Annotated in this window: 57 protein-coding genes (1 of these 57 running past the window's edge); 12 read left to right on the top strand and 45 right to left on the bottom strand. The window is 67.4% G+C overall.

Translation table 11 applies throughout. The features are described 5' to 3' along the window. From RDU83_09545 to RDU83_09515, 7 genes are all read right to left on the bottom strand, one after another. Positions 1-1203 carry the 5' portion of an alkaline phosphatase family protein gene (locus RDU83_09545; protein MDQ7841255.1) on the bottom strand. It extends 732 nt beyond the left edge of the window, so 1203 of the gene's 1935 nt are visible here — the first part of the coding sequence; it begins with the start codon at positions 1201-1203; the stop codon falls past the left edge of the window. Between the two features lie 70 nt (positions 1204-1273). Then, positions 1274-1429: a hypothetical protein gene (locus RDU83_09540; protein MDQ7841254.1), complete on the bottom strand. Its 156-nt coding sequence runs from the start codon at positions 1427-1429 to the stop codon at positions 1274-1276. Then, a complete protein-coding gene (locus RDU83_09535) occupies positions 1426-3402 on the bottom strand; it encodes an alkaline phosphatase family protein (protein MDQ7841253.1) in 1977 nt (658 codons plus the stop codon). Before RDU83_09535 ends, RDU83_09540 begins: the two co-directional genes overlap by 4 nt. Positions 3403-3409: 7 nt before the next feature. Continuing rightward, complete coding sequence (locus RDU83_09530) at positions 3410-4588, bottom strand: hypothetical protein (protein ID MDQ7841252.1); 1179 nt, start codon at positions 4586-4588, stop codon at positions 3410-3412. 46 nt (positions 4589-4634) lie between these two features. After that, the gene (locus tag RDU83_09525; GenBank protein MDQ7841251.1) at positions 4635-5663 is read right to left on the bottom strand and encodes a hypothetical protein; all 1029 of its coding nucleotides are present in this window, start codon (positions 5661-5663) and stop codon (positions 4635-4637) included. Beyond that, a complete protein-coding gene (locus tag RDU83_09520; protein ID MDQ7841250.1) occupies positions 5650-6645 on the bottom strand; it encodes a hypothetical protein in 996 nt (331 codons plus the stop codon). Before RDU83_09520 ends, RDU83_09525 begins: the two co-directional genes overlap by 14 nt. A 38-nt stretch (positions 6646-6683) precedes the next feature. Continuing rightward, complete coding sequence (locus RDU83_09515) at positions 6684-6950, bottom strand: hypothetical protein (protein ID MDQ7841249.1); 267 nt, start codon at positions 6948-6950, stop codon at positions 6684-6686. 399 nt (positions 6951-7349) lie between these two features. Between RDU83_09515 and RDU83_09510 the strand changes: the two genes are divergently transcribed. The 3 genes from RDU83_09510 to RDU83_09500 are packed head-to-tail and all read left to right on the top strand — an operon-like array spanning position 7350 to position 9708. Beyond that, on the top strand, positions 7350-7757 hold the full coding sequence (locus RDU83_09510; GenBank protein MDQ7841248.1) for a hypothetical protein: 408 nt from the start codon (positions 7350-7352) through the stop codon (positions 7755-7757). After that, positions 7754-8311, top strand: coding sequence for a prepilin-type N-terminal cleavage/methylation domain-containing protein (locus RDU83_09505; GenBank protein ID MDQ7841247.1), 558 nt, complete (start codon positions 7754-7756; stop codon positions 8309-8311). The genes RDU83_09510 and RDU83_09505 overlap by 4 nt, the downstream gene beginning before the upstream one ends. After that, complete coding sequence (locus RDU83_09500; GenBank protein ID MDQ7841246.1) at positions 8308-9708, top strand: hypothetical protein; 1401 nt, start codon at positions 8308-8310, stop codon at positions 9706-9708. The genes RDU83_09505 and RDU83_09500 overlap by 4 nt, the downstream gene beginning before the upstream one ends. A 13-nt stretch (positions 9709-9721) precedes the next feature. On the opposite strand, the gene RDU83_09495 is transcribed toward RDU83_09500, so the two are convergent. The 15 genes from RDU83_09495 to RDU83_09425 all read right to left on the bottom strand — a co-directional run bounded on the left by RDU83_09495 (position 9722) and on the right by RDU83_09425 (position 25767). Then, a complete protein-coding gene (locus tag RDU83_09495) occupies positions 9722-10786 on the bottom strand; it encodes a glucose-1-phosphate thymidylyltransferase (GenBank protein MDQ7841245.1) in 1065 nt (354 codons plus the stop codon). Next, complete coding sequence (locus RDU83_09490; protein MDQ7841244.1) at positions 10783-11589, bottom strand: ABC transporter ATP-binding protein; 807 nt, start codon at positions 11587-11589, stop codon at positions 10783-10785. The genes RDU83_09495 and RDU83_09490 overlap by 4 nt, the downstream gene beginning before the upstream one ends. 1 nt (position 11590) lies before the next feature. Continuing rightward, positions 11591-12370: an ABC transporter permease gene (locus RDU83_09485; GenBank protein ID MDQ7841243.1), complete on the bottom strand. Its 780-nt coding sequence runs from the start codon at positions 12368-12370 to the stop codon at positions 11591-11593. Then, on the bottom strand, positions 12370-12930 hold the full coding sequence (gene cysC / locus RDU83_09480) for an adenylyl-sulfate kinase (GenBank protein MDQ7841242.1): 561 nt from the start codon (positions 12928-12930) through the stop codon (positions 12370-12372). The genes RDU83_09485 and cysC overlap by 1 nt, the downstream gene beginning before the upstream one ends. Next, a complete protein-coding gene (locus tag RDU83_09475) occupies positions 12927-14309 on the bottom strand; it encodes an alkaline phosphatase family protein (GenBank protein ID MDQ7841241.1) in 1383 nt (460 codons plus the stop codon). The genes cysC and RDU83_09475 overlap by 4 nt, the downstream gene beginning before the upstream one ends. 9 nt (positions 14310-14318) lie before the next feature. Next, entirely contained in the window at positions 14319-15491 is a 1173-nt protein-coding gene (gene sat, locus RDU83_09470; GenBank protein ID MDQ7841240.1) for a sulfate adenylyltransferase, read from the bottom strand. A 12-nt stretch (positions 15492-15503) separates the two neighbouring features. Continuing rightward, the gene (locus tag RDU83_09465) at positions 15504-15716 is read right to left on the bottom strand and encodes a hypothetical protein (protein MDQ7841239.1); all 213 of its coding nucleotides are present in this window, start codon (positions 15714-15716) and stop codon (positions 15504-15506) included. 21 nt (positions 15717-15737) lie between these two features. Continuing rightward, positions 15738-16250 carry an adenine phosphoribosyltransferase gene (locus RDU83_09460; protein ID MDQ7841238.1) on the bottom strand — a complete coding sequence of 171 codons (513 nt, stop codon included), beginning with the start codon at positions 16248-16250 and terminating at the stop codon, positions 15738-15740. A gap of 70 nt (positions 16251-16320) precedes the next feature. Then, on the bottom strand, positions 16321-17298 hold the full coding sequence (locus tag RDU83_09455) for a sugar phosphate nucleotidyltransferase (GenBank protein MDQ7841237.1): 978 nt from the start codon (positions 17296-17298) through the stop codon (positions 16321-16323). A 40-nt stretch (positions 17299-17338) separates the two neighbouring features. Continuing rightward, positions 17339-18739 (bottom strand): exopolysaccharide biosynthesis polyprenyl glycosylphosphotransferase, encoded by a 1401-nt coding sequence (locus RDU83_09450; GenBank protein MDQ7841236.1) that lies wholly within the window; start codon positions 18737-18739, stop codon positions 17339-17341. Beyond that, positions 18736-20790 carry a glycosyltransferase gene (locus tag RDU83_09445; protein MDQ7841235.1) on the bottom strand — a complete coding sequence of 685 codons (2055 nt, stop codon included), beginning with the start codon at positions 20788-20790 and terminating at the stop codon, positions 18736-18738. Before RDU83_09445 ends, RDU83_09450 begins: the two co-directional genes overlap by 4 nt. Further along, on the bottom strand, positions 20787-21575 hold the full coding sequence (locus RDU83_09440; GenBank protein MDQ7841234.1) for a glycosyltransferase: 789 nt from the start codon (positions 21573-21575) through the stop codon (positions 20787-20789). The genes RDU83_09445 and RDU83_09440 overlap by 4 nt, the downstream gene beginning before the upstream one ends. A gap of 9 nt (positions 21576-21584) precedes the next feature. Next, complete coding sequence (locus RDU83_09435) at positions 21585-22829, bottom strand: hypothetical protein (GenBank protein MDQ7841233.1); 1245 nt, start codon at positions 22827-22829, stop codon at positions 21585-21587. A 19-nt stretch (positions 22830-22848) separates the two neighbouring features. Then, positions 22849-24225, bottom strand: coding sequence for a phosphomannomutase/phosphoglucomutase (locus tag RDU83_09430; GenBank protein MDQ7841232.1), 1377 nt, complete (start codon positions 24223-24225; stop codon positions 22849-22851). A 3-nt stretch (positions 24226-24228) separates the two neighbouring features. Beyond that, complete coding sequence (locus RDU83_09425) at positions 24229-25767, bottom strand: hypothetical protein (protein MDQ7841231.1); 1539 nt, start codon at positions 25765-25767, stop codon at positions 24229-24231. 187 nt (positions 25768-25954) lie between these two features. Here RDU83_09425 and RDU83_09420 point away from each other — a divergent pair, with 187 nt between their 5' ends. The 8 genes from RDU83_09420 to RDU83_09385 are packed head-to-tail and all read left to right on the top strand — an operon-like array spanning position 25955 to position 35238. Then, the gene (locus RDU83_09420; protein ID MDQ7841230.1) at positions 25955-27193 is read left to right on the top strand and encodes a hypothetical protein; all 1239 of its coding nucleotides are present in this window, start codon (positions 25955-25957) and stop codon (positions 27191-27193) included. Continuing rightward, the gene (locus RDU83_09415) at positions 27190-28956 is read left to right on the top strand and encodes an ABC transporter ATP-binding protein (protein ID MDQ7841229.1); all 1767 of its coding nucleotides are present in this window, start codon (positions 27190-27192) and stop codon (positions 28954-28956) included. The genes RDU83_09420 and RDU83_09415 overlap by 4 nt, the downstream gene beginning before the upstream one ends. A 25-nt stretch (positions 28957-28981) precedes the next feature. Beyond that, positions 28982-29905 carry a glycosyltransferase family A protein gene (locus tag RDU83_09410; GenBank protein ID MDQ7841228.1) on the top strand — a complete coding sequence of 308 codons (924 nt, stop codon included), beginning with the start codon at positions 28982-28984 and terminating at the stop codon, positions 29903-29905. A 10-nt stretch (positions 29906-29915) separates the two neighbouring features. Beyond that, on the top strand, positions 29916-30845 hold the full coding sequence (locus tag RDU83_09405) for a glycosyltransferase (protein MDQ7841227.1): 930 nt from the start codon (positions 29916-29918) through the stop codon (positions 30843-30845). A 1-nt stretch (position 30846) separates the two neighbouring features. Beyond that, the gene (locus tag RDU83_09400; protein ID MDQ7841226.1) at positions 30847-32013 is read left to right on the top strand and encodes an O-antigen ligase family protein; all 1167 of its coding nucleotides are present in this window, start codon (positions 30847-30849) and stop codon (positions 32011-32013) included. Continuing rightward, the gene (locus tag RDU83_09395; protein ID MDQ7841225.1) at positions 32010-33173 is read left to right on the top strand and encodes an O-antigen ligase family protein; all 1164 of its coding nucleotides are present in this window, start codon (positions 32010-32012) and stop codon (positions 33171-33173) included. The genes RDU83_09400 and RDU83_09395 overlap by 4 nt, the downstream gene beginning before the upstream one ends. Beyond that, positions 33170-34099: a glycosyltransferase family 2 protein gene (locus RDU83_09390; GenBank protein MDQ7841224.1), complete on the top strand. Its 930-nt coding sequence runs from the start codon at positions 33170-33172 to the stop codon at positions 34097-34099. The genes RDU83_09395 and RDU83_09390 overlap by 4 nt, the downstream gene beginning before the upstream one ends. Continuing rightward, positions 34096-35238 (top strand): lipid-A-disaccharide synthase-related protein, encoded by a 1143-nt coding sequence (locus RDU83_09385; protein MDQ7841223.1) that lies wholly within the window; start codon positions 34096-34098, stop codon positions 35236-35238. The genes RDU83_09390 and RDU83_09385 overlap by 4 nt, the downstream gene beginning before the upstream one ends. Here RDU83_09385 and RDU83_09380 read toward each other — a convergent pair. After that, a complete protein-coding gene (locus tag RDU83_09380) occupies positions 35235-35852 on the bottom strand; it encodes an NUDIX domain-containing protein (protein MDQ7841222.1) in 618 nt (205 codons plus the stop codon). The two genes, RDU83_09385 and RDU83_09380, sit on opposite strands and share 4 nt — an antisense overlap. Continuing rightward, positions 35816-36709, bottom strand: coding sequence for a hypothetical protein (locus RDU83_09375; GenBank protein MDQ7841221.1), 894 nt, complete (start codon positions 36707-36709; stop codon positions 35816-35818). The genes RDU83_09380 and RDU83_09375 overlap by 37 nt, the downstream gene beginning before the upstream one ends. Positions 36710-36755: 46 nt before the next feature. Here RDU83_09375 and RDU83_09370 point away from each other — a divergent pair, with 46 nt between their 5' ends. After that, positions 36756-37439 carry a molybdenum cofactor biosynthesis protein MoaE gene (locus RDU83_09370; protein MDQ7841220.1) on the top strand — a complete coding sequence of 228 codons (684 nt, stop codon included), beginning with the start codon at positions 36756-36758 and terminating at the stop codon, positions 37437-37439. Here the strand turns inward: RDU83_09370 and RDU83_09365 are convergent. The 21 genes from RDU83_09365 to RDU83_09265 form a co-directional block, all read right to left on the bottom strand. Beyond that, positions 37436-38464, bottom strand: coding sequence for a zinc-binding dehydrogenase (locus RDU83_09365; protein ID MDQ7841219.1), 1029 nt, complete (start codon positions 38462-38464; stop codon positions 37436-37438). The genes RDU83_09370 and RDU83_09365 overlap by 4 nt on opposite strands. 5 nt (positions 38465-38469) lie before the next feature. Beyond that, a complete protein-coding gene (locus tag RDU83_09360; GenBank protein ID MDQ7841218.1) occupies positions 38470-39375 on the bottom strand; it encodes a fructose-bisphosphate aldolase in 906 nt (301 codons plus the stop codon). 46 nt (positions 39376-39421) lie between these two features. Beyond that, the gene (locus tag RDU83_09355; GenBank protein MDQ7841217.1) at positions 39422-40267 is read right to left on the bottom strand and encodes an LptA/OstA family protein; all 846 of its coding nucleotides are present in this window, start codon (positions 40265-40267) and stop codon (positions 39422-39424) included. 8 nt (positions 40268-40275) lie between these two features. After that, positions 40276-40947, bottom strand: a complete 672-nt coding sequence (locus RDU83_09350) for a tetratricopeptide repeat protein (protein ID MDQ7841216.1) — start codon at positions 40945-40947, stop codon at positions 40276-40278. A 48-nt stretch (positions 40948-40995) separates the two neighbouring features. Next, positions 40996-41565, bottom strand: a complete 570-nt coding sequence (locus RDU83_09345) for a flavin reductase family protein (protein MDQ7841215.1) — start codon at positions 41563-41565, stop codon at positions 40996-40998. Between the two features lie 27 nt (positions 41566-41592). After that, positions 41593-42726, bottom strand: a complete 1134-nt coding sequence (locus tag RDU83_09340; GenBank protein MDQ7841214.1) for an Mrp/NBP35 family ATP-binding protein — start codon at positions 42724-42726, stop codon at positions 41593-41595. A gap of 34 nt (positions 42727-42760) precedes the next feature. After that, positions 42761-43444, bottom strand: coding sequence for an SRPBCC family protein (locus RDU83_09335; protein ID MDQ7841213.1), 684 nt, complete (start codon positions 43442-43444; stop codon positions 42761-42763). 15 nt (positions 43445-43459) lie between these two features. Beyond that, positions 43460-44614: an acyl-CoA dehydrogenase family protein gene (locus tag RDU83_09330; protein MDQ7841212.1), complete on the bottom strand. Its 1155-nt coding sequence runs from the start codon at positions 44612-44614 to the stop codon at positions 43460-43462. Between the two features lie 17 nt (positions 44615-44631). Further along, complete coding sequence (locus RDU83_09325; GenBank protein MDQ7841211.1) at positions 44632-47436, bottom strand: RtcB family protein; 2805 nt, start codon at positions 47434-47436, stop codon at positions 44632-44634. A gap of 78 nt (positions 47437-47514) precedes the next feature. Next, positions 47515-47739 (bottom strand): NifU family protein, encoded by a 225-nt coding sequence (locus RDU83_09320; GenBank protein MDQ7841210.1) that lies wholly within the window; start codon positions 47737-47739, stop codon positions 47515-47517. 75 nt (positions 47740-47814) lie between these two features. Continuing rightward, a complete protein-coding gene (locus RDU83_09315) occupies positions 47815-48291 on the bottom strand; it encodes a cupin domain-containing protein (GenBank protein ID MDQ7841209.1) in 477 nt (158 codons plus the stop codon). Then, a complete protein-coding gene (locus RDU83_09310) occupies positions 48288-49322 on the bottom strand; it encodes an alcohol dehydrogenase catalytic domain-containing protein (protein MDQ7841208.1) in 1035 nt (344 codons plus the stop codon). The genes RDU83_09315 and RDU83_09310 overlap by 4 nt, the downstream gene beginning before the upstream one ends. A gap of 2 nt (positions 49323-49324) precedes the next feature. Continuing rightward, on the bottom strand, positions 49325-50323 hold the full coding sequence (locus RDU83_09305; GenBank protein MDQ7841207.1) for a zinc-binding dehydrogenase: 999 nt from the start codon (positions 50321-50323) through the stop codon (positions 49325-49327). A 53-nt stretch (positions 50324-50376) separates the two neighbouring features. Next, the gene (moeB, locus tag RDU83_09300; protein MDQ7841206.1) at positions 50377-51531 is read right to left on the bottom strand and encodes a molybdopterin-synthase adenylyltransferase MoeB; all 1155 of its coding nucleotides are present in this window, start codon (positions 51529-51531) and stop codon (positions 50377-50379) included. After that, complete coding sequence (gene lipA, locus RDU83_09295; GenBank protein MDQ7841205.1) at positions 51525-52391, bottom strand: lipoyl synthase; 867 nt, start codon at positions 52389-52391, stop codon at positions 51525-51527. The genes moeB and lipA overlap by 7 nt, the downstream gene beginning before the upstream one ends. Next, positions 52384-53784 (bottom strand): dihydrolipoyl dehydrogenase, encoded by a 1401-nt coding sequence (gene lpdA, locus RDU83_09290; protein MDQ7841204.1) that lies wholly within the window; start codon positions 53782-53784, stop codon positions 52384-52386. The genes lipA and lpdA overlap by 8 nt, the downstream gene beginning before the upstream one ends. Then, positions 53781-54830, bottom strand: coding sequence for a molybdopterin-dependent oxidoreductase (locus RDU83_09285; GenBank protein MDQ7841203.1), 1050 nt, complete (start codon positions 54828-54830; stop codon positions 53781-53783). Before RDU83_09285 ends, lpdA begins: the two co-directional genes overlap by 4 nt. After that, positions 54779-55339, bottom strand: coding sequence for an NADH-quinone oxidoreductase subunit C (locus RDU83_09280; GenBank protein ID MDQ7841202.1), 561 nt, complete (start codon positions 55337-55339; stop codon positions 54779-54781). The genes RDU83_09285 and RDU83_09280 overlap by 52 nt, the downstream gene beginning before the upstream one ends. Beyond that, positions 55336-55815, bottom strand: a complete 480-nt coding sequence (locus RDU83_09275; protein ID MDQ7841201.1) for an NADH-quinone oxidoreductase subunit I — start codon at positions 55813-55815, stop codon at positions 55336-55338. Before RDU83_09275 ends, RDU83_09280 begins: the two co-directional genes overlap by 4 nt. Before the next feature lie 7 nt (positions 55816-55822). Beyond that, positions 55823-56926 (bottom strand): NADH-quinone oxidoreductase subunit D, encoded by a 1104-nt coding sequence (locus RDU83_09270; GenBank protein ID MDQ7841200.1) that lies wholly within the window; start codon positions 56924-56926, stop codon positions 55823-55825. 15 nt (positions 56927-56941) lie between these two features. After that, the gene (locus RDU83_09265; protein ID MDQ7841199.1) at positions 56942-57442 is read right to left on the bottom strand and encodes an NADH-quinone oxidoreductase subunit B family protein; all 501 of its coding nucleotides are present in this window, start codon (positions 57440-57442) and stop codon (positions 56942-56944) included. Positions 57443-57671: the final 229 nt, after the last annotated feature.

The following is a 57671-nucleotide window of genomic DNA, read 5'->3' as shown; positions in this document are numbered from 1 at the left end:
CAGGAGGTCCATTGAGTCGCCGCGCGGCTGGTGCAGGGTTGTGACCTCCGTGGCGTCCTCAGCCAGCCTGGCACCGCCGATGATGGGGTTCTCGCGGCAGGCCAGATCGTCGAGTTCGAGCAAAACACCTGGAGTCGCATCTCTCACGCGCGCCGTGACCCTGTACCGGCGCATGGGATCGAGTCCCGGAATCCTGAAGAGCGCGCCTGCATGGGTTTCGGGGTCATCAACCTCGATGATGATCCCTGCGGCACCGTGCTGCCGCACGCGCCCGGCGCCGACCGTGGCAAACCCCGGAGCGTGGTCGGGCGGCGCGAAGGCGAAACGACAGCTCCCTGCAGCCAGGTGCCCTTGCCCGTATAGCCACCTGCCCAGCATAGCGGTCCGGCACAGCGGGCCGGAGCCGTGATCTGAGGCGACAAGGAATGCCGTATCGGAATCCAACCGGCCGAGCAGGTCGCCGACCGCGCCGTCCAGACGTCGGTAGTAGTCGCGCACCAACGGCCCCAGGCGGGCGGCCTCGGCGGGGTCGTGCCGGGGATGTGCGGGATCGAGCACCCACCAGAAATTGTGGCTGATCCGGTCGGGCGGCATCAGGACCATCATGAAGAACTCCCAAGGGAACTCGCGCAGCAGGAACCGGGTCAGAGCGAACCGATGGTTGGTCAGTCGCCGGGCCTGCTCCAGCATGCCCTCGGGGTTCTTGCGGTAGTAGATGTCCAGGGGATACGTCCCGAACTCGCGCAGGATCACCTCGCGCAGCGGCCGGGGATGGACGAAGTCCGCGCTGACGTCGGGGGTGCCCAGACCAGCGATCATCACCCCGTTGATCGGATCCGGCGGATACGTGAACGGTACATCTACGACAATCGAGCGCAGCCCTGCCGCGTCCAGCAGGTTCCAGAGCGCCGGCCGGCGCCGGTCGCGGGAGGTGACGACCGTGGGCGCGTACCGGTCGGGCTGGGACTTGACGAACCCGAAGATCCCGTGCTTGCCGGGGTGCACGCCCGTGACCATCGAGGTCCAGGCCACGGGCGTGACCGGCGGCAAAGTGGAGCGCAGCACGCCGGCTGCGCCGCCGGCCATGAGTCCGGCCAGGGTTGGAAGATACCCTTCCTCTACCCAGGGCCGCAACAGTGTCCAGGTGGCGCCGTCGAGGCCCAACAAGAAGACACGACGGCGGCCGGCGGGTTCGGTGATCACATCGCTCCCCGAGGATCTCCGGAGTACCGGAGGATTGGGGATAGTACTTCTCGGCGCACCCCGCCGCCACCTAGCATCCCATCGGGCGGTGCGATGGCGAGAACGCAGAGAACTCTCGATGCCACATCCTGGAGCGGAGCACGGGCAGTTCGTCCCGACAGCGGTCGAAGACCAGGTCCGGCTCCGCCGCGTCGAGGCCGATCACCAGCACTTGCCGGCGGCTCACTCGATGTAGCCCAACTTCCTCAAACGCTCCTCTACCTTTCGGCGGTCGTCGTCGGTGTAGGGTTCGCCGCCTTCGGGCGTCTGCTGCGGGACCGCCACGGGACTGGGCGCGCCGCCGCTCGCCGGAGCTTCAACAGAATCTCCGGCACCGCCCGCCACCATGATCTCCGCAAGCACGCGACCGTCGGTATCGGGAGGAACCGGGACATCTAGCAGGTGCAGGACCGTGGGACAGACGTCCACGATGCGCGCGTCGGCGGGCCGGGCCGGACCGATCCCCGCCCCCCATGCGACGAAGATACCATCCGGCCGGTGGTTGCCCGAGTTGCCCTTCGCCACCCGCACGCTCACCGGTCCGTCGAACGAGTACCCGGCCAGTTCAGGCGTAGGACCGGCTCCGCCGACCCCTTCTGCGAAAACGGCCACCAGATCAGGGCCTTCGTGGGCATGGGGCCCGCGGTACAGTTCGTCACGGGTATAGACCCGGCTGACCAGCGGTCGGCCGTCGTCGTCACGTAACGCCAGCACGCCGTCGGCTATGCGCGCGCACACCCGATCATAATCCCCACCCGGCTCCACGTTGCCGTTAGGCTCGCGGCTTCGGACGTTGAGACGGATGCGGCGGCCTTCGGTGGCGTCGCCGGTATCCAGGACGTAGGCCAGCGTCCGCGACCAGTCCTCGCGCTGGGCCAGCGTGAGCGCACTCAGGGTGACGCGCCCGGTTGGGTTCCCGCCGTAGGTCGTCATGCCGACGAAGAGGTCGAGGTCCGGGGTCCGGGGCTGGAACACCGTGGAAACCTCCCCTGAGGTCCCATGCACCGGCCCGCCGCCGATGATCGGGTTCCCGGGCCGCGCCAGGTCGTCGAACTCCAACAGGATCCCCGGGGTTGCATCGGCCACGGCGGCCCTCAGCTCGTACCGGCAGTGCGGATCGAGGCCGGTGAGCCGGAATACAGCGCCGGCGAACTCGTCCGGCCGATCCACCTCGAACGTCAGACCGGCCGGGCCGGCGCCGCTGGGTCGTTCAATCACGCGGCCCGGCCCCCTGGCGACATACGGCTGCGGCCGCGCTGGCGGCGTGTACTCCCAGCACCGCCCGCCCAGCGCTACCAGGCCGGCCTGCCCCAGCCAGCGCAGCAGCGACAGACTGCGCTCCATCGGCCCGAAGCCGTGATCGGACGCCATCAGGAATGCCGTGCGGGTGTCCATCATACCGGCGAGCTCACCGATGGCCTCGTCCACCCGGCGGTAGTAGTCCAGCACCAGCGGGCCGTACCGCCGCGCCTCCTCCGGGTCGTAACGCGAATGGCCTGGGTCCAGAAAACGCCAAGCCACGTGCTGCAGCCGGTCGGTGGTCATCAGGCCTAGCATGAAGAAGTCCCAGGCGAACTCACGCAGCAGGAAGCGCGCTACCGCCATCCGGTGCTCGGTCAGGCGCCGGGCGTCCTCGACCAGGGCCTCCACATCGCCGTGATAGTAGATGTCCAGCGGGAAGGACCCAAACTCCCGCAGGATTACATCGCGCAGCCACCGCGGGTGAACGAACTCCGTTGTAACATCGGGCGTTCCCAACCCGGCCACCATGATGCCGTTGACCGGCTCCGGCGGGTAGGTGAAGGGCACATCCACGATGATGGACCGCAGGCCGGCGGCGTCCAGCAGGTTCCAGATGGCCGGCCGCCGCCGGTCGCGGGACGTGATGATCTCCAGTTCGTAGCTGTCGGGCCGGCGCTTGACGAACCCGAAGACGCCGTGCTTCCCGGGATAGACACCGGTCACCATTGAGTTCCACGCGACCGGCGTGGAGGCAGGAGTGGTGGACTCCAGAGGTCCCCAGGCGCCCTCGCGCGTCAACCGGGCCAGTGCCGGAAGGTATCCCTGCTCGGCCCAGGGGCGCAGGAGCGTCCAGGTGGCGCCGTCGAGGCCGAAGAGGAAGACGCGCCGTCTGGCGCCGCCGTCTGTGATCAGGCGCACCTGCCTCCTACGGCCATGGCACGGAAACCACGCGGGCCGAGTTCCAGATCGACAGGGCCTCGGTACCATGATAGGGGCTGTGCATGGCCCGCGGCTCGTTCGACCAGCGCCAGCTGTTCAACCCGTTGATGTAGCCGCCATTGACATGCCAGCCCATGGAGTAGCCTTCATTGAACCCCATGACCCAGCCGCCGCCGCTGCAGCCGCCGGTCATGTCGCAGCCCATGGCCACCGGCGCCGGTCCCGCACCGGACGGGTTGTACTCGGTCACCCGGCGCGATGCGGGTGCCTGACAGCTCCACATTCGGTTCCCATTGAAGGCTGTGTTGGGCCAGACGCTCTGGGTTGCCGCCGGGTAGCCGAACGAGTGGTACATCTGGTAATCGGTCAGGCTCGTGGCAAGGCCCAGGGTGCCGATGACGCTTCCCAACCGGGCACCGTCTGACACCCGGCGTCTGACCACGACGACCCCGAAATCCTGCTTCAAGTTACCGTTCGTGGCCCACTCGGTGAACGTATAGAGCGTGTAGGCCGTCCACGATCCAAATGGCGCGGCCCCATCACGGTACGCCGGCACGAAGACCACGTTCGTGGCAAATGCACCTCCGCTCCCGGCGTGCACGCAGTGCCCAGCAGTCCATACCAAACTCTGATTGCCGCCATCACCGCTGGTCACCGAGGTGGCCGAGCACACGTAGTTGGTGGTACCAAGAGTGAAGAAGAGCTTGCCGTGCGTTCGGAATGGGTAGTTCTGGTAGACGGCGAACGGTGTGACCGTGATCGGAAAGACCTGGTAGCGGTTGAAGGGATACGGGTAGCTGAAGGCATCAACCAGCGTCTCCGGGGTGCCGCCCTGCACCTTCGCCGGGGCCCGTATCGCCGGGCCCGGCGCGAAACCCGGCTCGTTACCAGGCGCGAAGACGGGCTGGCCGGTTGGAGGGGTCACGGGACCGCGCGCTCCCTTGAGAGACACCGACAGTGTCGGGAGATCCCTGGGTATGGCCGCTGCCATCCGCGCCGGTGTCCAGTAGGCCAGGACGGCCCTTGAGGTGGCCATCTGTGGGCTGGAGACCATCCAGCCGGATGGCCCCTGCGCGCTCATCCTTGGCAGAACAGGCGGTGCGGCGATCAGCAGAAGCGCAATGAGCGCCGTGACGACAAGCCTTCCGGTACACCGAGCTGTCATCATCATCCCTCCCTATGAATGGATCACTTGCCCGTACCCATGGGGCTCACAGCCGGAATTGAGCGAAGACCCGATGAACATGCCCCAGGAATCCTTTATAGATGCGCAGGCGGCGTTCCTCTATCAGGCGGTACGCCGGGGACCTAATCGCGCTCAGACCAAGAGCTCCACCCACCATCCTGCGCAGGCGCGAGAACCGCCGCCCGTAGAGCAAGTCCCTGACGCCGGCGACGGTCTCCCCGTACGGCCGGAAGACCTTCACATAATGGAAGAGCGCCACCTCGGGCCACCGAAGCACACCGGCGTGCAGCAGCGGCGGCCGGGCTTGATAGGGGAGCGGGAGCGTGACCACGTGTGCTCCCTCCCTCCTGAGAGCCTCGGTCGCCGTCGCCAGGCCGTGCTGGTCGGAATGCCGTACCCACTTTGTGCCTGCTGGCACAGGGGCGCCGTCGAGCCCCCTGGCGATGCGCTCTATGTGCTCCTTCCAGAGGCGGCCCAGGTGAAGCGACCAGGGGGCCATCACGACCCCGCTGTTGTAGTAGGGCGGCATGCGTAGACACTGCTCCAGCGCAGGTGGGCTGATCGGCCTGTGCGCGCTCAGATCCCATGTGGCGTGCCAGCAGGTCCCGGTGGGCCCTGGATACGGTACCCCCACCAATTCATAGATCCGGCGCCACAGCGGCTCTGGGAGGTGGTTGAAAGTGGCGGGGCCGACGCCGATCCCGTCGCCCACGGCCCGGGCCATCGGCGCTAGGTCCTTCAGGACAACTATGTCGGTATCGAGCAGGAGGAACCGGTCTGAGGATGGAGCGATCTCCAGACCGCGTAGCTTGTTGGCGGTTTCCGGGAACGGTGCCGGCATCGGGGGATGCACGGTGACAGAAGCGCCTGCCATTCCGGCCAGGCGGCGCACGGAGGCCGGAGGCTCGCCGACGCAGGCGAGGTGCAGCGGCCAGGACCGGCTGGCGCCGCAATGGCGCATCCACGCGCCCAGGAAGAGCAGGGCCCGCAGCTCGAACCGCGGAGCCGCCGGGCCGGAGAAATCCGGGACGGTGATGACGTCAACCGCGGACATCGCGCAGAGTCCCCTGGAGCAGTTCCTCCAGGAAGGTATAGAACTCCCCGAACGCGGCGAGGTCGCGCGCGGGGATAGGGTTCCCTGCCGCCCTTCCCGCACGCGCCCGCCGGAAGAGGGACGAGAGGTCCCGGACCGACCCGGCATAGGGTTTCAGCGCACGATGGTAGTGGAAGACCACCACGTCAGTCCAGGGCTGCACCCCTGTCCGCAGCAGCAGAGGGCGCGTGTGGAAGGCCCACGGGATCGGCACCACGGTCGCGCCTTCCTGCCTCAGCCCTTCGACGGTTGTTGCAAGCGCGTGCTCATCTCCTACCCCCGCGCGCCCCCAGCTCTCGAGCGGCTCAGGACCTGCGAAGAGAGGAGCGATCTGTTCAAGGTGCCGTCGCCACCTGGCGCCCAGCCCGAGCCTCCAAGGGACCATCACGACGCCGCTGTGGAAGTAGGGCGGCATGCGGCGGCACATCGCAGCCTGCGCCGGAGACAGGCCCCGATGGGCGGCAAGCGCCTCCTCGACGCACCAGCACGTGCCGGTCGGCCCGGGATGCGCCACCCCGGTAGCCTGGTAGATCTGCCGCCATGTGGTCTCCGGGAAGTGGTTGACCGTGGCCACGCCCACCCCGATGCCGTCTCCGACCAGGTCGGCGAGGGGCGCCAGATCCTTCAGCACGAGTGTGTCGGCGTCCAGCAGGAGGAGACGGCTGGTTCGCGGGATGACCTCGAACCCCCGCAGCTTGTTGCTGGTGCGCTTGGTGTTGATCACGAGGGGCCTGTGCACCGTCACCTCGGCCCCCACCCGGTCCGCCGTCCGGCGCACCGACTGCGGAGGCTCACCTACGCACGCCAGGTGCAGGGGCCAGGCCCGGCTGGCCCCGTGGTGCGTCATCCACGCGGCGAGGAACAGGAAGCAATGCAGTTCAAAGCGCGGGGAAGACGCCCCCTCGAAATCCGCAACTACCACGACGTCTGCGCCCCCGGTCATGGTGGCTCACCAGTGCCGGTGTCCATGCCTTCCACGTCCTAGGGGCAAGGGATGTCGGCAACAACGAAGGTCCAAGCGTAGGTGACCCGGCCGCTGCCTTGGGGAAAAGACACGACGGCGCGGCGCTGGCCGTCAGTAAGCGGTGTCTGCGGGCGATAAGTCACCATGGCGCGGCTTTGCGGGAAATCAAGTGTCCCCCCAACCTTGGCCTGCGCGGACACATCGGTGCCGTCAATGGCTAGACTTATGGCGCCGGCATCCGCCACACCCTGCCGGCGCATGGCGTCCGTCAGGCGGAAGTCCACGCCGATCTCCGGCAGCCGGCATGTCCGGCTCCCCTCAGTGGGATGGACGGACGCAATCTCGGGAGGGCGGGCTGGCGGCGGCGAAACCGTGCCAGGGCCAGCCCCCTCGCCTCCGGCCGTCCCTCCCCCCGCACACCCCCCGGCCAGGAAGGCAAGTCCAGTGAGAACAAGGCCGGCCGCGGTCAACCGGCCGGGCCAGGCCCTGTGGTCAGCCCGAGAGCGGGGAACCCGTCTCACGCTGTCATGATACCACGATCCTACTGACGCCATGCGCGCTCCCGGTCCAGTCCACGCCGGAGCCACGGCCGTGTCAGCAGCCCCACGCGAGCGCCTGCCAAGGACTCCACCCACCTGAATCAGAATACCGACCAAGTAGGTAACCTCCAGAGGGTAGTCACTTTGGACTGCAGCCGCGGTCACGACCTAGGTACGACCATCCTTGAGGTCCTCCTGGCCACCCTGCTGCTGGCCGTCGTCGCGCTCATCGTCTTCTCCTCGTTCGGCATCGGCCTGCGGGCCGCGGCCCTGGCCGGCGGGATGAGCACCGCCACCAGCCTGGCCGAAGAGACGCTGGCCACCCTGACGGCGGCGCCGTGCGGCTCGTCGTTCCGCGGCCCGATCCCGGAAGAGGCACCAGCCGACCGCCCGACCCGCTACCGCCGCGAGGTGAGCGTCCACCGCGCGCGCGGCAACAACCTGTGGGAACTTTCGGCCACCGTGACCTGGACCCAGGAGCGACGGCAGCGCAGCGTTACCCTCTCTACCCTGCGACACATCTCAGCGGCCTGCGAGTTCGTCGGGCAATGAGCCGGCATCGCCCGCGCGGGTTCGGCCCGGACCGCGGGTTCAGCCTCATGGAGATCGTCGTCGCGCTGGCGCTGGCGGCAATCGTGATGGCGCTGGTGGGCTCGCTGTTCGTGGCCAGTCTCTCGGCCTGGCGCCGGGGCAGCGACGTGCGGGAGGCCCAGGTGCAGGCCGGGCTCCTGGTGGACGTGATCGCCCGCGACATCCGCAACGCCAGCCAGGCGCCGAGCGTGACCATCCGGCCGCTCCTGACCGTCGAGGAGGGTGAGCCCATCCTCTCGGTCGCCGCGGCGCCGGATGCAGGGTCTGGGGAGCCAGGCGGCCAAGCGGTCTGGGTCCTCTACCTCCACCTGCCCGGCCGGCGCGAGGTGGTCCGCCAGACCGTCGTCCCCGGACCGGCCGGGCGCGTAACAACCCGCGACTCCCGGGTGGTGGCCACCGGGGTCGAGCGCATCGCCGTCGAGCAGTCCGGCAGCGGCGTTGTGATCGAGGTCGAGGTCCGGCGCGGGCGGGACGTAGCGCGTAGCCGGGCCACCGCCGCGCCGAGGAATCCATGAGCCGCGGCGAGGCCGGCATGGCGCTGCTCGTCGTGCTGGTCATTCTGGTGGCGGTGTCGGGGACCTCGGCCTCGTTCATCTGGTTCATGAACCAGCAGCAGACCCGGGCCGGGACGCGCATGCGCGCTGCCGCCGCCGTCGCAGTGGCCGAGGCCGGCGTACACCGGGCGCTGTCCATACTTGAGTCGGTCGCCCCGGACGGCCGCACACCCGGCCGCGCCTGGCGGCCCGCGGCCTACACCGAGACCCTCCAGGTGGGGCCGCTGGAGGGCCGTTTCACCGTGTCGCTGGCGGATGGTCCAGGCGGCGCGATCTTGATCACCAGCGCCGGTGAGGTCGCCGGGACGACGCGGCGTCTGCGGGCGCGGGTCTACCTGGCCTCGCCTGCCCTGCTGGCAGGGTTGCACGGAGCAAGCGTCGTCCGCTTTGAGCAGCCTCCGGCGGCCGCCGTGATTCTCCCTTATGGCGCCGGCATCGGGGACCGGCCATGGATCCATGTCGCCGCTGGGAGGAGCATCTGGTTCATCACCACCGACGTCTCCATCAACAATCCAGACTTGTCGTTCGACGCCGCGCCCGGCCCTGTGGACGCCCCTGAAGGTGCCGGCAGCGCCACCCGGCTGCCCCGTCCCGGACCCGTGCGGCTACTGCTGGCGCGCGGGGCCGACCTGACCCTGGGCCAGGAGCGCCAGACTGTGGATGTCCTGCAACTCCGTGTCATGGGAGTCTACATAGATGGGGTCGTGCTGCGGGCGGAGGCGCTGCCCGCCCTGCCGGCGGTGGATCGCACCTACTACCGCTCGCAGGCCGAGGCCAACACACGCAACGCCGGCCTAAACGAGGCCGCGGGCAGGTACGTGGGTGACGGGAGCCTCGAGCGCAAGCGCGACAGCCTGTACTCGGAACGCGAGTTCGAGTACCTGCAGGGCTACATCAAGACCGGACTGGCGCCATCCCGGATGGCAGGGATGATATACGTCACCGGGGGTGTGTCGCTGCTGGAAGGCGAGCGGCTGCACATCGCCGACGGCGCGCTGGTGGCCGAGAGCACCGTGCACATCAGCCAGGGAGCCGTGCTCGAGGTCACCCACTCCTCGCCCACCCGGACCCTGCCGGGCATCATCGTGCTGGGCAACGGCGCGCTGGTGGTCACACAGGACGCGCGGCTGCGGGTGCACGGACTGGTGTACGCCAACCGCCTCATTGACATCGGCCAGGGCGCGAGCGTGGACGTCGTCGGCGCGGTGCTGGGCAACGACAACGACCTGGCGTTCCGCAACACCGCCGCCACGGTGGTCATCCGGTACGACCCGGCGGTGCTGGGCACGCCAGGGTTACTCGTGGCTGATGGGGATCCGGTCGTAGCCTGGGTGGCGGCCTGGGAAGAACTGCCTTAGGCCGGCTGCGGCCTCAAAGCTCGATCTCGGAGTCCTCTCCGACGATGAGGCGGCAGGCGCCGTGGTTTCCCGCAGCCCTGCGCACGACGGCGTTCTTGCCGAGGATGCTGTCCTCCAGCCGCGGTACCCCGAGCACGCGCACGCCATCCATCAGCACCAGGTGCTCGACCATTGAGTCCTGGACCAGGCACCCAGAGCCGATGCTGGAGTAAGGACCTACGAACGACCGCTCGATCACAGTGCCCTCCCCGATCACAGCCGGACCCCGGACTGTCGAGCCGACCAGGCGGGCGCCGGCACTCAGCGAAACGCGGCCATCCACCCGGCTGTCGGGATCAATCTCGCCGCGCAGATCACGCTCGATCCACTCGTCCAGGACCACGCGGTTGGCTTCGAGCAGATCGTCCTTCTTGCCGGTGTCCAGCCACCAGCCCTGCAGAACAGTGCTGTGCACGCGCCGTCCCTGCTCCAGCAGGCGCTGGATCGCATCGGTGATCTCCAGCTCGCCCCGCCGCGACGGCTGGAGTGTCTCGATCGCCTGGTGAATGGCCGGCGAGAAGAGGTACACGCCTACGAGTGCAAGGCGGCTGGGTGGATCCGCGGGCTTCTCAACCAGGCGGAGCACGCGGCCGGCGCCGTCCACCTCGGCGACTCCGAACAGCCTCGGGTCGGCGACCTCCTTGAGCATAATCGCGGCGTCCGCGTCCTCCTCGACCAGCGAGCGCGCAAAGTCGTGGATTCCCTGTCCGATGAGGTTGTCGCCCAGGTACATCACGAACGGGTCGTCGCCCAGGAAACCGCGCGCCACCTTGATGGCGTGCGCCAGTCCCAGCGGCTGCGGCTGCACAATGAACGTGAATTGCAGCCGCCACGGATTGGCCTCCAACGCCGCCCTGATCTGCCCTCCGGTCTCCGGGGAGATGACGACGCCGACCTGCTCCAGGCCGGCGTCGCACAGGTGCGCCATCACGTAGTGCAGGACCGGCCTGTTGGCCACCGGCACAAGCTGCTTGGCCATCGTGTAGGTCAGCGGGCGCAGCCGCGTGCCCGTACCGCCGGCCAGGACGAGTGCCTTCACAGAACCTCTCCAGAGCGTGACGGCAGCTCCGGCCCCAGCATCCGCCCGTCCCCCGACGTCATAGAAGCGGTCAGTTCCTGGTAGCGGGACACGACGGCGTCAACCGGTCCCAACGCCTCCACCTTTCCGTGAACCAGCAGGCAGACCCGATCACAGAGCGAGGCGACCGTGCGCAGGTTGTGCGAGACGAACATGATGGTCAATCCCCGGGCACGGAACTCCTGCATCCGTTCCTGGCACTTGCGCTGAAACCCTTCGTCGCCGACGCTGAGCGCCTCGTCTATCAGGAGGACATCCGGGTCAAGGTGGGCGGCGATCGAGAATCCAAGGCGTGCGTGCATCCCGCTCGAGTAGTTCTTGACCGGGACGTCAATGAAGTCCTCAAGCTCGGAGAACTCCACGATCGCCGGGTAGAGCCGCTCGGTCTCGCGGCGCGAGAGGCCCAACAGAGATCCGTTGAGGTAGATGTTCTCCTGTCCGGTCAGCTCCTGGTGGAACCCGACCCCGATTTCCAGCATCGGGGAGACGCGGCCGCGAACCGTGACGCTGCCGCGGGTCGGATAGTACGTGCGGGCTATCAGCCGGAGCAGCGTGCTCTTCCCCGACCCGTTCGGCCCGATCAGGCCAAGGGTCTCCCCCGGCTGCACGCTGAGCGTCACGTCCTGCAGCGCCCAGAAGGTCTCGCGGCGCTCGCGAAGGCGGGAGTCGAAGACGCCCATGATGCGCGACTTGAGCGTCTCAGCGCGATTGTGGCGCAGCACGAAGCGCTTCCAGAGGTTGCGCACCTCGATCGCCGGAGTCATCTCAGAGGTCCTCCGCCAGGTACGGAGCCCGGCGCCGGAAGATCGCCCAACCGGCCAGAAGCGCGCCCACGGCCCAGCCGGTCAGCACCAGGAAGTCACCGGCGCTGGGGGGGCGTCCCCAGTAGGCGATGTCCTGATAGACCGAAACGAAAGAGGTCATTGGATTCAGTCTGAAGGCCGCCTGCATTCCGGCGGGTACCATCGAGATGCGGTAGACGATTGGCGTCAGCCAGAAGAGCATCGTCAGCCCCACCTCGGTCAGGTGGCGGAGATCGCGAAAGGACACTGTCAGCGCCGACAGCCCCAGCGCCACGCCGAGGACGAACACCGCCTGTATCGCAAGCACAACCGGGTAGAACACAAGCGTCCAGGGGACAGACCCCCGCAGCACGAACAGCGACGGTAGGAAGACTGCCAGGGCGAGCAACGTCTGGATGAGGTTGAAGAGCACGGTGGCAGCGGGGAGTATCTCGCGTGGGAAGTGGACCTTCTTGAGCAGTCCGGCATTGACCATGAGAGAGATCGTGGAGGCCGTCGCCGAACTGGCAAAGAAGCCCCACGGCAGAAGCCCGGCGATCAGGAAGACCGTGAAGCGCTCGATCTGGATCCTGATGATGTATCTGAACGCCACCGAATAGATGAGGATCAGCGCCAGCGGATTCAGCAACGACCACAAGAACCCGAGCGTTGATCCCCGGTACTTGACCTTGAGCTCGGTCACCACGAGGCTGAACAGCAGGTCGCGGTAGCGAAGATAGGCCACCACCCCGGCAGCGGTCATTACGCCAACCCTCGCGGCGCCAGCCCTTGCGGCGGGAGGTAGCCGCAGGCGGCCACCACGCTGCGGATCTCGGCGACACAGCGCTCTACGGACCACTGTTCGGTGTCCGCGACCAACTCGGCGCGTTCCGGCGGCTCATACGGCGCCTGCACACCGGTCATCTGCGCGTTCTGCCCGCTCAGCGCGCGCCGGTAGTGGCCCTTGGGATCCCGCCGGATGCACTCCTCGATCGAGCACTTCACCCATACCTCGACGAAGCGGCCCAGCTCCTCACGCGCGGCGTCGCGCACCGCGCGGTAGGGTGAGATCAGAGAAACGACGGCCACCACGCCGTTGCGGCTCAACAGCTTCGCCAGAAAGATCACCCTGCGATTGTGCAGCTCGCGGTCGGCCGGGCTGAAACCCAACTCGGGACTGAGCGCCGCACGGATCTCGTCGCCATCCAGAACCTCAACCGGTACCCCTTCGGTCCGCAGTTCGGTTTCCAGTGCCCTGGCGATCGTCGTCTTGCCGGAGCCGGGTAGTCCGGTCAACCACACCACGCACCCCTGGTGACTCACTCGATCTCCAACCCCTTTCCCCGCCCGCCTGCCTCGCCGTCGAGCCCGAGGACCCGCAGCACCGCAGGGGCAACGTCGTAGATCGTCGCATCCGCCAGCCGGCTCCCCACTGTCCCGGGCCTGTGCCAGATGTAGAGACCTTCGTGCGCGTGCACCGCGTCGTCGGGTCCGGTGTCGTTCTCGTCCAGGTACAGCGATGGGTGGCCGATCGTGCCGGCCGAGCGCCAGTAGAGATCGTCAAAGTAGACCATCAGATCAGGTGGGTCGCCCAGACACGACGGATAGAGCTCTTCGGGGGTGAACACCCGGGTGTCCATGATGCGCCCGTTGGGATCACGGATCGCGCGCAGCCGCTCGGCCAGCTCGGCCCTGACCCTCGAGTAGTCGGAACTGGGGACGATACCCTGAGCTTCACGCCCCCCGACGTTCAGGAAGATCCGGGCGTAGTACCCACCCCATCCCCACGCTACCGTCCGGGACCAGTCAACCGCCGCGTTCTCGATCGGCACGATCGCCTCGGGCTGCCGCGCCAGTGTTAGGTATCCCTGCTCGATCAGCCACTGGTTGACGCACAAGGCGCCGCGCATGCCCTTGGCGCCGTGGTCGGATACCACGAGCACATCCGTGTTCGCCGGAAGCACTTCCAGCAGCCGGCCGAGCCATTCATCCACAAACCGGTAGTAGGCCCGCATCGCGCCCTCATACCTGTTCCCGGGCTCGTACTTGGGGTGGGCCCGGTCCCAGAACTTCCAGAACGCGTGGTGCAGCCGGTCCACGCCGATCTCCACGAACTGGAACAGGTCCCAGGGCTTGGTGACGAGCAGGTGCTCGATCGCCCGGAAGTGCTGGTCGGTCATGTCGAAAAGCGCGGCCAGCAGCGTCTCTCGATCCTCGGTTCGGAACTCAACGTCGTACTCGTAGCGCGGCGCCACCGCGCGCAGTTCCTCCTTGAGCCCGGAAGGGTAGGTGCTGGGGCTGTCCGGCCCGGGCGTGAGAAAGCACGCGACCGAGCATCCATTGACCGGCCGGGGAGGATAGCCGGGAGGTATGCCCACCAGACACACGTTCTTGCCCGCGCGGCCGAGGAGGTCGGCGTATGTCGCCTCAGCCACGGTGTGCGAACTGACTATCCAGCCGTCTGAATATGAGGCCCCCCGCCGGTGCCGGAACCCGTACATGCCCAGTTCACCCGGGGTCTTCCCGGTCGCCATCACCGTCCACGCGGGAATCGTGATTGGGGGATCGCAGCTCCGGAGCACCCCGTGGATTCCCGAACCCATCAGCGCGCGCAGGTTTGGGAGATCGTTGAGGAACTCTTCGAAAACAAGCCGCGGCGCGGCGCAGTCCAGCCCGACGATCAACAGCTTCCTCGGCACCATCAGTCAACCTCAGCGCGCAGGCCCGGTGATCTCTTCCGTCCCGACAAGGGGATCGGGATAGCGCGCGATTGCCTCTGCCACTTCCGGGCGGATCAGGCGGGCGACCTCGGGGTCCTTTCCCTCCAGCGCCGCGCGCAGCAGTGATCCGCTGAATTGCACCTGGTGCTCGGTCCCATGCGGGCACGTCTTCTCGTTGGCCACGCTCTCGCACCGCTTGCAGTAGAAGAACGCCGTAAAGAACAGCGGAACGATCCCCAGGTCGGGAAACTCCTCGAAGATCGCGTGGGCGTCATACGGACCATAGAAGCTCCCGACCCCGGCGTGGTCGCGGCCCACGATGAAGTGCGTGCACCCGAAGTTCTTCCTCACGATCGCGTGGAAGACCGCCTCGCGCGGCCCCGCGTACCGCATCTCCGTCCGGAGAATCCCAAGCACAGCGCGGTCGCGCAGGAAATAGTTCCGCATCAGCACCGCATACGTCTCCAGGATTACCTCGTCCTTGAAGTCGCCAGGCTTCTTGCGTCCGATGACCGGGTTGATAAACAGACCGTCGGCAAAGGTCAGTGCCGTTTTCTGTACGTACTCGTGCCCGATGTGCGGCACGTTGCGCGTCTGGAACCCCACGACCGTCCGCCAGCCGCGCATGCGGAACAGCACCCGTGTCTCCGCCGGCGAGAGCCGGTAGGCGGCAAACAGGTCGGCGGCGCTATCCAGCAGCTCAACACGCCCCCCGAGGAGGAGTTCGCGCATGCCCGCAACCCTCTGCACCCCGGGATGCCGCTCGTCGAGCGTGCCATAGCTCGCCCCGGCGAGCTCCTCGCGGTCGAGTGGGAAGACCTCGGCAACGTGCAGAATCGCAACCCTCCGATCGCGCCAAGCCAGCACCACAGGGTCACCCGGCCCGATGCCGGACACGTCGTCACGGCTCACGTCCAGCACGACCGGAACCGTCCAGGGGAGATCACTGGCGAGACGCTTCCGGTGCAGAACATGCTCAAGGTCTGCTCGAGTCATGAACCCCTCAAGGGGACTGAAGACACCGGTCGCGAGGTTCTCCACCTCGTACGCCACGTCCAGGCCGATCTGAATGACGGGGAGGCTTTCGGCCAGGGCCAGCCACTTCTCCCTCGCGCTACCTTCGAGCACCTGATTCACGAGCCGACCGCCGTGGGGCGCAATCATCCTGTCGCTCTCCTAGTCAATGTACCCAAGGCGTCGGAGCCGCTCGATGATCGCGGCTTCGTCACCCGGGGTAGGCTTGTGTACTGCCTCGTGCGGGGCGAGCGCGGACCGAACGGCGTGCACCACGAACGCCTCAACCGAGGCGTGCCCGAGCTGCTCAAGCGCGGTCTCGATGCGCCGGTGCAGCGTGGCCGGGATCGGCACAAGCACTATGTCCTGCGACATGACCACCCTCCCCAAGGCACCCTAGTAGGAAAGCACCGAAAACAACTCCGCCCCCTCCAGCGCGCTTCGGCCGTTCAGGAACGTGAGCTCCACCAGGCAGGCCATCCCCACCACCGTGCCGCCCAGGCGTTCGACCAGCCGGCGGGTGGCGTTCAGGGTGCCTCCGGTCGCGATCACGTCGTCCACAATCACCACCCGCTGTCCAGGGGCGATGGCGTCCTCGTGCATCTCGAGCGCCGCCACCCCATACTCGAGCTGGTACTCCTCGCGGATGGTCTTCCACGGCAGCTTGCCTGGCTTGCGTGCCGGCACGAACGCCGCGCCCAGCCGAAGCGCCAGCGGCGCGGCCAGGATGTAGCCGCGCGCCTCGATTGCCACGATTACGTCCGGTTGTTTGGGCCGGCAGTAGGCCTCAAGAGCGTCCAGCGCGTGCAAGAACGCCTCCGGCGAGCGCAGCAGGGGGGTGATGTCCCTGAAGATCACGCCCTCTATAGGAAAGCCGGGCACGTCTCGTATGTAGGCCTTGAGGTCCACGCACACCACCTCCTCAGGATATGTGTTGTCGAGTGAAGAAAACCGCGGCGGTGACCAGGCAGCGAGGCATCTATCCGAGTTCGACCTCGGACGAATCACCCAGGTTGATCCGGGCCGGCCGGCCTGTCACCGAGGCGTGCTCGCCGATAATGGAGTGTTCCAACAGCACGCCGTCCAGCGTTGCGGCGGCATTAACGATGCTGTCCTTGATAACCGAATGAGAGACGCGCGCGCCCTCTGCCACCGAGGCGTACGGGCCGATCACCGACCCCTCAACCACGGCCGAGGGATCCACGTAGGACGGCTGTATGACCACCGATCCATCGGGTACGTACGCGGGCAGTTGCTCGGCCGAAAGCAGCTCGCGGTTCGCCTCCAGCAACGCCTCGGACGTCCCGCAGTCAAACCAGCCGGTAATGTGAAAGGTCCGCATCCGCTCGCCGGCCTCGACCATCATCTGCAGCGCATCGGCCAGCCAGTACTCGCCCCGCACCTGCCGCCCCTCGTTGATGAGCCGCTCAAGGCACCCGGCAAGCAGGAGGGGGTTCCGGATCAGGTAGACGCCCACGATGGCCAGGTTGCTCTGCGGAACCTCGGGTTTCTCGACCAGGCGACGCACGTGGCCGTCGGACACCTCCACGACCCCGAAGCGGCGGGCGTCGGCCACCTGGCGAACCCCTATGGCGGACTCCTCAAGCGCAAGCACCCGCGGAAGGTCGGCCTTGATAATGGTGTCGCCCATGATGATCAGGACACCCTCGCCGTTCAGATGCTCCCGCGCCACATAGATCGCGTGCCCGTTGCCCAGCGCCTCCTTCTGTTCCACGAAATGGACCGGGATCTTGTAGCGGCCGCGGACGAACTCTTCAATCTTCTCCCGCAGGTGCCCTACGACCAGCACCGCCTCGTCCACGCCCGCCGCGACCAGCTCGTCGAGAATGTGCCCAAGAATCGGGCGGCCGGCCACGTGCATGAGCGCCTTGGGTTGGGTATGGGTATGCGGCCTCAGGCGGCGGCCGACTCCGGCAACGGGGATGATGGCTTTCATGGTCGTAGGCTACTTCGCGCCATCGAGGGCATCTCCCCCCTCATCTCCCCCCGTGCCGGAACACGTGACCGACGGTGCGGATGATGATCTGCGCATCGAGCAGCACCGAGCGATGCTTGATGTAGAACAGATCGTAGCGGAGCTTCACCATCGCATCCTCGACTGAGTCGGCGTACCCGAAGTTGACCTGGGCCCATCCGGCCACGCCCGGCTGGACACTGAGACGCGTCCGGTAGAAGGGAATCAGCGCCTCCAGCTCGGTTACGATCTCGGGCCGCTCGGGTCGAGGACCTACCACGCTCATCTCGCCGCGCAGGACGTTGACGGCCTGGGGCAGCTCATCGAGGTGGAACCGCCGCAACGCCCGGCCGACCCTTGTTACGCGGGGGTCGTTGACACCGGCCCACTGCACGCCGTTGGACTCCGCGTCCGCGACCATGGTACGGAACTTCAGGAGCACGAACTCCCGTCCTCCACGGCCGACCCTGCGCTGGCGGTAAAAGACCGGGCCCCGGTCCTCGAGCCAAAGGGCAGCCGCCACCAAGGGTGTCATCACAGCCGTCGCCAGCAGGCCAACCGCGGCCAGGAGGAGATCGGCCAGGCGCTTGAACGCATCGTAGAGCGCAGGGGGAGGACGATCCAGCGGCAGCGCTATGTGCAGGTTGCCATCGGCGTGCTCGATTGGAACCTGTCCGGTGAGATCTTCGAGTAGCCGGTGCACCGGCGTCACCGTGACGCCGCGCTCCTGGCATTTCACCAGGGAGCGCAGGAGGTCGCCGTCGGCGCTGCCGGTACAGGCCACGACCACCTCGGAGACCTGGGCCTGCTCCAGCACACCGGGGAGATCGCGGTGGTTGCCCAGCACCGGCAGCCCGTCCACCTCCTCTCCCAGGACCGCCGGGTCGCTGTCCACGAACCCCACGGGCACATACTCGGTGCGGCCGTACTCCCGCATTGCCGCCAGTACCTCCCGGCCCGCCCGGCCTGCACCCGCGATCACCACCCGGTGGCGGAACGACGGCTGGACCAGGACGAGCGCGTAGAACGCCCTCCACGCGGCAACGAAAACCGTGGTGGTACCGAAGAACCACAGCAGCGTCAGGCGCGAAGGCAACAGGTTCGGCGTCACATAGGGGAGAGTCAGGTAGAGCGCATCGGCCGTCACGACGGCGAGCGCCGCGCGGATGGGTCCTGCGGGCAGGCGGGCTGCAAGCCGCAGATCGTAGAGCTCGGCCACCGAAGCCGCGAACACCCACGCTGCCGAGAGCAGGACAAACCAGAACGTCCGCTGGGCAACCGTGCTTGCCGCCAGCGGGAAGTGGAGTCGTACGGACAGGGTGACGAGCAGCGCAAGGTTCAACAAGGCCAGATCCAGAAACGCCAGGAGCACCTTGCGCTCCGAAATCCGAAGCGGCTGCCGGAACTCGCGCGGGCTCCTCATGGCGCCCATGAGGCCGGGCCGGGCATTGGGCGGGCCCGCACGGAAAGCGCGCGCTCGTAGACGGCGGCGGTCTCGGCCAGCATCCGCTCCTCGGTGAAGTGCTCAAGCGCCCGGCGCCTGCCTGCCTCTCCCATGCGGCGGCGAAGGGCGGGGTCGGTCAGCAACCGATCCAGCGCCACGGAGAGCGCGTCGGCGTTCCCAGGCGGGACGAGTAACCCGGTCTCTCCGTTCACCACCGCCTCCGAGACACCGCCGACATCTGTGGCCACTACCGGCAGGCCGCCCATCATGGCTTCAATGACGGCAAGCGGCATTCCCTCCCAGCGGCTTGAAAGCACGAAGATGTCCGAGGAGCGGAGCAACACGGGCACATCGTCACGCGCCCCGAGCACTGCGACGCGTCCTTCCAGCCCCTGCTTGCGGACCAACGCCTCAACCTCCGGGCGCATGGGGCCGTCTCCCACCAGCAAGAGGCGGTGAGCTGCACCGACGCGCGCCCAGGCGTTCACCAGCGTGACCGGGTCCTTGGGCTCCTTGAACCTGCCGACCATCACGGCCGTACACGGTTCGCCGGTCCCCCTCCCGCCTTCTTCCGCCGCGGAATCCGCCAGCCAGGGCTCCGGTGCGATGCCGTTGGGGATCACCACCAGCCGCTCTGGCGGCCCTATCCCGGCCCGCAGCGCTGCCTCCCTGTCGTGGTGCGAGACACAGATGATGGTTGTGGTGAACCGGGCGGCCGCCCTCTCTGCGAGAACGAGAAGCGCGCGAATGATCGGGGGCCACCAGGATCCGGCGAACGGCCATCCGTGGGCTGTGAACAGCACCGCGGGTATCCCGGCGGCCCTTGCCGCGACCCTCCCCAACAGTCCCGCCTTGGTGCTGTGACAGTGCACCAGTGCGAACCTCTCCCGGCGCATCCAGCGCGAGAGCCGCACGAGGGTTGCCAGGTCGGCAAGCGGGCGGGGATTGCGGGTCAAGCCCGGAATCTCCACGGTGCGAATGCCTTCCTTCTGTAGGCGGGCCACCAGCGGCCCGCCCGGCCCGCATGCCACGGTCACATCGTAGAGATGCCGGAAACCCCGCGCCAGCGCAAGGACGTGCGCCTGGGCCCCGCCCCAATCCGAGAGGGTGATCACGTGCAGGACGCGGGGGCGGGCGTCCGGCGATCGCGCCGCCTGCTCCGGGCCGGTGGCTGCGCGGAGGACTTCGCCTGCCCTCACCCAGCCCCACACCCGGCCGTTCAGTTCGGCCCAGTGGTAGCCGGCCTCATCCGTGCGAAACCGCAGCAGCGCAAGCATCATCCGGGCTGCGGGGCCGGCCCAGGAGCGCCGCAAGGCATACCAGAACGGAAAGCGGTGCTTGCGCATGACATAGCCGGCCCCGCGACCGTAGGCGAGAGCCCGGGCCCTGGCCTGCCGGTCGTAGGCACGCACCGCCGGGCTGTGACATACCGCGAGCGCCGACGTGTAGAACACCCGCATCCCCGCAGCCATGCCCCGCAGGACGTAGTCAGTGTCCTCCCCCGCCCCCCAGGGCGTACCGGCCCCAGTCGCGAGGTGCGGGTCGAACCCGCCCGCCTGTTCGATGAATCGCCGGCGCACGAAGAGCGCGTAGGTTACCACCAGCCACCCGGCGTTGTGCCGGGTCACGCGCACCTCGCCGGGCGCTCCCCTGATCATCGAGGCTGCGCCCCGCTCGTCCACCGAGCGGACCACCAACCCATCCCACTCAGGGTGCGCCTCGAAGAACCGCGCTACTCCCTCGAGCAGGTTAGTAGGATACCAGCAGTCGTCGTCGGGGAACCCCACGATATCCCCTGTGGCTTGCTGCAACCCGGCGTTCCTCGCCCGCGAGGCTCCCGGCGGGCTGTGCAGGTGAACGAGGGGGAAACGATCTCGGTGGGGTTCGAGAAGCCGCACCACCCGGTCGTCGGCGTTCTGGTCGACCACTACTAGGTCGAAGTCGCGGCAGGTCTGGGCCGCCAGGGAGGCCAGGAACCGCTCCGGCTCGACCGTGCGGTTCGCCGTCGCGAGCACCAGGGAGATCTTCATGGCGCCGGGCCAGTGGGCCGGGCGATCTTCTCGAAGGTGGAGAACAGTGCGGTCGCAGCAAGGGTGCGCAGCAGCCCCAACCGCGCCCGTGGGGGGAGGCGCAACCGTTCGATCGCCAGCCGCTGCAGCCTCAGCTTCTCGCGCTGGGCGAGACCGCGCGCCACTGCCCGGGACCGGCTGCCCGGCCGCGTCTTCCGCACCACCACCAGCACCCCGGGGAGATTGGCCACCAGGTGCGACTCGGCGATGCGGATGAACAGCTCATAGTCCTCGAAGAGCGTGTCGGCGTAGGGGCCGACGACTTCCATGGCCCGGCGTCGGATCAGCGCGGCCGTGTGCACTATCGGGTTCCCCCACCCCATCGCCAGGCGGATTGCACGGTCCGACGTAGGGCGCAGGTAGAGACGATCCCGCCCCCGCGCGTCCCGAATCATCACGCCGGCGCCCACCAGCGCGATCTCCGGATGCGCGTCCAAGAACGCCACCTGGCGGCTCAGGCGCTCCGGCAGCCACAGGTCGTCGGCGTCCTGAGGGGCGAGGAACTCCCCTGACGACGCTGCGACCGCCAGGTTCAGCGCCGCGGCGCGGCCGATGCGGGGCTGCCGGATCACGCGGACTCTCGGGTCGCTAAGGGCCTCGGCGACTTCGGTCGTCCGGTCGTCCGATCCGTCGTCCACCACCACGACCTCGAAGTCCCGGTAGGACTGCGCCAGCACGCTGCCGAGGGCCTCGGCGATAAGGGCTTCCTCGTTGCGTGCGGTGATGATGACGCTGACCCGGGGCACAGGCGACCCTCAGCGGCGGACGTTCCAGGCGGCCAGTCCGAGCAGAACCCACAGATGTCGCCAGTGCAGCGTGTCTATCACGAACCCGTTCAGCAGTTGCCCGGCGAGGATAGCCAGGATCGTGCCTCCTCCCGGTCCGATCCTGACGAGGTGCAGGACCAGGAAGGCCCCGAAGGGCACAAACGCGAGCAGCCCGTTCTCGGCCAGAATCCTGAGGTACAAACTGTGGGTGGCGTAGGCGTGCACGACCTCGAACTGGCCCGGGCCCATGCCCAGCGCCCGCGACGAACCGCTCTGACCAGTGACGGCTCGCTCCTGCACTTCAAACCTGACGCTATCGTAGTCCTCCAGCCCGACCCGCCGCAGGATAGTGGAACCGAGATCGTGTGCGAGGACAAATCCCACAACTACCGCCAGGCCGAGGGCAAGGGCGAAGGCGCCGCGCCGCACCTGCGCGTACTCGCGCCTGCGCAGGGCGAGGACCGCCATGATTCCCAGCGTGACGGCTCCTGCCAGGACGGCTCCCCGCGACAGGCTCATAACAAGACCAAGCAGTAGGACGGCCGTGGCAAGCACCCACCCGGCCCGGCCTCCGGCCATCACCCGATCCAAAGACCATGCCAGAGGCAGAACGAGGAATCCACCAAAGACGTTCGGGTCCTTGAAGGTGCCCTGCCAGCGAGGGCCACGATGGTAGATCAGGTGCGCCAGATCCGGCACATCATAGAAGGCCAGGAGCGTGAGCGCGGTCGTTGCCAGCGCTGCGACGACGATGCCGGCGATGACTGCCTGACGCGCATCCTGTCGTAGCAACCCGGCAACCGCGAGATAGAGCAAAGCCAGGTATCCGGTTATCGCGACGTACCGGATCGCAGTGGCGAGATCGTCGGCCCGCGCCACCGACACCACCGAGAGACCCACGAATGCCGCCAGGGTCCAGAAGCGTGCATCAAGGCGGACCTGTATGTGCCGCCCGGCCACTCCGGCGGCCAGCGCCACCGGCACCAGCATATCGAACGGCGCCGGTTCCATCTGAACCACCGCTATTGTGGCGAAGGTGGCCAGGAGGAAACTGCGGTAGTCCGCCAGAGCCCACGCGAAGTAGAGCGGGCACCCCAAGAGGGTGAGGAGCACCACTCCCTGGGCGGGCAGTAACCTCGCGATGGAGGTCACGACCACCACCGAGAGGTGCACGAGACCCGCGGCGACGAGCAGGTGCCGGTATCGGCCGCACCATGCGGAGAGGAAGGTCACAGGTGATTCCAGACAGGCCTCACCACTCCACCGGCCCCACTTCGTGGAAGCGCGCCAGCGCGGTCCCAATCGTCTGTTTGATCCGCTCTAGTCCGGCAGGGGTCGCCGCCTCCGCCCTCAACACCAGCACCGGCTGGGTGTTGCTGGCCCGTACGAGTCCCCATCCATCATCGAACAGCACACGCGCGCCGTCCACGTCAATCACCTGGTGGTCGCGCTTGAACGCCTCGGCCACACGTGCCACGACATCGAACTTACGCGCGTCGGAGCACGTTACACGTACCTCCGGCGTAACGGGGTAGCGCGGCACGTCGGCCATCAGCGCCGACAACGGCGCATCGGTGTGAGAGAGGATCCGCAGCAACCGTCCGGCGGCGTAGAGGGCGTCGTCGAAGCCGTAATACTCGTCCGCGAAGAACATGTGCCCCGACATCTCGCCGGTGAAGACCGCGCCGATCTCGCGCATCTTGGCTTTGATCAACGAGTGGCCCGTGCGGTAGAAGAACGGCCTGCCGCCCAGGCGGGTCACCTCGTCCACTAGAACCTGCGAGCACTTCACCTCGACGATCACATCGGCGCCGGGGTAGCGCGGTAGGATCTCGCGCCAGTAGAGGACCATCAGGAGGTCGCCCCAGAGGATCTCGCCCTGATCGTCCACGACCCCAATCCGGTCGCCGTCGCCGTCCACCCCGATCCCCAGGTCGCACCGCTCGCGGCGCACCAGGGCGATCAGGTCTGTCAGGTTGTGCGGGTCCACGGGATCCGGGTGGTGATTGGGGAAGCTCGGGTCGGAGTCGCAGTAGATCGGCACAACCTCGACGCCCCAAGCGGCCAGCACCTGGGGCGCGATCAGACTGGCCGTTCCGTTTCCGCAATCGAGCGCCACCCGCAGACGCCGCGGGCCCAACCGGATCTTCTCCCGCAGCATCTCCATGTACGCCGGAACAATCTCGCGGGCCTCGATGCGGCCCGTACCCTCCGCGAACGGCCCGGTCTCCGCCCGCCGCCGGACCGCCTGAATCTGCTCCCCGTGCAGCGTCCCGAACCCGCCGGCCAGCTTGAAGCCGTTGAACTCGGACGGGTTGTGGCTGGCAGTTACCATAACCCCGCCCTCAATTCTCCAGTGTACACGCGCGAAGTAGAAGGTGGGCGTGATGACCGTCCCGATCCCAGCAACGTCGCACCCCGAGGCATTGAGGCCCCGAGCCACACCCGCTGCCAGCGCAGGCGAGTGCGTGCGGTTGTCCGCTCCCAGCACCACCGGGCTTCCGGACAGGTTGCGGTCGGCCGCGTACGCCCGGGCGATCCGCTCGGCAATCTCCGGGGTCAGGTCTGTGCCGACCACTCCGCGGATGTCGTACTCGCGGAAGATCTCAGTGTTGATGCCTGGATTCATAGACTAGAACTCCCCTGGGCGCGGCGGCGCGTCCTCCGGCAACACGGGGCCCGGCCGTGTAGTGCGCGGAACCAGGCCCCGTCGCTCGGTGATGCCCACGAACCCAAACTCGATCGAGATCTCGTTGCGGATCTGGCGGTAGCGCGCCACCACATCTATGCAATCCCGGATGAAGCGCACCGTGTAGTCAATGTCGTCAAAGGCCGACAGGCGGAGGTTGTAGGACGCGGAAGCTCCAACCTCCAGCGATGGGGTCGCGATGACCATAAAGGATCCGGTCAGATTCGTCTCGGGAACTACGGTGTTGTACGCTACCCCAGCCGAGATCCGGAAGCGGTCCGGCACGGTGCGGGTAACGCCCAGGCCGACCGTGCTGGCCGGATCTACGAAGTCAATGCTAAGCGGCGTGCTTCCCTGCACCGCGACGTAGAGGTACCGAAGCGAAGCCGTAGTGTGGCGGTCTAGACGGTGGGTGAGCGCCGCGCCGAAGGTCGTGATCGTCCGCGTCGCGCCTGTCCCGTACGCCGAGATGCGCGCCGCGCCGCGGGCGGCGAAGGTCAGGCCGGGAGCGACTCGGAGGCGCTCCGTCTCCAACGCAATCTCACCGTCAAGCCGCGAAGTGGCCACACCCGAGGCCAGTTCACTGTACCATCCGGCCGTGCCGGACAGAGACCATAAGAACGGCGCCGAGCCGATTCGGGCCGGGTTCGTTGTTGCACCGATCTCAGCGACGTCGTAGCGCAGGCCGCTGAAGGCCGCACGGTCGTCGACCAGTTGCGCCCGACCGAGCTGCAGGGTCGTGGTGTAGGCCCGCTCCTCCCACGCCTGGGTGAGCAGCGGCGTAATCCCGGTAATCGTGCCGTATTTGAGGTACAGACGGCCGCGACCTGATCCCATCCCCACCGGAATCCTGTAGTCCGCCCAGAAGCCATCGAGGCTGTTGTATCCGAGGCCTGGTAGGACCGTCCCCTCAACCCCGGGCCGCAGCGACAGGATATAGCGTGGAAACGTCAGCAGCCGGCGGTTGCGCAGGTACAGCGTGGCGTGATAGGCCACGATCTCCCGGTCGGGGATCAACTCGATACGTCGCGCCGTGATGTGGTAGAAGGGTCGTTTGGGATCACAGTTGGTCACGAACCCCTCGAAGCAAACGAGGCGGTCCTGAGTGAAATCCAGGCGGTCGCCGCGCACGTAGACCCTGCGCTCCCGATCCACGATCCCCTCCACGGGCTCGAACCGGCCCTCCTCGGTGCGGGCATTGTAGGTGAGGGTGTGACCTCGCAGTTCCTGGCCCCGAGCATCAACCATGCGCACGTTCCCGGTGGCCACGACGATCTGCGTCCGGAGATCGTACCGGGCACCATCGGCGAACAGGCGGTACCGCCGGACGGTCATGCGAACGTTGCCCTGTGCAATCACAACCTGGCCTGCCGAGTCGTAGACAATGCTGTCGGCCTCCACGGTCACCGGGGCCGGCTGGGCGCCGGCGGTCCCCGCGGAGATCAAGATCACGGCAAGCAGAGCGATCACACCATACCGCACGTCGCACCTCATTGTATGTGTATCCGATTGTTATTCTGCTTGTTATTCTGCCGCGCCGGAGGGCTTCCCTGCGTCAGGCCAGTTGGCGACCAAGAGCCGCCCGCGGTGCCATAGGGATGCCACGTGTGCACTTCGTGAAATTGCCGGAGCCCGCCGGCGGAGATTATAATGAAGTGTCGTGCGCGCGATGGTGAACCGTCCACCTACCACCACCCTGATCATCGTCGGCAACAGCCCCGGCGAGGTGGCAGGGTGGGCTGTGCCCGTAGCCGCCGAGGCGCGCAGGTTGGCCTCGTCCGGTGGGTGGTCCATCGAAACTGTGCTCTGCCTGCCGCCCTGCCAGTTCGCGAGCGGGCAGGAGTCGGCAGCCGCTGAGGCGGCTGGGGTGTTCGACAGGATAATGAATCCCAGGGCGACGCTGCTGCTTGCGCTCGGGCTCCCCGGGTGGACTCCCGCGGGAACACCGGTGGTTCTCCACGTCGGGGGCGACTTCTGGTTCTCACGGCGGCTGGCCCGCCGGTGGGGCGGCCGTGCCTTTGCCTTCGTCGAGCGTGCCCACATCTCGCGCGCGCATCGAGGGTTCGAGCGGATCTTCGTCCCTACACGAGCACTAAGGGAGCGGCTGATCGGCCTCGGCGTCCCCGATCACAAGATCGAGGTCGCCGGCGATCCGCTCCAGGACGCGGTGCTCGCGGATGGAGCACCGGCGGAAGCACACGGCGCGGACGATGCGCGCCCGAAGGTGGTGTTTCTGGCCGGCAGCCGTGACAGCGTCTTCTCCGCGGTCTTCCCTTTCTGGACAGAAACGGCCGCGGCATTGCGCGCGCGCGTGCCGGAGGCCCGGTTGCTGGCGGTGATCTCACCGTTCGTGTCGCCCCAAGTCAGGCGGACGCTGCTGTCCCGACATCAGGCCGGCCTTGATGCCGCCGGTATCGAGATCAGGCACGGAGACCGGTCGTCCATCCGCAATGCCGATCTAGCGCTGACCATTCCGGGCACCAACACGCTGGAGCTGGCGTTGATGCGGGTTCCCACCCTGGTCGTCCTGCCGTTCAGCCTGGCCCCGCAGATCCCAATAGAGGGAGTGCTCGAGTGGCTCACACGGGTACCCCGCCTTGGGCTGCCGCTCAAGCTGGCCCTGGTGCGGCGGTACATCAGCCGTAGGCCCTACCTGGCGCTGCCCAACATGCGCGCCAAGCGGCTCATCATGCCGGAACTCGTGGGTGACGTCACACCGGAACAGGTGGCCGACGAGGGTGCCAGATTGATACGGGATCCGGCGGCGCGCCACAAGCTCGCGGAGGCGTTGGATGCGATCTCTGTTGAGACAGGCGCCTCGCGCCGAATCCTGGCCGCGATTCTGCCGGGCGGATCAGCGGTTGCAGTAGGCGGAGCGGCAGTTGCACGAGGCGGAGCCGGGGCGTGAGCGACCTCCGGCGGATGGCTGCCAGGATAGCCCCCTACCGCCTCCATCTAGTGGGCGCCCTGGTAGCGATGCTCGTGGCCACCGGAGCCAATCTCGCGGTCCCCAGGTACACGGGCATGCTCATAGACCAGGTGCTTGCCACGCGGGCGTTTGCCACCCTCAACCGAGGCGCGGCCGTCATCCTGTTCCTGTTCGCGCTCAACAGCCTGGCACTGTTCGCCCAGATCTACCTCATGTACTATCTCGCCCACCGCATCGTCGCCGATCTCCGCCAGGACCTGTTTGCGCGCATCCAGCGATGGTCGCTCGACCGGTTCGCGGTCTGGCAAAGCGGCGACGCGATCTCCCGAAGCCTCCAGGACACGCAGGTTGTTCAGACCGAGATGCTGATGGGGGCCGTGGACGCAGCCTCTGCCGCGTTGATGTTCACCGGCATCGTAGCCATGCTGCTGTGGATCGACTGGCAACTCGCCCTCGCGATCGCCGCGGTCATACCGCTTGTCGGCGTGATCGCCCGGAGCTTCGGAAGGGAGATACAGGGCACGGCAACGCGGGCGCAGGAGCACGTGGCAGGCCTGGCGGGTCTCATACGCGAGGCGTTCTCCGGCGCGCGCGTGATCCGCGCGTTCTCGAGAGAGGACAGGGAGATCCGGCGGTTCCGCGATGAGAACGAACAGACCTTCGGCGCAAACCTCCGCATCGGACGAATGGTTGCGCTCCAGGTGCCCCTCGTCAGCTTCTTGACCGCATTCGGCGTGGTCCTGGTATTGTGGCTGGGCGGGCAGCGCGTGGCTTCAGACCGGCTCACTGTCGGGACCCTCGTCGCGTTCCTGGGATATGTGGGGCTGGCCGTCCAGCCGGCGGTTGGCCTCACCCGCCACTACGCCGGACTGCGGCAGGCGCTGGGCGCCTTCGGCCGGATCCGCGCCCTGCTGGACGAACCGGCAAGCCTGCAGGAGAGCCCCGGCGCGGTGGCGCTGCCGCCGATCGCCGGCCGCGTCCGCTTCGAGAACGTCTCGTTTGCCTATGCTCCAGGCCAGTGGGCCCTCCGCGATCTCTCGTTGGAGATAGCGCCCGGCGAGCGCGTTGCGCTGATCGGACTGAGCGGCGCGGGCAAGACGACGCTGGTCAACCTGATCGGCCGGTTCTACGATCCCACGGAGGGACGCATTGAGATTGACGGTTGGGACCTGCGCCGCGTTACGGTCCGCTCCTTGCGGCGGCAGATCGGGCTGGTCCCGCAGGAGACGGTCCTGTTCCGCGGCACCGTTTACGATAACATCGCGTACGCCCGGCCCGACGCGCCGTTTGATGAGGTGGTGTCCGCGGCGGAGGCAGCCAATGCGCACGAGTTCATCGAGTCGCTCGGCGAGGGGTATCGGACCCTGCTGGGCGAGGACGGCCTCCAACTCTCAGGCGGACAGCGCCAGCGGATCGCGATAGCCCGCGCGCTGCTCAACAACCCACGCCTGCTCATCTTCGACGAGGCCACCGCCGCGCTGGACAGCGAGTCCGAAACCCTTATCCAGGACGCGCTCATCCAGGCGACCCGCGGGCGCACCACGTTCATCATCGCGCACCGGCTCTCAACCGTTCGGGGAGCGGACCGGATAGTCGTACTGGACCAGGGCACGGTGGTGGAAGACGGCCGGCACGAGGATCTGATGGCGCGGGATGGAACCTACGCCAGGCTACTTCGGCTGCAGTGGGTAGACGCGGCGCCGACCGAGCCGGCCGCGGTCCCGGCGGCGCCGAGCGCATAGGACAGTCCAGGGCCAGGACCGCGACGTGGGCGAACCGGCGACAGTCCCGCTCCTCAGCGTAGTGGTGCCTACCTTCAACCACGCGCCAGTACTCCGACACGCCCTGGCCTGCCTGACCGCCCAGACCCTGGCGGCAGAGGCCTACGAGGTCGTCGTTGTCGACGATGGTTCGACCGACGAGACGCCCGCGGTCATAGCCGAGGCTGGAACAGGGCTCGCTAGGGTGCGCGGCGTGCACCTGGAGCGGAACCGCGGGAGGTCCGTGGCCCGCAACGAAGGGATCCGCGCGGCCCGCGCGCCCATCGTGGTGTTCATCGACAGCGACGTCCTGGTGCGACCGGACTTCCTCCAGCAACACCTGGACCTGCACCACGCAGCGGGCCGGCCGGTGGTCGGCCGCGGGCCGGTCGCGACGATCCCGACACCGGTGCTGCCGGCGCGGAATCCTGCGGGCCTGATGTCGGCAGCATTCCTAACGACGGCCAACGCCTCTGTGCCGCGCCAGGCGTTGCTGGACGCGGGACTGTTCGACGAGGGGTTCGTCTGGTACGGGTGGGAGGACTTCGATCTCGGCCTGCGACTGCGGGCCCTCGGGTTGACGCGCCGGTTCTCGCGTGGAATGGTGGCATTCCACGTGCAGCCGCCCTCGACTTTCGATCCCATCGGCCCGGATCTCGCCAGGGAAGAGGCACGGGCCAGGTCCGCGCTCCACTTTCTGCAGAAGCATCCCGGGTTGTCTACCCGCATCCTGATCTCGGACACCGCTTTCCACCGGGCGCTGCATTTCCTCCTCAGTGGAGCCGGATTTCTGACTGCTGATCGGGCGCCCGTGATCGCCCGCTGGCTGGCATCGCGAGGCTTCTACACGCCGGCGCTGCTGGCCGCTCGCGGCTTCCTCAACTGGCACTACATCCGCTCGCTCGACAGGCTTCGGGCCGTAAACCGCTAGAATGGTTGCGATGACGGTCTCCTCTACCAACCCGCTCCTCAGCGTCGTAGTGCCCGTCTACAACGACGCCCAGCTCCTCCGGCTGTGCCTGGCGCGCCTGGCCGCGCAGACGCTCGCGCCAGCCGCCTACGAGATAGTGGTGGTGGACGACGGCTCCACCGACGACACGCCCCGGGTGATCAGCGAGGCCGCCTCCGGCCGGGTCCGAGTTCGCTGTGTCAGATTCGATCGCAACCGGGGCAGGAGCGCGGCCCGTAACGCGGCGATCCGGGCCGTTGGGGCGCCGCTCGTGGTTTTCGTGGACAGCGACGTCCTGGTGGTGCCCGACTTCCTCCAGCGCCACCTTGAGATCCACCGCTCGGCCGCCTCCCCGGTGGTGGGCCGCGGGCCGGTCATAGTCATCCCATCGCCGGAGATCCCGGCGCGGACGCCCCGCATCGGGATCTCGCCGGCGTTCCTGGACACCGGCAACGCATCTGTGCCGCGGCAGGTTCTTGTAGATGCCGGGTTGTTCGATGAGGGGTTCAGGGTCTACGGGTGGGAGGATTTCGATCTTGGTCTGCGCATCAAGGCCCGCGGGATCCCCAGGGTATTCTCGCCTTCGGCACTGGCGTACCACGTCCAGCGGCCGCCGACGCTGGAGTCGCTCGACCGGCACCTGGACAAGGAGGAGGAACGGGCGCGGACGGCGCTCTACCTTCTGAGAAAGCACCCAGGCGCGGAGACCCGGATGTTGATCCAAGACACACGGCCGCAGCGTGCGCTGCACTTCCTGTTGGGTGGGGCAGGCCTGGTCTCGCCCGCGACCGCCCTGCGTTTGGCGCGGTGGCTGCGCAGTCGAAATCTATCAACGCTGGCGTTCCTGGTCGTGCGCGGGGTCCTGAACCGCCACTACCTGGCCATGCTGGACCGGTTCCGTGGGGCCTCGGAGGGGCTGTAGCGTGGAAGCGTGGCGCTGGCGCGAGTCCCTCCTGCTGCTGACGGCGTTCGTCTTCTCTGTGGGCTTCGCATCAGGTGGATTCCTGCTCTTGCTCGTCCTTGCGGCAGGCGAGATCATGGCGGGCGAGCCGGCGTGGCGCCGTACGCCGGCAGACGCGAGTCTTCTCGGCCTCGTGGCCGCCGCGGTCCTGTCCGGGCTTTGGTCGGAATGGCGCGGGACCGCCCTGTGGTCAGCGGTCGCGTTCGGCCTTAGCGCGGCGGTCACGCTGCGCGCGGTGGTGCTCGCGGCCCGCCAGGACGCGGCGTTTGCCCGGCGCTTCATCGCCGCCTGGGCCGCGGGCGGTGTGGCCGCAGCCGCGCTCGGTATCGCATGGCTTGGGTCTGCACCCGGCGCCCGGGCGCAGGTGTTCAACATGAACCCCAACGAGTTGGGCACGACCCTGGCGATCGCCGCAGTTCTGCTGCTCGGCCTCTCGCTCGACGGATCGCGCTTTCGGCGCCTGCTCTGCCTGGCGGGCCTGTCCGTGGTAACTGCGGGCCTGGCACTGACATGGTCGCGAGGCGCTTGGCTGGCCGCCGCGATGGGCGTGGTGGTGTTGATCGCTCGGACCGAGCGCCGCCTCCTGTGGCCTGGCCTGCTCGTGGCCGCGCTCGTCATGGTTGCAGCGATACCAGCCCTGGGGCCGCGCTGGGAGTGGCACGCCGATCGTATCCAAGAGATCACCGTCGCCGATGGTCCGTTCAGCCGCATCCCCATCTGGCGTCTGGTGCCAAGGATGGTCGCGGACCGCCCGTTGCTGGGAACAGGGCTCTCCACCTTCCAGTTCGTGTACGAGAGATACCGGCAAGGTACGGCGGCCGTCCCAAACGCGCCGCTCGCGCACAACCTCTTCCTGCAGGCCATTGCTGAGACCGGCGTTGTGGGGCTGGTGGCGCTTCTCTTCTTCCTGGCCGCAGGGGTGCTGGCAGTTGCCAGATGGCACACCAGGGGGCCGCCGGGCAGCGAGCAGCGCAGGTTGAGCGCTACGGTGCTTGCCGCCCTGGTCGCGCTGCTGGCGCACCAGATGGTGGACGGCACCGTGCTGCGCATTCACATCTCGGTGGGGCTCTTCGCCCTCGTGGGGTTGGGAGCGGCGTTCTCGCCGGGCGCTGGCGAGCGGGCACCGTGACGCCCAGGGCACTGGATCAGCTCTTCTTGGGCGGCGTGCTCCTCGCGGTGTTCTTGTACCCAGCAGGGTATACCGCGTGGGCGATGCCCGTGTTGCTGGCAGCCATGATCCTGGACATCGCCTCAGGACGGCGTCCGTGGATTCCGACGGCGTTCGACCGTCCCCTAGTCGCGCTCATGGTCGCCCTCCTTGCTTCAGGTCTGGCGTCGGAGTGGCGGCTGTGGTCGGCCGGGCTTGTGGTTCTGTTTGGCCTAACAGTGTGGATCAGCGTGTACTCTGTCGCTCGGGTTGCAGCGGCCCGACAAGAGGTCATCAGATATCTCGTCGCGGCCTGGGCCGCCGGAGGGCTGCTAGCAGCGGTCTGGGGAATCCTGCGCTCGGCTCCCTACTGGCCGATCGGCGCCTCGACACCGCTCCTCCTCCCGACTGCCCTCGGCACGACACTTGCGGCGACTGCTGTCCTCGTACTGGGCATCTGGACAGTCGCGGAAGGGGTACCCGTCCGGATCCTCGCCGCCGCAGGACTCGTCGTCGTGCTGACTGCTCTGGAGCTCACCTGGTCGCGGGGAGCATGGATTGCGGCCCTGGCGGCCCTGGCGGCCCTGGCGGTGATGGTGATACTTGCCCCGCGCAGGCGGGCCGGGCTACTTGTGCTTTTTCTCGTCACGCTGATTCTCGCGACCGCCGCGATCGGCCCCGGGAGAGTCTCGCTGGTCCGGAGGATCGAGGCCGTTCCCAGCGCGACGTTCAACCTCGATCGTCTGGCCCTGTGGGAAGGGGCGCTGCGGATTGCCCGGGCGCATCCGGTCCTGGGGACGGGCTACGGCACGTTCCACCGCGCCTGGCCCCGGCATATGCCGGAAGACATCGTGGGGGATCCCACGACCGCGCACAATCTCTACCTCAACTTCGCCGCTGAGACAGGGCTCGTCGGGTTGGCGGCGTTCCTGGCTTTCATCGTCGCAGCACTGGGCGGGCTCTGGCGCCGGATCGCGTGCACCCGTGGTGACCCGCGCACCGACGGGCTCTGGGCAGCGTGCCTTGCGGCTGTCGTGGCAATACTCGTACACCAGCTCTTCGATGTGACGGTCGCGTCGGTCCACATGGGCTTCGGCTTCGCAGCGCTGCTCGCGCTCGGGCAGGCTAGAGGACGTCGATGAGTTCAGGGCCCGAGATCAGCGTCGTCATCCCGGCCTACAACGGTGGCTGGGTGCTCCACAGGGCCATCGAGGCGCTGCAGGCTCAGGATGCCGATCCCGACCGTTTCGAGATAGTAATCGTGGACGACGGTTCGAACGATGGATCCACGGACGGCCTCGAAGAAAGCCTGGGATCTGTGCCGATCCGCGTTCTCCGCCAGGCGAACCGCGGCCGCGCGGCCGCGCGTAACCTGGGTGCCGCCGAGGCCCGAGGCCGTGCGCTGCTGTTCTTGGATGCCGACATCTGGGCGACACCCGGGCTCGTCTCTGCGCACCTGGCGCACCACGCGAACGGAGGCGCGCTGGGCGTTCAGGGCCGATCGGTCCAGCATCCCGACAGCCTGACCACCATGTACATGAGGGCCTGTAACGTGATGCCCGACGTCACCATTCGTAGGCGGGAAGGGCTGTCGCCGTACCACGTGATCACTCGCAACTTCTCCGTGAACGCGGATGCGTTCAGGCACGGCGGCGGATTCGACGAAGGGTTCCAGGGGTATGGGTGGGAGGACATCGAGCTGGCGTTTCGCCTGGTGCGTCACGGGGTCACGCTGCGGTACGAGCACACGGCGGTAGCGTACCACTACCATATCCAGACGCTCGAGGAGGCCCGGGAGAAACTTCGGCAGGCCGGGGAGGGCGCGGTCTACTTCTGGGAGAAGCACGGCCGCAACTGGCACCTTGGGACGTTCCTGGAGATCCTGCCGGTGCTGCTGCCGCTCAAGTGGCTCGTCTACCGCAGCGGGCTCGTGACCGTCGCGCTGCTCCCGATCCTACGGCTCGCCGAGCGTGCCGGGCTGACCATCGTGTGCAGCGAAATCTTCAGCCACCTGCTGTGGCGGTCGTTCTACGAGGGCGTCTTCGACGCGCGCCGGCGGCGGCGATGACGCGGCGGGTGCTCTTCATCAGCAACGGCATCGGCGAGGACCTGATCGCCGCGGCCATAGGCGGCCGCCTGCAGGTTGCGGGCGCAGACGTGACGGGCTATCCGCTGGTCGGCACAGGGGCCTATCCTCCCGAGGTCCCGCTGCTGGACCCCCGACGGACGATGCCCAGCGGCGGGTTCTCGATGCGCAGCGGGCTGAGGGGGCTGGGCGCCGATCTGGCCGCCGGCCTGATCGGGCTGTGGCTTGGGCAGAGGCGGACGCTGGCGGCCCAGCGCGGCAGGCACGACCTTGTCGTGGCGGTCGGTGACGCCTACTGCCTGTGGATGGCCTCGGGAGCCTCTCGCCAGGTGGCGTTCGTTTCCACCGCCGATTCGGTGCGGATCTGCGAGTTCGGCACGCTGGCCACCTGGGTGATGCGCGGCCGTGCCAGCCGGATCTTCGCGCGCGATCCCGACACGGCTGAAGCCCTGGCCGCGATGGGGCTGCAGTCGGTCGCGCTGGGCAACGTGATGATGGACCTGGTCGAGGGCGCGGGTGAGACGTTCGGCCTGTCCCCCGACACGCAGGTGGTGGCACTGCTGCCGGGGAGCCGCGCCGACGCGCCTGGAAACGCCGCGCTACTCGCGCAGGCCGCGCAGGCGATCGCTGCGGAGGAACCGGGCGTCCGATTCCTTCTGGCAGTGGCGCCGACCGTCGCCGTCGAGGATGTTCTACGCCACCTCCCCCAGGAAGAACCCCACGAGGACGGCGCGGCGGTCGGCGGCGTGACCGTCGGCGGCGCGCACCTTGTCCTCACCAGCGCGTTCGCAGACGCGGTGGTAAGAGCCAGCGTCGTCATCGGGATGGCGGGGACCGCCAACGAGCAGGCCGTAGGGCTGGGCAGGCCGGTGGTGGCATTCCCCGGCCCGGGCACGCAGTTTACTCCCGCCTTCCTTCAGATGCAGCGCCGGCTCCTGGGCGAGGCCCTCATTCCCACCCGCAACTGGCATGAGGCGGCCGCAGCCGCAGTGCGGTTGCTCCGCGATCCGGACGAGCGGGGGCGGCGTGGCGCGGTGGGGCGGGCGCGCATGGGACCGCCGGGCGGCTCCGCGCGCATCAGCGCGGCCCTACTTGAGATGCTCGACCAACGTGTACGTTAGCGGCGAAGCGCGCGGCGCCTGAACTCATCAGGCAACGCGACCACAACTTCCGCCGTGTCCACCGGTGCCAGCCGCGCGACCCGCGGGACGGCCTGCCGCTCCTCGATCGTCCCTCCGCGGGCAAGCACGATCTCAATGGTCAGGGGATGGTGACCGCACTCCAGGAGTGTCTCATGGCTCATGCCGATGACGGCGGGGAGGTCACCGAGGTTAAGCGGGCCAGCAGGTGTCCCCGAGAAGACCGCGACCTGACCGCCCTCGATGAAACCGGGCCCGGATCCCTCCCAGAGGAACAGCGCTCCCTCCGGAACCTCCTCAGGCCGGCGAGGCCTCACAGCGCCATCCGCACCCACGGAGAAGGGCTCTGCCGGTCTGTCCAGGAGGATAGTACAGCCGATCTCCTCCAGCGCCTCCCTCTGAAGCGCCTCGACCGCGGACTCACCCGGCTCGACGCGTCCACCGACGCAGCCTATCCCGATGATGACCCCTCCTCCGGGCGTGTGTGTCCACCTCTCGGGCTTCTGAACCTCGAACAGAAGCCTGCCTTCCTGCCGTAGGAGCACCGAGACGCCGAGAATCACGGCTGCGCGCTCACCCAGAATGCCTGGCTCCATGCCCGTGCCGGCCCGGCCCGGCACTCCACCCGCACGAACCCTTCGTCTCCAGTAGGCGTGTAGCGGCCTTCGCCCCCACGGAACGCGGCGCGCTGGCCGCCCGCGGCATCGAACAAGTGCACCTCGTCGGCGGCGCTGCGCGCCTCAATCGCATCGCCCACGACGCCGAAATCGGCTTCCACGCCTGTGCTGGCGTAGAATGCCCCGGAAAGCAGCGCGGCGCGCAGGGCGTCGGCCGTGATCGTCTCCACCTTCACCATCACCCAGCCGCGGTCGAACTGGGGCAGGAGGTGGCAGTCGTCGCCGGCTACCGCGCCGATGCGCCCCTCCGGGCCGTGCGCCCAGGCGGCGCGGGCCCAACGGCGTAGGTCCTCATCTGGATTCGAGTGTGGGTTCCAGATCTCAACCAGAAAAGGCCCGGGCAGAGCTGCCATCGTCTCGGCCGCCCATGCGCCGGTCCACAGGTTACCGGTCCAGGACGGATGCTCCAGGCACGGTATTCCGCCGCAGGCCAGGGTGCGCGTGATGCGGTCCTGGGCAGACCCGGAACCCAGCACCTGGTCAACCAGCAGGCGGCCCAGGTGCGGTCCCAGCGGCGGCACACAGCGGACTATCGTCTCCTCGACCCCCGGCAGAGCCAGGAACGAACCGTCGTTCACCTCATCGCAGCGCGTCACTCGGTCATGGTCGGTGAGGCACATGAAACTGTACCCGGCGTCACGGTATCGGCGGGCCAGATCGGCGGGCTCGAACTGGCCGTCGGAGCGGCGGCTGTGGCAGTGCAGCTGGGCCTTGTGGTAGGCCCCGGGGGCAGCGTACGGATCGCGGATCTGCGCGCAGCACCATCCTTGCGGCACGGGGGGACGCGTGCTACGATGCGCGTGAACCGGTTCTGACGACCCCATGCAGATCACCGTCTCTCTATTCGCCGCCCACAGGGAAGCCGTGGGCACCCCAACCGTTCAGCTTGCGGTCCCGGACGGCACCACGGCCGGCGGAGTCTGGGCCATCCTCGCCGCCGAGTATCCGAAACTCAGCCGCATGCCGCGCCCGACCACAGTGGCGATCAACGACACGGTAGTGCCGGGGGACAGCGCCCTGGCCGACGGCGACCGCGTTGCGCTGCTGGCACCGGTCAGCGGCGGCTCTCTCATCGAACTGGTAAGGAACCCCATCCGCGTGGAAGCGGTGCTCGACTCGGTGCGCCACCCGGGCGCGGGCGCGGCCGTGCTGTTCCTCGGCACGGTCCGGGACCACTCGCGCGGCCGCGACGTCGAGCGTCTGGAGTACGAGGCGTACGAGGCGCTCGCGCGGACCGAGATGGCCCGCATCGCACAGCAGGCGGCCGAACGCTGGGGTGCACGCATCGCCATCGTTCACCGCCTGGGCACGCTCGCAATCGGCGAGATCAGCGTCGCCATCGCGGTGGCCGCGCCACACCGCCGCGAGGCGTTCGAGGCCGGCCGTTTCGCCATTGACGCCCTCAAGCAGACCGTCCCGATATGGAAGAAGGAGATCTGGACCGGCGGCGCCGAGTGGATCGGGGAGGAAGAACCCACCACCCCACCGGCGGCTCCAGAACCCTAGGGCACCAACACGACCTTCCCGAACTGTTCGCGGCGCTCCAGCATGCGGTGGGCTTCCGCGGCCTGCGCCAGCGGCAGCACCGCATGCACCACCGGACGCACGCCCCCTGTTTCGACCAGCCGCATCACCTCGAGCATCTCACGCTTGGTGCCCACCCAGGTCCCGTGGATCGCCAGTTGCCGGCCGAAGATGTACCGGATGTCGGTGGTCCCGTCGGCACCCGTCGTGGCACCGCAGGTCACCAGCCGGCCCCCGCGCGCCAGCGACCTTAGACTGATCTCCCAGGTGGCCTTGCCCACGTGGTCGAACACCACATCCACTCCCCGCCGGTCGGTCAGGCGGCGCACTTCCTCGTAGACGTCCTGCTCAGAGTGGTTGACCACCTCGTGGGCGCCCAGCTCCCTGGCGCGGTCCAGCTTCCAGTCCGCGCCGGCGGTGGCGATCACCCGGGCCCCGAACTGCCGCGCGATCTGCACCCCGGCGCTGCCCACACCGCTGCCCGCACCCCAGATCAGCACAGTCTCGCCCATCCTGATACGCCCGTTGGTAACAAGCATGTTCCAGGCGGTCAGGAAGACCAGGGGTACGGCCGCGGCCTCCTCGAAGCTCAGGTGGGAGGGCTTGGGCAGCACGTTCACGCGGGGAACGGCAACGAACTCGGCGTAGCCGCCCGGGATGTGCTCCCCCAGAATCGAGAACGAGTCGCACAACGTGTCGCGGCCACAGATGCAGGCCGGACACTGCCCGCACGAAACCCCGGGCGAGATCATCACCTCGTCACCGACGGCCACGCCGGTGGCGCGATCGCCGATGCCTGCCACCACACCGGCCACGTCGGCGCCCAGGATGTGGGGAAAACGCAGCCGCAGCCTGGGCAGACCGCGCCTGACCCACAGGTCAATGTGGTTAAGCGCGGCCGCCCTTACGGCGACGAGGACGTCGGTCGGCCCGGGTACCGGATCCGGAGCCGCCTCGTAGACCAAAACCTCCGGGCCTCCGTGCTGGTGGATGTGAACGGCCTGCATCGGTCCTACTCCTCCAGCATCAGGCGCTTGATCTCCGCGGTGATGCGCAGCGCCTCGGCCATCGGACGCTGCCACATGTTCCGGCCGAAGATGAGCCCGGTGGCGCCGGCCTGCATCACGAGTCTTGCCTTCTCAAGCAGATCCGCATCGCCGATCTTGCCGCCGCCGCTGAACAGCACGAACGCCTGCCCTGCGCTGCGCACGACCTTTTCCACTGCCTCGCGGTACTCTAGAATTATGCCGTTGTAGGGTTTGGGCGAGCCTTCCTTGGACTTCTGATCGAAAACCGGGACGTTGAGCTTGATAACGTCGGCGCCGAGCTCGGTCGCCACGCGCGCGGCGTAGTCCACGGCGAACAAACTGTCGCGACCGCCCTTCTTCTCGATCGCCTCGCCTCTGGGATACGACCAGACGACCAGGGGCATTCCGTAGCGGTCGCACTCCGCGCGCACCTCGGCCAGTTGAGCGAAGTCCTCGTCCTGTCGGGGAGAACCCACGTAGAGGGTGTAGCCGACCGCGGCGGCATCGAGCCGGACCGCGTCCTCGACCCGCGCGGTCATCCCCGAGAACGCCCGGTCCGAAGGCGGAATGCTCGTGCTGCCGTTGATCTTGAGTATGAGCGGGATCTTGCCGGCGTTGGAAGCCAGGTAGCGCGCGGCGATGCCGTAGTGGAATGCGATGGCGGAGTAGCCGCCGTCAATCGCCAGTCGTATCTGGAACTCCGGGTTCTCGCTCGGCGGGTTGGGAAGGAAATCCACCGGGCCGTGTTCGAGACCCTGGTCCACAGGGAGAATGAGCATGGTGCCCTGCCCGGGTCCGTACTGGTACAGCAGGCGGTACAGTCGCGCGCGCTTGCCGTGCGCGAGCGACATTGAATCAAGCTGCGGTCTCTTGGTGCGCGCTGTGGTCATGGTGGTACCTCCCCACCCGGGCCGCGGTGTGGCGCCGGTGTATCTGTCAGGGTGTTGTTTCTATCCGCGCCCTGGTCTGGCCTTCCGCCACGAATCGTCCGGCCGCGTACCAGACCGTCAGCTTCTCGGTCGTCAGGAGGCGGCCCGCCTGTGTCAGTTTCACCTCGCCGCCGAAGACGGCCTTGCGCTCCGCCATGAAGACCTCCGCTGCCGCGCTTCGGACCTCAATGTCGCGTAGGACCGCGTGCACGCCCCCAGTGGCTTTCAATCGCTCCCAGCGGCCAAAGGCCTCAATCCGCTCACACTGGACGAATCCGTCCCGGCTCTGCACGCGGGCGCGGCCCTCCAGGACTGCCTCCCCGCGCGTGCGGCGGTAGACCAGCCTCGCGCCGGTGGCAATCAGATCGGGCGGCGTGAAGAAAGTGACCTCGCCCGAGGCGGTGACGGTGTCCGTCTCCGGCACTATGGTCACTTGGGCGGCAGTGACCAGACTGTTCTCGATATCCAGGCTGGCCTTCCCACGCGCTACGATGCGGGTGATCGCCGATGTGGTGTAGTGGACCGTGATCTCGGCGCCCTCGAGCACGCCCTGAGGGGTGACCACCTTTGCCCGGCCGGTCAGGACCCCGCGCCCTTCCCCATGGTATAGGGTCGCCCGCGCTGCGGTGGCCGTCGTGGTGCCGTCGGTGATGCGCACCCGACCCGCGGCCGTCACCACGCGGGCTGGGACGTCGGCGTGCAACTCGTCCGCGGTCACCAGAAGCCGCGGGGATGACGCCGGTGCCGGCGTGGCGGCCGGCGCTGCGGCAGAGGGTGCGGCTAGCCCTGGGACCGTCCCGAGCCAGAGCGTCGCCGCGGCAAGAGCGAAGAGCGTGGCGCGCGCGGCACTCACCGGCGGTCTCATTGGGGGTTCCGCGTGATGTAGTCGTAGAGCGTCCGGTCGCGATACGCCGCGGCCAGATGGGCGGCGGCTTTCTTCTTGTCCCCTTTGCGGGTATAGCTTAGGCCCAGCATGTAGTGGAGCGCCGCGTTCCTGGGATTGACCGCGAGTCCCCTCTCCCACGTTGCGATCGCGCGGTCTAACTGCCCCAGGTTGGCGTACCCCTGCCCAAGATAACCGTAGCCCCAGTCGTTCCGCGGATCGAGCACGACGATACGCTCGAACTCGGCCGCGGCAGCCGGATGCTCTCCCAGGAAGTAGCGTGCAAAAGCCAACCGGTACCGGGCGAGCAGATCATGACGGTTCCGGATCAGCAGCCCCTCCGCCTCGGTGACGATCTGCCGCGCCAGCGCCGGACGGCCGGCAGGAGAACCGATCGCTTGATCGGCCTCCTGAAGCTGCTTGAAACCGTCCAGGACTCGCCCATTGCGCGCGTAGAGCATCGCGAGCGTAAACCGGGCGCTTGGATCTCCTGGGGTCTGCTGGACCTGCTGCTCGAACCGCCGGACCAGGGCCGGCCACTCCGCAGCCGTGCCCTGCGCGAGCGCGGCCCGGGAAGGTGCCGCGAGCAGCAGCGCCACAAGCAGCACCGAGGTCGCAGCCGGCACCAGGGCCCGCCAGCGGTCAGTCACGATCAATCTGCGCCCGCTGAAGCCGTCCGCTGTAGTCAATCCCGACGATCATGGTCTGCCTTTGGTAAAACCATAATGGCCGAGGGGTCTTCCGAGGCTCCAGTACTCCCGCGCGCCCGGACAGTAGGCCAGTGGAAGGGCTTTTAGGATATCGATCCGGCCCCTTTCCTCCTGCACTTCCTCCTTCACATGGAGGGCAACGACCTCGCCGAGGAAGAGATCGTGGCTTCCGAGGGAGATGACCTGTTTGACTTTACACTCCATTTGAACCGGGCATTCGTCGATCAATGGCGCCTTCACCTTCTCCGCTGGAACGGCTTTCCATCCCGTCAGATCAAATTTATCCGTCTTTCTTCCCGAGACCACCCCGCAGGCATCAACCCCTCTGACCATCTCCTCCGAGGGAAGATTGACCACAAATTCCCTCATCCCTTTTATGCAACCATGCGAATATCGTTCCGGCCTGATGGAAATGCCGATCATGGGAGGCTCGGAATTGACCACTCCTGCCCAGGCCAGCGTGATGATATTGGGTTTTCCCTTTTCATCCACACAGGTCACTAAGACAACCGGTGTTGGAAAGAGCAAGGTCGTAGGTGGAAGGCTCTTTCGCCCCATTCCTCTCCTCCTTAAGGGACCCTCTCCTTATCGGGTGGCAACCGGAAGCCGCGCCACAACCCTCCGGGCCACCTCACGCAGCACCTTCGAGGCAGGGCTGTCCGGATGGGTCCTAACTAGCGGCAGCCCGCTGTCACCGCTCTCGCGCAGGGCCAAATCAATGGGGATCTCCCCCAGAAGCGGGACACCCAGGATCTCGGCCAGGCGCTGCCCGCCGCCCCTACCGAACAGGTCAACGGTTGGCGCCCCGGGCGCCGGCGAGAACCCCGACATGTTCTCAACCACGCCGATGACCTCCATGTTGACCAGTTCGGCCATCTTCGCGGCGCGCCTTGCCACGCTCACGGCTGCGGGCTGCGGGGTGGTCACGATCAGCATGCTGGAGCGGGGTAGCGTCTGCGCGATCGTAAGCGAAACGTCCCCGGTCCCGGGTGGCAGGTCAATCAGCAGGTACTCCAGGTCGTCGCCCCAGTGCACATCGGAGATGAACGTGACCAGGGCCCTGTGCAGCATCGGGCCCCTCCAGACCACCGCCTCTGAATCATCGGGCAGCAGGAACCCTATGGACATTACACGGATGCCGTCGCTTTCAAGCGGGATCAACATCTGGTCTATGGCGGTCGGCTGTCCGGTGACGCCCAGCATCCGAGGGATTGAGAAACCGTAGATGTCGGCGTCAATCACGCCCACGCGCCGGCCGTCGAGCGCCATCGCCACTGCCAGGTTCACGGTGACGGTGGACTTCCCCACGCCGCCCTTTCCGCTGGCGATCGCGATCACCCGCGTGGTCGAGCCTTCGGCGAGCAGTCCCTGCTTTCTGGGGGGAGGCGTCTCGCCGTCCGGCGAGGCAGGGGGTTCGCCGCCGTGCAGCTGCCTCACCAGTGCCTGACGCTGCTCTTGGTCCATCACCCCGAGCCGGACCTCCACATCGCTGACTCCGGGCACGGCCCGAATCCGCTCTGTCACCGCCTTGGCGATTGTCTCCCTGAGTGGACAGCCGCTGATGGTAAGCAGCACCTCCACGGTCACCCGTCCGCCCTCCACGGCAATCTCCCGAACCATGTTCAGCTCTACGATGCTCCTGTGAAGCTCGGGATCCTGCACGTCGCGAAGGGCCTCCAGGATCTGCTCTCGTGTGGGCCTGCTCTGGCGGCTGGTCATCGTGTTCCTCCCTTGATTTGAGTGTAGCGCGTTCCTACGTGCCCTGCGCAGGCGGGGGCTGGCCTCGTGCCTTGGGACGGCGCCGCCGGCGGCGCCGTCCCCTGACGTCGGCAGGCCGCGCGGCACCGGGCGCGGCACCGGGCGCGGCACCGGGCACACTTGGTGCGGCCGGCGGCTCCACGGCGCCCTCCGGTTCCTCTTCGACCTCAGGCATGATGCCGGCACCGGCTTCTTCGACCATCGCAGGCGCCCCGGCGGCAGGCGACCGCCCGCGCCGGGGGGATGGGCGCACCGAGTCTCGCTCGGCCGAAGCCTTGATCCTAACCAGCGTGCCCTCGATGTGGCCTGCCAGGACCTGGCGCACCGCCGCCTCGGAGAAAAGCGCGATGCCGGGGTCCACCGCCAACTGCACGACAAGATCCGTCTCGCCGTCGGCGTCCCTTATGATGTACGCTCCGGCCAGCTCCAGGAACGTCCCGCGCACCTGCCTGAACTCGATCCGGCCAGGGGGCTTCAGCGAGAACCTCTGCACCGACGCGACCGGCAGGCCCCCGAAGAACCCACGCAACTCCACCAGCGGGGCTGCAGGAGACCGGTCTATCAGGTGCGCGGCCATCCAGATGCCGGTGAACCGCGGGTGTGATTCGAGCCGGCTCAGCAACTGCCAGACACGCTGCACCGGGGCCCGGATTACCCGATGTCCCTCGGCGCGTATCAATCCAGGCACCTCCTGTTACCGCCCGGAGTCCGCAAGGACAGACTTGGAGATGATCGCCCGCTGGACCTCGCTTGTGCCCTCACCGATCTCGCACAGCTTCACGTCGCGGTAAAAGCGTTCCACGGGATAGTCCTTGGTGAACCCGTACCCGCCGTGGATCTGCACCGCGCGGGAGGCGGCCCGCGCCGCGGCCTCCGAGGCGTAGAGCTTCGCCATCGAGGCCTGGCGGCGAAACGGCTGGCCTCGGTCGGCCAGTTCCGCGGCGTGCTCGGTCAGCAGCCAGGCGGCGTCCAGTTCGGTGGCCATGTCGGCCAGCATGAACTGGATTGCCTGCAGATCGGCGATCGGCCGGCCGTAGGCGGTGCGCTCCTGGGCGTACGCCAGGCTGGCGTCAAGCGCGGCGTTCCCGATGCCTACCGCCATGGCTGCGATCCCGATGCGGCCCCGCTCCAGCACGCGCATCACCTGGGAGTAGCCGTCTCCGGCCTCCCCAAGGAGGTGCTCGTCCGGCACCCCGCAGTCCGCGAGGTGAACCTCGCAGGTATCGCTGCTGCGGACCCCGAGCTTGTCCTCTTTGCGGCCGATCTCCAACCCCGGGGTGCCGCGCTCGACCACGAAGGCACTGATCCCCTTCCTCCCAGCCCCGGGCGCGGTCACCGCCATGACCACGTAGACCCCGGCTAAGCTGCCGTTGGTAACGAAGACCTTGGTGCCGTTCATAACCCAGCGATCGCCGTGGCGCTCGGCGCGTGTCTTGATCGCCGCGGCGTCGCTGCCGGCGTTGGGCTCGGTCAGGCACCATGCACCCAGCGCCTCCCCGCCGGCCAGGCGCGGCAGGAACCTGCGGCGCTGGACCTCGTTGCCGAACGCGGCGATGTGCCCCGTGCACAGCGAGTTGTGCGCCGCGACCGACAGCGCGACGCCCCCATCGCCCCAGGCCAGCGCTTCGATGGTGGTTGCAATGGTCACCGCATCCAGACCGGACCCGCCGTGGTCAACGGGTACGGTCATGCCCAGCAGCCCCAGGCCGGCCAGCCGGGGAACAAGTTCAACGGGGAAACGCCCCTCGCGGTCCCAGATCGCTGCGTGCGGCCGCAGCTCCTCCCGCGCGAGCTCCCTTATCGTCCGGTGGACAAGCCGCTGCTCCTCGGTGGCAAGCGTCTGCACCATGCTCCTCCTGTCCCGAGCTACCCCTTCACCACGCCGATCGGGCGCATCCGAGCGACCCGGTGGCTCAACCCCGCGGCATGGCAGATGGCCACGACGTCGGCAACGTCCTTGTATGCCTCCGGTGCTTCCTCGGCCAGCAGGCTCCGGTCCCGGGAGCGGACGATGATGCCTGCCCTGCGCAGCTCGTCGCTGACGTCCCGCCCTGCGAGGTGGCGAACCGCGGCCTTGCGGCCGAGCAAACGTCCGGCACCGTGGCAGGTGGAACCGAAGGTCTCGCGCATCGCGCCTTCGGCCCCGATGGCCACGAACGAGTACCGCCCCATGTCGCCGGGGATGAACACCGGCTGGCCGACCCCGCGGTATCGGGCAGGGACCTCGGGATGTCCGGCCGGAAAGGCGCGCGTGGCGCCCTTGCGGTGCACGCAGACGCGGCGCTGCCCACCGTCCACCTCGTGTGTCTCGATCTTCCCAATGTTGTGGGCCACGTCATAGACCAAGCGAAGGCCCAGGCGTTCCCACGACTGACCCAGCACCCGCTCAAATGCCTCGCGCACCCAGTGCGTGATGAGCTGCCGGTTGGCCCACGCGAAGTTGGCCGCCCCGCTCATCGCGCCGAAGTACCGCTCTCCCTCTGGAGACCGCAGCGGCACGCATGCAAGCTGCCGGTCCACCAGGTGGATACCGTGACGGCTCGAGGCGCGCTCGCAGACGCGCAGGTAGTCGGTGCAAACCTGGTGTCCCAGCCCCCGCGACCCAGTGTGGACAAACACGACAATCTGGCCGGGCTCCCCAATCCCCAGGACCGATGCGGCGGACGCATCGAATACCTGATCCACTACCTGAATCTCCAGGAAGTGGTTCCCCGAACCGAGCGTGCCTACCTGCCCGCGGCCGCGCTGCTTGGCCTCGCCGCTGACCGATGCGGGATCGGCCTGCTCCAGGGCTCCACCGGCCTCGGTCACCTCCAGATCACCGGCCGTGCCGTACCCGCGCGCTACCGCCCAGCGGGCGCCCTTCGCGAGCACCTCGTCAATCTCTCCCATCCCGACCTTTACCCGACCGCCGACCCCAACGCCCGAGGGAACGGCGTTGTACAGGGCGTCAACCAGGGTGGCCAGATGAGGCCGGACCTCGTCCTCGGTGAGGTCGGTCCGCAGCAGCCTGACGCCGCAGTTAGAAACAACGAACGAGTCTGCGATAAAATTGTGGTTCGCATCCTTGACGGTGAAGTCATATACCGGACCATCAAAAGGAACCTGCTCGTTGTGAACGATTCTGTCCCAGACCTGTCCTGTCTCACCCAGGCCCCGGGTCGCCAACTCAATGAACGTCCAGAAATCAGGATACGCCATCTTGAGACGCAGGTATTGAGCAGCGACACACGCCAGGTACTGCTTTCGGCGATTGTACTCGAACCCGATGGTGCTCCAGAACCGGACCAGGTTCGCTGGCTGACTGGAGATCTGCAGCCTGAGGCGGATCGAGGCTTCACCCGTCCGGCTCACGTGTTCCTCGCGCTCAGCCAGCAAGGCGCTCTCCACGCCGAAATCGAGCATCAGGGTCCGAATCCCCTCAAGATACCGCCGTCCACTTTCCACAACGCCCGCACGCTTGTTCATAGAAAGGACCGGTCCGGTGAAGTTGTAGGGATGCCCTGTCACCGTACTGGGGCTGGTGAGCTCAGCGCCGAAGAGCGCTGCCAGGTAGAGACGTTTCATCCAGCGGGGCGCACAATTGAGCCATGCCGGCACATCGAAATCCTGGATCGCCTTCGCGCCTGCGGTTGTGCCCAGGCAGCGAAGAAGCATCGCGAGGGCCGTTGACCCCACATGGATGCACGACTCCGTGTGCTCGAACTCGACGCGGCCATACCCTGTCTCGATGGCGTGCGATCTATGACGTTGGTAGATGCGCGAGGGCGTGAAGCCTGCGGCCGCAACATCCTGCCGGATGGTCTCGAGATCTTCAACCTTCGCATAGCAGGCGAGCAGGGAGCCTCCACCGCTGCGAAGCTGCAGGCTGCCATCTCCCTGCGTGAACCCCATCAGCTTGATGAGATAAGGCAGCGCTGGGTGATCCATCCTCAACGGCAGGAGGCCCTTACGGCGGAGGACCCCGAGCACCTGGGTCAACCCGTTGGCGTGCCCTGGGTAGGATAGGCGAACGTCCTCTTCGGTAACCAGAACGTCACTCGGGGGCGCCTCGTAGGGAACGCCTTCAAACGGGTACACCGAGACATGCTGGCCCTGGGCGAGATCCCCCACCGGAATCATGCCGTCGGGCGTCAGGAACGGATGATCGGCGGTGGCCCGAATCTCCCGACCCGATTCGGTCAAAAGCCTGAACATCCTGGCCGTCGGTGTGGGAGAGGTGATGAACGCCAGGATCTCTGTGTCCCTCACCTCGGTGTGTGGGTTGACGCACTTGATCCGCTCGTCGGGCCAGCGGTCGCGAAAGGCCGCGATCGCCTGCTGATAGCCAAACTCGTGGAGCACCCGTGCGTCTCCGGGGAGGCAGTTTATGTCGTAACCTACCCCGCCGGGTGAGATGATACCTTCCTCGAGATCAAACGCCGCCACGCCTCCCACCGGGAACCCGTAGCCCCAGTGGATGTCGGGCATCGCAAGCGACCTCCCGACGATGCCCGGCAGCGTCGCCACATTGGCAACCTGCTCGATGGCCTGCTCCTCGGCCATGGCGCGCAGCATGCGCTCGTCGGCATAGATCAGGCCGGGGACGCGCATGCCCGGCTTGTAGCTAACCGGGAGCTCCCACCGCCAGTCGTCTATCTTCCGCAGAACCTGCGTCCAGGGCGTCGTCATGGTTCCTCACCTGTTGCCGCAAGAAAAGACCCCCGCATGCGTGTCATGGGGGGCCCGTCCGAGCAATCCATCGACCGGCTAGAAGGGGACCGCTTCCACCCCACGGATTTCTGGGATCTCCTGCTTCACCATTCGCTCGATCCCTGACTGCAACGTCATCATAGCGTGCATGCACCCCACGCACGCGCCTACCAGGCGTACCTGCACGATGCCGTCGGCCACACCCACCAGCTCGATGTCGCCGCCGTCGCCCTGGATGTAGGGCCGGATGGTATCCAGCACCCGCTCCACCCTGCTCTGCAGGCTCTGGTCGGGCTGCTCAGTGCTCGCCTGATCTGTCATGTCTGCCTCCGGGGGCATTGTTGACGAATGTACTTACTAATCATAGCGGCGCGAGGCCGGCCGTGCAAGGCGTCTTGGGGCGCGCTTCGCAGCCGCCGCCTTCGGAAGAGACGTACGCACCGGCCTGGGCCGATCGCGTACCGCATCCACCGGGCAGAGGAACCCAAAGGGCTCCTTGCCTGCCCGGAACTGGTGGGGTGTCCCAGGAGGTATGAAGATGAAGTCCATGGCTCCAACCCTGTGCTCGGCGTTGCCTATGCGTACTCTGCCACGGCCGCGCAGGACGAGCACCGCGTGCGCGTGGCGGTGCTGCTCCAGCGACGAGTAGCCGCCAGGAGCGATCTCGAAGTACCGCAGTTGGAAGGCCGCGGGCTCGTCCCTCTCGCCTACCAGCACAAACCGCTCGACCCCGCGCCATGCCAGTGGCCCGCGGGCGGTCGCCTTGTAGGGAACCGAGGGAAACCCCTTCCAGCGGAACCGCGCAGGATCGAAGCGCGCGACAAGCGGCTTCACGGCCGCACCACCACCTTGAGGGCGGCTCCGGCCTCACGCAGCAGGCGGTACCCCTCCCCTGCCTCCGAAAGCGGGAAGCGGTGCGTCACGAGAGGTTCAACCTGCAGACCGGCTGCGAGCAGGCGCAGCGCCTCGCGCGTATCCTCCGGACCCGCGGAATAGGTCGGCGTGATTGTTATCTCCTTGAAGTAGAGGTCATGAACCGGCAGCGGCCATCGCGCCTCCGGCGGCGTAGGAGCGAAGACCACCAGGGTCCCGCCGGCCGCAAGACTGCCGCAGCCGGCCTCCAATGCCTCAACCGTGCCCGGGCCGATTATCGCTACGTCCGCGCCATCTCCGCCGGTTGCCTCGCGCACCACCTCGCCCAAGCTCTGTCGTGAGGTGTCGGCCACCACGTCGGCATACCGGGCCGCGATCGCCGCGCGCGCCGGGAGCCGGTCGGCGCCGATCAGAACCGATGGCGCGGCCATCGCGCGCAGGGCCAGCAGGTGCAGAAGACCCATCACGCCCATCCCTATCATGAGGATGCGGTCGCCATCCCGGATCCTGGCGCGGCGTATGGACTTGACAACAGTGGCAAGTGGCTCGACGAAGGTGGCGGCATCGTCGGATAGCTCCGGCGGCAGGCGCAGGGTGTCGGCGGTAACCGCCGGGGCCTGGGCCAGCGCCAGCGTCGCCAGACCGCCCGGTATCAGACGCCGTGGCGCCCAGGCCGGACAGTGTACGTGATCACCGCGGCGGCAGGCCCGGCAGGACATGCAGGGCGCGTGATGGTGCACGAAGACCCGCTCTCCCGGGCGAAACGCCGCTCCGGGTCCGGCTTCAACCACCACGCCCACCGGCTCGTGGCCCAGGGGCACCGGAGCCTTGCGGGCAAGGTACCAGTCCATGATCTCGCCCGTGCAGAGCCCGCATGCGGTGATGCGGATCAGCAACTCGCCGGGGCCGGGCGAAGGAACCACCACCTCCTCCAACCGCAGATCCCCTGGTCCGTGAAAGACCGCGGCGAGCGCGGTCGCCGGAGGCGCCATCGTCACGCCTCACCCTCGGGCAGAACCGCGTACTTGGTCCCGACCCCGCGGTCCAGGTCTTCAAAGACCTCACCAATGGCGCCCAGGGGCCGCTCACCGGTGATCATGTCAAATGGCCTCACCGCGCCGGTGGCCAGGAGATGAAGCGCCTGCCGGACGTTCGCGGTACGGTAGTGGAAGGCACTGACGAGATCCACCTCGCCATAGTGGAGCCGAGTGGCATCGAACGCCACTCGGCTTTCGCCCGGAAGCCCGCCGAAGAGCAGGACTCGGCCTCCAGGCGCAGACCAGTCAGGCGCAGCGTTCCAGACATCGGGGGAGCCGGTGCACTCGATGACCAGGTCGGGCCCTCCGCCTGTCAGGGTGCGCAGCGCCTGACCGACCTCGGCCGTCGAGGAATCCAATACGTGGCCCGCCCCTGCCCGCTCGGCAAGCGCCAGCCCAGTCGGCCGGCGCCCCACCGCGATCACCTCGTGACCTCGGCGCCGCGCTTCATGAACGTGCAGCAGACCGATCGGTCCCAAACCGATCACGGCCACCGACGCACCGGCGACCGGTTCCAGCCGCTCCCAGGCATGGACGACGCAGGCCAGCGGCTCGAGGAACGCCGCCTCAAGGTAGGACAGGCCCTCCGGCTTTGGGAAGAGGTGCCGGCTTACGATACGCGCCGGCAGGCGCAGGAAGTCACCGTAGGCGCCGAGCGCGATCTCAGCGAAGAGGGTCGCGCACAGGTTCTCATGCCCGCGCCGGCACGGCTCGCACCGCCCGCACCCGGCGGTGTGCACGAACGCCACCGGCTGCCCTAACGCAAACCCCTCGACACCCTTGCCCACGGCGGCGATGTCCCCGGCCGCCTCGTGGCCGAAGGGCCCAAATGCAACCCGGGGATGCCCTCTCCGGTAGGTCTTGAGATCGGTGCCGCAGGTCAGCGCGGCTCTTATGCGCACGACCACCTCGCCCGGGCCAGGCGATGGCACGGCCACCTCTACCAGGTCAAGCACACGTGGCGCTCTCAGAACCGCCTGTCGCACTGTTCAGCCACCCTCGGCCCGGACTATCCCTGTCCCGGGCCGGTCTCGGTGGGCAGGCCGAGATTCGCCCACGCGATGATTCCGCCTGCCAGGTTGTAGACCCGAGCATAGCCTGCCTTGCGGAGCACCTCGACCACCCCGGCGCTGCGGCCCCCGACCGCGCACAGCACGATCACGGGCCGGTTCGGGTCGATCTCCGATGCACGCATGGACACCTCTGCCACCGGAATGAGTCGGGCGCCGGGTATGCGGGAAGAAGTCCACTCCCAGGGCTCGCGCACGTCTATCAACTGGGCTCCCTGCTCGAGCATCAGACTGGCCTCGTGCGGATCCACCTCGGCGACCGGATCAGGGGCGACGGCCGTGGCCGACGCGTGCGGCCGGCCCGGCAGGCCGCAGAACTCCTCGTACTCAATCAGCGCCGTGATCGTCGGGTGATCTCCGCAGACCGGGCATTCCGGATTCCGGCGCCACCGGACGGCGCGCGTCTCGCCGGCGAGCGCGTCCACCAACAGCAATCGGTTGGCCAAGCTCTCACCGACGCCGAGCAGCAGTTTTACCGTCTCGATGGCCTGGATGGTACCCATGTGCCCGGCCACCGCGCCGATGACGCCGGCCTCGGCACAGGAGGGCACCGCACCCGGAGGAGGCGGGGTGGGAAACAGGCAGCGGTAGCAACCGCGCCCAGGTAGGTAGACCGTGGCCTGGCCCTCCCACCTCAAGACGCTGGCGTCCACAAGCGGCCTGCGGAGCAGCACGCACGCGTCGTTGATCAGGTAGCGCGTGGGGAAGTTGTCGCTGCCGTTGACCACCACGTCAAACTGGCCGATGATCTCGAGGGCGTTGGCCGAGGAGAGCACCGTCGGGAACGTCACCACGGTGATACCTGGATTGATCTCCTCGAGGGTTCGCGCGGCGGACTCGGTCTTGGGGCAGCCGAGATCGCGCGTGCGGTGGAGAAGCTGACGGTGAAGGTTGGAGCTGTCCACCCGATCGCCGTCCACGATCCCGATGGTACCCACACCGGCCGCGGTCAGGTAGAGCGCTGCCGGCGAGCCCAGCCCGCCCGCGCCCACTACCAGGACCCTGCCATCGAGCAGGCGGCGCTGGCCGGAGATCCCCACCTCCTCGAGGATCAACTGCCTGGAGTAGCGGGCGAGCTGCTCCTCGTTCAGCAACGGCGGCGCACCGCCTGCGCCTGCGCGTCGGCCCTATAGGAGGAGCGCACAAGAGGACCGGCCTCCACGTACCTGAATCCGCGGCGCAGGCCCTCTTCGCGCAGGGCGGCGAACTCTTCGGGAGTGTAGTAGCGGGCAATCGGCAGGAAGCCGCCTCCCGGCTGCAGGTACTGACCCAATGTCAGCACGTCGCAGTCCACCGCCCGCAGGTCGTCCATTGCCTCCAGCAGCTCGTCCTCGGTTTCTCCCATACCAACGATGATGCCGCTCTTGGTAAACGAGTTGTACCCCCACTCCCTGCACCGTCGGAGCAGTTCGACGGACCGGTCGTAGTTGCCGCCGGGCCGCACGCCCCCAAACACCCTGCGCACGGCCTCCAGATTGTGCCCCAGGATCTCCGGGTTGGCCTCCAGGACAGCGCGCAGCGCTTCGGGGTCGCCATTGAAGTCGGGAACGAGCACCTCCACGGTACAATCGGGGAGTCTGTGGCGCATGGCGCGGATCGTGGCGGCGTAGATGCCCGCGCCGCCATCCTTTAGATCGTCACGGTTCACCGAGGTCACAACCGCGTGGCGCAGGCCCATGGCGGCGGCCGCGTCGGCGACCCGCTCGGGCTCGCCCTCATCCGGCGCGCCGGGCCTCCCGTGGACAACCGCGCAGTACCGGCAGCGGCGGGTGCAGGTATCACCCAGAATGAGGAACGTCGCGGTCCGGCGGTCCCAGCACTCGCCGATGTTGGGGCACCGGGCCTCCTCGCAGACGGTGTGCATCCCTCCGCGTCGCATGATCCGGGTCAGGTCGGCGAAGTTTTCGCCTCCAGGCAGGCGGACCTTCAGCCACGGGGGGCGCCGGCTACCCATGCACGGCCTTTCCCAACGCGTCCAGCGCCGCCTCCCTCATAGCCTCAGAGAGCGTTGGGTGCGCGTGGATCGCGCCGCCCAGCTCCACCACCGTTCCCTCCAGGTGCCTCGCAAGTACCCCTTCCGCCAGCAGCTCTGTGACCGCAGGGCCCAGCATGTGTGTGCCCAGGATTTCGCCGGTCCGGCGGTCCGTCACCACTTTGACGAACCCATCGCGCTCACCCTCGATCGTCGCCTTGCTGTTGGCCTGGAAGGCGAAGCGCCCGACCTTGACCTCATGTCCGGCATCCTGCGCCTGCTGCTCTGAAAGCCCCATCGAGGATACCTGGGGTATTGAGAATGTGGGCCGCGGGACGGCCTGGTAATCTATGGACCTGCTTTCGACACCGGCGATCGTTTCAACCGCGTGGATCGCTTCGTCGGAGGCAACGTGCGCCAGCCGGAACGGGCGGGCGATGACGTCGCCTACCGCGTATATCTCGGGCACGGAGGTGCGCAGTTGGGCGTCCACCACAACGGCGCCCTTCTGCGTCTCGACGCCGACCGTCTCCAGCCCCAGGCCGTCCGTGACCGGACCCCGGCCCACCGCCACGAGCAGGTAGTCGGCCTCCACGCCTGTTGTCTCCCCTCCGCGGTTCAGCGTGATGGCCAACCCGTCGCCGGAGCGGGCAACGCCACCGGCGGTGGCGCCCGTGTGGATCCTCATTCCCCTCCGCGCGAACAGCCGCTCCATGGTCCGTCCTATTTCGGGGTCCTCCAGTGGGAGCAGGGTCGGGAGAAGCTCGATCAAGGTAACCTCGCTGCCCAGCGCGGCGAAAAGGCTGGCGAACTCCACGCCGATCGCGCCGGCGCCGAGGATCGCGATCGTCCTGGGCACCTCGGCTAGCGCCAGTGCGCCGGTGCTGTCGAGCACGCGCTCGTTATCCAGGACGACCCCGGGAACGCTCCGGGGCGCGGACCCGGTCGCCAGGAGCGCGTGCTTGGCCTCGATCTCGGTTTCGGAGCCGTCAGTGGACGCCACGCCGATGCGGGTACGGCCCAACAGACTGCCGGTACCCTCAAGGACGTCAATCTTGTACTTGCGCATCAGGTACTGAACGCCCTTGTACAGGCCTTCCACCACGGTCGCCTTGCGCTTCTGCAGGCGTGCGTAGTCCACGCGCACCGGCCCGGTCTCGATCCCCAAAGCCTGGGCCTTCTTCAGCTTCTCTACCAGCTCGGCGGTGTGCAGCAACACCTTGGTGGGGACGCAGCCGTAGTGAAGGCAGACGCCGCCCAGCTTGTGGCGCTCGACGACCGCTGTGCGCAGCCCCAGTTGTGCTGCTCGGATCGCGCCGACGTACCCGGCCGGACCTCCGCCGATGACTACGAGATCATAAGGATTCGACTTCACGTCGGATTCACCCTAACGCGCACCGCATGGTATCCGCTGGCGCCGTCGGGCGCCGGGGGTGCCTCCACGGCCGTCTGCATCACCCCGCCGGCGTCGCGCGCGCGCACCTGCAGCGCGTACTCGCCGGGCCGGGTTGGCCTCCACAGCGCCGCCCACAACACCCAGGTGTGTGGGCCCAACGGTTTCTTCACCTCGGCCCTCGCCCAGGTCCTGCCACCGTTGGTGCTGACCTGGACCTCCGCAATCCCGCGGTCCCCGGCATATGCCACGCCTCCCAACTCCACCCCGCCCACCCTCACCGGCCGCTGACCGGGCAGACGGAACATCGAGGTCGTCTTCACCACCGCCTCGTCGCTCCACCCCGACGCCTGCCAGTAACCCGTGAACTGGGTGGAGACCGCCTCGATCTTCGTAAGCCACTTTGTATTCTTCATCCCGTACAGGCCGGGGACCAGCAGCCGGACCGGGAATCCGTGCGAGGGGGACAACCGTTGGCCGTTCATCTCGTACGCGAGCATCGCATCAGGATGCATCGCCTCCACGACCGGAAGGCCTTCACTGTATCCGTCCGCGCAGCGCAGCGCAAACCTGATGGCCCCGGCGCCCACCCCACCGGCGGAGGCTATCAGGTCGCGGAACCGGACGCCGCGCCACAGCGCGTTGCCGATGAGATTGCCGCCGACGTTGTTGCTGATGCACTCCAGGGTATGGTGCCGGACAACATGGGGCATCGCGCGGATTTGCTCGTAGGTCAGCCTGATGGGCCTGCCGACCAGTCCCGTGATCTCCAGGGCCCATCCCTCAACACCGACCCTGGGATCGCGACCGAGCGGGTTCTTGCTGATGACGAAGAATTTGTCGGTGGGCGTTACCTCGAGTAACTGCGCCGCGGCTGCGGCCTGCACCCGGGTGAGGGAGGAACGCACGATCAACCCCTCTGCCCCGGCCAGGGCCGCGGCTGCCAGACCCAGCGTGGAGAGGAACTCGCGGCGGTTCAGGACAAACCGGCCTCGCGCCGGCGCTGTTCTACCATATCCACCAGCCACTGCGGATCCTCGTAGACATAGTCCTTGCGCAATGGGTACCCGACCCAGTCTTCGGCCATCATAATCCGCCGGAGGTCGGGATGGCCGTCAAATACGATCCCGAAAAGGTCGTAGGCTTCCCGCTCGTGCCAGTTTGCCGCGCTCCAGATTCCTCTGACGCTGGGCAGGCGAGGGTCGTCGCGCGGTACCCTTACCTTCAGCAGCAGCTCGTGATGAGCGGTCATCGAGAAGAGATGGTAGACCACCTCGATCTGCCCGGCCTCGGGACGGTCCACGCCGGTCACGAGCGAGCAGTAGTCCAGCAGGAACGGCGCCTCGTCCCGCACCACGCGGCAGATCTCCATCAGACGCCCCGCGGGCACCACTGCACCCGGCACATGGTGGACCGGCGCCTTCGCGGCGTCGTGCTTGTGCGCCGGGGGCTCCTCCGCCGGGGACGGTTCCCCGCGCGGGAAGGGCTCCACCTCGGGAAAGCGGGCCTTCAGATGCTCGACGAGCTCCCAGCTCACGAACGTCCTCCCACCGAGAATATCCCGCGCGCAACCGGCTCCTTGGAGTCCGACCGATGGAGATCATCGAGATCGTAGAGCAGTCTGCTCCGATCCCGCGCGCTGGCCTCGTAGCACGGCACGAACACGATCGCCTCGGTCGGGCAGACCTCGACGCACAGAGCACAGTAACAGCACTTGTCCATCTCGATGTCAAAGCGGGTGAGCTGGCGCTCCTTTCCCTTGCCTACCGCCTCGATGTGGATGCACCGATCGGGACAGACGCGCTCGCACTGGAAGCAGATGATGCACTTGTCCTTTCCCGTCGCGGGATCCAGCGGCAGGGCCAGGAGACCGTGCCAGTTCGGGGAAACGTCAAGTCTCTCGATCGGATACTGCACGGTGTTCTTCTTGGCTCCCAGGGCCCGCAGCGTTACCCGCAGCCCGGTTGCCAGACCGACCACCGCATCCCACGCGCGTACCGCGATTTCTGCCATGTTCGACCTACCGATCCACGTCCGAAAGGACGATGTCTGCCGTTCCCAGGATGGCGATGACGTCCGCCACCTTCCAGCCGCGCATCATCTCAGCGAGTGCGTAGAGGTTGGAAAACGACGGCGCGCGGACCTTGACCCGGTAGGGCCGGTCGGTCCCCTCGCTCACCAGGTAGACTCCCAGATCCCCGCGTGGGGACTCGGTGCGCGCGTAGATCTCGCCCCGCGGCAGCTTGACAGCCACCGGAACCTTGGCGCGGACCTCCCCCTCCGGCAGGCGCTCAATCGCCTGTCGGACGATGCGCACGCTCTGCCGCATCTCCTCCATGCGCACCAGGTACCGCGCGAAGCAGTCGCCGGCGTCCTGAACCGGGACGTCGAACTCCACCTCTCCGTAGACCTCGTAAGGAAAGGTCTTGCGGACGTCAAACGGAACCCCGGAGGCGCGGGCCACCGGACCGCACGCGCCCATGTTGATGGCGACGTCCTTTGGTAGAACCCCCACGCCCTGCACCCGTGCCAGGAAGATCGGATTCCCGGTGAGCAGGTCGCTGTACTCCTGCAGGTGACCGGGAAACTCATCGCAGTACTCCAGGACCCGGTCCGTCCAGCCCGCCGGAAGGTCCCGGCCAACGCCACCAGGGCGAAAGTACACATAGTGCAGCCGCCCGCCGGTGACCTGCTCGAACAGGTCCAGGATGCGTTCACGCTCTCGAAAGCAGTAGAGAAACACCGTCGTGGCCCCGAGATCGTTCCCCCAGGTTCCCAGCCAAACCAGGTGACTGGAGATTCGCTGGAGCTCCAACATGAGCGTGCGGATCCAGCGGGCCCGCGGGGGAACCTCGATCCCGCCGAGCCGCTCGACGGCCAGCAGGTAGGCCTCCTCGTTGGCCAGTGCCGTCAGGTAGTCCAACCCGCGGTCTGCGAGCGCCACGTTCTGGAGGTAGGTCCGATGCTCCATCATCTTCTCGACGGAAGAGTGCAGGTAGCCGATGTACGGCCTGGCGTCCACGATGTTCTCGCCGTCGAGGGTTATCAGCAGACGCAGCACCCCGTGCGTGCTGGGGTGCTGAGGGCCCATATTGAGCATCAGCTCTTCTGTGCGCAGCGCCATCGTACCGGCCCGTCCTCAGGCCGTCTCCGCCGTGGAGCGGCGGAGAAACGGCCCGGCCTTTATCTTCTCCTGAAGCTTGAGGATCCCCTCGATTAGAGCCTCCGGCCGCGGCGGGCAGCCCGGAATGTAGACGTCCACGGGAATGATCTGGTCAATGCCTTTGAGGATCGAGTAGTTGTCGTAGTAGAACGGACCGCCGCAGTTCGCGCACGACCCCATCGAGATCACGTACTTGGGCTCGGGCATCTGCTCCCACAGCCGGCGCGTGATCGGCGCCATCTTGAGCGTGCAGCGCCCCGCCACGATCATCAGGTCGGCCTGGCGAGGCGTCGCCCGGGGTATCACGCCCATGCGGTCGAGATCGAACCGGCCTGCAAAGGCGGCCATCATCTCGATCGCGCAGCACGCCAGCCCAAAGCCCAGCGGCCACAGGCTACAGGCACGGCTCCAGTTGAGCAGCGTCTCGACCTTGGTGAGAACGACGCTGCCGCCGGGCAGTCGGTCCAGAACGTCAATCGCCTTCTCTACGGACGCGGGTCTCGCTGATGGGACAAGAACCCGCTGTGGCGGGGTAACCATGCGCTCCTCCCGTGGGAGATCGCGGGCGCGGCCGCGCCCCAGATACCCGATCCGGAACTGAGAAAACCGCACTCATGGTAGCATCGGTCACGATGACCGTCAAACATACCTCCGGCATGGGTAGTGTACGGTACTCTGTGTACTTTCTTTGGGTACCCTCCGGAGG

The organism is bacterium, assembly GCA_031082185.1.
In the GTDB taxonomy this organism is placed as follows: domain Bacteria; phylum Sysuimicrobiota; class Sysuimicrobiia; order Sysuimicrobiales; family Humicultoraceae; genus VGFA01.
This window is presented reverse-complemented; position numbering and strand designations above follow the sequence as displayed.

Excerpts from the sequence above, each read along its gene's own strand:
- RDU83_09530 (MDQ7841252.1), bottom strand. The coding sequence starts at position 4,588 with ATGACAGCTCGGTGTACCGGAAGGCTTGTCGTCACGGCGCTCATTGCG.
- RDU83_09525 (MDQ7841251.1), bottom strand. The coding sequence starts at position 5,663 with ATGTCCGCGGTTGACGTCATCACCGTCCCGGATTTCTCCGGCCCGGCG.
- RDU83_09520 (MDQ7841250.1), bottom strand. The coding sequence starts at position 6,645 with ATGACCGGGGGCGCAGACGTCGTGGTAGTTGCGGATTTCGAGGGGGCG.
- RDU83_09505 (MDQ7841247.1), top strand. The coding sequence starts at position 7,754 with ATGAGCCGGCATCGCCCGCGCGGGTTCGGCCCGGACCGCGGGTTCAGC.
- RDU83_09500 (MDQ7841246.1), top strand. The coding sequence starts at position 8,308 with ATGAGCCGCGGCGAGGCCGGCATGGCGCTGCTCGTCGTGCTGGTCATT.
- RDU83_09490 (MDQ7841244.1), bottom strand. The coding sequence starts at position 11,589 with ATGACTCCGGCGATCGAGGTGCGCAACCTCTGGAAGCGCTTCGTGCTG.
- RDU83_09485 (MDQ7841243.1), bottom strand. The coding sequence starts at position 12,370 with ATGACCGCTGCCGGGGTGGTGGCCTATCTTCGCTACCGCGACCTGCTG.
- RDU83_09475 (MDQ7841241.1), bottom strand. The coding sequence starts at position 14,309 with ATGGTGCCGAGGAAGCTGTTGATCGTCGGGCTGGACTGCGCCGCGCCG.
- sat (MDQ7841240.1), bottom strand. The coding sequence starts at position 15,491 with ATGATTGCGCCCCACGGCGGTCGGCTCGTGAATCAGGTGCTCGAAGGT.
- RDU83_09465 (MDQ7841239.1), bottom strand. The coding sequence starts at position 15,716 with ATGTCGCAGGACATAGTGCTTGTGCCGATCCCGGCCACGCTGCACCGG.
- RDU83_09455 (MDQ7841237.1), bottom strand. The coding sequence starts at position 17,298 with ATGAAAGCCATCATCCCCGTTGCCGGAGTCGGCCGCCGCCTGAGGCCG.
- RDU83_09450 (MDQ7841236.1), bottom strand. The coding sequence starts at position 18,739 with ATGAGGAGCCCGCGCGAGTTCCGGCAGCCGCTTCGGATTTCGGAGCGC.
- RDU83_09445 (MDQ7841235.1), bottom strand. The coding sequence starts at position 20,790 with ATGAAGATCTCCCTGGTGCTCGCGACGGCGAACCGCACGGTCGAGCCG.
- RDU83_09430 (MDQ7841232.1), bottom strand. The coding sequence starts at position 24,225 with ATGAATCCAGGCATCAACACTGAGATCTTCCGCGAGTACGACATCCGC.
- RDU83_09420 (MDQ7841230.1), top strand. The coding sequence starts at position 25,955 with ATGGTGAACCGTCCACCTACCACCACCCTGATCATCGTCGGCAACAGC.
- RDU83_09405 (MDQ7841227.1), top strand. The coding sequence starts at position 29,916 with ATGACGGTCTCCTCTACCAACCCGCTCCTCAGCGTCGTAGTGCCCGTC.
- RDU83_09390 (MDQ7841224.1), top strand. The coding sequence starts at position 33,170 with ATGAGTTCAGGGCCCGAGATCAGCGTCGTCATCCCGGCCTACAACGGT.
- RDU83_09385 (MDQ7841223.1), top strand. The coding sequence starts at position 34,096 with ATGACGCGGCGGGTGCTCTTCATCAGCAACGGCATCGGCGAGGACCTG.
- RDU83_09380 (MDQ7841222.1), bottom strand. The coding sequence starts at position 35,852 with ATGGAGCCAGGCATTCTGGGTGAGCGCGCAGCCGTGATTCTCGGCGTC.
- RDU83_09370 (MDQ7841220.1), top strand. The coding sequence starts at position 36,756 with ATGCAGATCACCGTCTCTCTATTCGCCGCCCACAGGGAAGCCGTGGGC.
- RDU83_09365 (MDQ7841219.1), bottom strand. The coding sequence starts at position 38,464 with ATGCAGGCCGTTCACATCCACCAGCACGGAGGCCCGGAGGTTTTGGTC.
- RDU83_09360 (MDQ7841218.1), bottom strand. The coding sequence starts at position 39,375 with ATGACCACAGCGCGCACCAAGAGACCGCAGCTTGATTCAATGTCGCTC.
- RDU83_09345 (MDQ7841215.1), bottom strand. The coding sequence starts at position 41,565 with ATGGGGCGAAAGAGCCTTCCACCTACGACCTTGCTCTTTCCAACACCG.
- RDU83_09340 (MDQ7841214.1), bottom strand. The coding sequence starts at position 42,726 with ATGACCAGCCGCCAGAGCAGGCCCACACGAGAGCAGATCCTGGAGGCC.
- RDU83_09330 (MDQ7841212.1), bottom strand. The coding sequence starts at position 44,614 with ATGGTGCAGACGCTTGCCACCGAGGAGCAGCGGCTTGTCCACCGGACG.
- RDU83_09325 (MDQ7841211.1), bottom strand. The coding sequence starts at position 47,436 with ATGACGACGCCCTGGACGCAGGTTCTGCGGAAGATAGACGACTGGCGG.
- RDU83_09310 (MDQ7841208.1), bottom strand. The coding sequence starts at position 49,322 with ATGGCGCCTCCGGCGACCGCGCTCGCCGCGGTCTTTCACGGACCAGGG.
- lipA (MDQ7841205.1), bottom strand. The coding sequence starts at position 52,391 with ATGGGTAGCCGGCGCCCCCCGTGGCTGAAGGTCCGCCTGCCTGGAGGC.
- RDU83_09275 (MDQ7841201.1), bottom strand. The coding sequence starts at position 55,815 with ATGGCAGAAATCGCGGTACGCGCGTGGGATGCGGTGGTCGGTCTGGCA.
- RDU83_09270 (MDQ7841200.1), bottom strand. The coding sequence starts at position 56,926 with ATGGCGCTGCGCACAGAAGAGCTGATGCTCAATATGGGCCCTCAGCAC.